The 57,219-nt window shown below is 72.0% G+C and carries 47 protein-coding genes (2 of these 47 only partly in view); 18 read left to right on the top strand and 29 right to left on the bottom strand.

Translation table 11 applies throughout. The features are described 5' to 3' along the window. The 6 genes in view from ACBJ32_RS31425 to ACBJ32_RS31400 are tightly spaced (at most 11 nt apart) and all read right to left on the bottom strand, a layout consistent with a single transcriptional unit that may run on beyond the window. Positions 1-494: the 5' portion of a right-handed parallel beta-helix repeat-containing protein gene (locus ACBJ32_RS31425; RefSeq protein ID WP_375129785.1), read on the bottom strand. 1,315 nt of this gene lie to the left of the window's left edge; only the first 494 of its 1,809 coding nucleotides appear in the window; the start codon lies at positions 492-494; the stop codon falls past the left edge of the window. Between the two features lie 11 nt (positions 495-505). Beyond that, the gene (locus ACBJ32_RS31420) at positions 506-1,273 is read right to left on the bottom strand and encodes a hypothetical protein (protein WP_357871552.1); all 768 of its coding nucleotides are present in this window, start codon (positions 1,271-1,273) and stop codon (positions 506-508) included. Positions 1,274-1,281: 8 nt separating this feature from the next. After that, positions 1,282-3,189 (bottom strand): hypothetical protein, encoded by a 1,908-nt coding sequence (locus ACBJ32_RS31415; RefSeq protein ID WP_375129784.1) that lies wholly within the window; start codon positions 3,187-3,189, stop codon positions 1,282-1,284. A gap of 2 nt (positions 3,190-3,191) precedes the next feature. Then, positions 3,192-4,001, bottom strand: coding sequence for a carbohydrate ABC transporter permease (locus ACBJ32_RS31410; RefSeq protein ID WP_357871558.1), 810 nt, complete (start codon positions 3,999-4,001; stop codon positions 3,192-3,194). Further along, the gene (locus ACBJ32_RS31405) at positions 3,998-4,930 is read right to left on the bottom strand and encodes a carbohydrate ABC transporter permease (RefSeq protein ID WP_375129783.1); all 933 of its coding nucleotides are present in this window, start codon (positions 4,928-4,930) and stop codon (positions 3,998-4,000) included. The genes ACBJ32_RS31410 and ACBJ32_RS31405 overlap by 4 nt, the downstream gene beginning before the upstream one ends. Then, positions 4,927-6,198: an ABC transporter substrate-binding protein gene (locus tag ACBJ32_RS31400; RefSeq protein WP_375129782.1), complete on the bottom strand. Its 1,272-nt coding sequence runs from the start codon at positions 6,196-6,198 to the stop codon at positions 4,927-4,929. Before ACBJ32_RS31400 ends, ACBJ32_RS31405 begins: the two co-directional genes overlap by 4 nt. A 160-nt stretch (positions 6,199-6,358) precedes the next feature. Here ACBJ32_RS31400 and ACBJ32_RS31395 point away from each other — a divergent pair, with 160 nt between their 5' ends. Continuing rightward, positions 6,359-7,435: an FCD domain-containing protein gene (locus tag ACBJ32_RS31395; RefSeq protein WP_357871567.1), complete on the top strand. Its 1,077-nt coding sequence runs from the start codon at positions 6,359-6,361 to the stop codon at positions 7,433-7,435. Positions 7,436-7,568: 133 nt separating this feature from the next. Here ACBJ32_RS31395 and ACBJ32_RS31390 read toward each other — a convergent pair whose 3' ends face one another. Beyond that, positions 7,569-9,986: a glycoside hydrolase N-terminal domain-containing protein gene (locus ACBJ32_RS31390; protein ID WP_375129781.1), complete on the bottom strand. Its 2,418-nt coding sequence runs from the start codon at positions 9,984-9,986 to the stop codon at positions 7,569-7,571. A 28-nt stretch (positions 9,987-10,014) separates the two neighbouring features. On the opposite strand from ACBJ32_RS31390, the gene ACBJ32_RS31385 reads away from it, so the two are divergent. After that, the gene (locus tag ACBJ32_RS31385) at positions 10,015-10,851 is read left to right on the top strand and encodes an amidohydrolase family protein (protein WP_375129780.1); all 837 of its coding nucleotides are present in this window, start codon (positions 10,015-10,017) and stop codon (positions 10,849-10,851) included. Here the strand turns inward: ACBJ32_RS31385 and ACBJ32_RS31380 are convergent. Genes ACBJ32_RS31380 through ACBJ32_RS31355 form a run of 6 tightly spaced genes read right to left on the bottom strand, consistent with a single transcriptional unit; the run spans position 10,848 to position 16,315 of the window. After that, positions 10,848-11,897, bottom strand: a complete 1,050-nt coding sequence (locus ACBJ32_RS31380) for an aldose 1-epimerase family protein (RefSeq protein ID WP_357871576.1) — start codon at positions 11,895-11,897, stop codon at positions 10,848-10,850. The two genes, ACBJ32_RS31385 and ACBJ32_RS31380, sit on opposite strands and share 4 nt — an antisense overlap. Then, a complete protein-coding gene (locus tag ACBJ32_RS31375) occupies positions 11,894-12,607 on the bottom strand; it encodes an SDR family NAD(P)-dependent oxidoreductase (RefSeq protein ID WP_375129779.1) in 714 nt (237 codons plus the stop codon). Before ACBJ32_RS31375 ends, ACBJ32_RS31380 begins: the two co-directional genes overlap by 4 nt. Further along, positions 12,604-13,638: a hypothetical protein gene (locus ACBJ32_RS31370; protein ID WP_375129778.1), complete on the bottom strand. Its 1,035-nt coding sequence runs from the start codon at positions 13,636-13,638 to the stop codon at positions 12,604-12,606. Before ACBJ32_RS31370 ends, ACBJ32_RS31375 begins: the two co-directional genes overlap by 4 nt. Next, a complete protein-coding gene (locus ACBJ32_RS31365) occupies positions 13,626-14,816 on the bottom strand; it encodes a CaiB/BaiF CoA transferase family protein (protein WP_375129777.1) in 1,191 nt (396 codons plus the stop codon). Before ACBJ32_RS31365 ends, ACBJ32_RS31370 begins: the two co-directional genes overlap by 13 nt. 2 nt (positions 14,817-14,818) lie before the next feature. Beyond that, positions 14,819-15,583, bottom strand: a complete 765-nt coding sequence (locus ACBJ32_RS31360; protein WP_375129776.1) for an enoyl-CoA hydratase/isomerase family protein — start codon at positions 15,581-15,583, stop codon at positions 14,819-14,821. Positions 15,584-15,598: 15 nt separating this feature from the next. After that, on the bottom strand, positions 15,599-16,315 hold the full coding sequence (locus ACBJ32_RS31355) for a FadR/GntR family transcriptional regulator (protein ID WP_357871590.1): 717 nt from the start codon (positions 16,313-16,315) through the stop codon (positions 15,599-15,601). A 112-nt stretch (positions 16,316-16,427) separates the two neighbouring features. Here ACBJ32_RS31355 and ACBJ32_RS31350 point away from each other — a divergent pair, with 112 nt between their 5' ends. The 8 genes from ACBJ32_RS31350 to ACBJ32_RS31315 all read left to right on the top strand — a co-directional run bounded on the left by ACBJ32_RS31350 (position 16,428) and on the right by ACBJ32_RS31315 (position 26,296). Beyond that, the gene (locus ACBJ32_RS31350) at positions 16,428-17,129 is read left to right on the top strand and encodes a FadR/GntR family transcriptional regulator (protein WP_375129775.1); all 702 of its coding nucleotides are present in this window, start codon (positions 16,428-16,430) and stop codon (positions 17,127-17,129) included. Next, positions 17,126-17,779 carry an aspartate/glutamate racemase family protein gene (locus ACBJ32_RS31345; protein WP_375129774.1) on the top strand — a complete coding sequence of 218 codons (654 nt, stop codon included), beginning with the start codon at positions 17,126-17,128 and terminating at the stop codon, positions 17,777-17,779. The genes ACBJ32_RS31350 and ACBJ32_RS31345 overlap by 4 nt, the downstream gene beginning before the upstream one ends. Next, the gene (locus ACBJ32_RS31340; protein WP_375129773.1) at positions 17,772-19,049 is read left to right on the top strand and encodes a RuBisCO large subunit C-terminal-like domain-containing protein; all 1,278 of its coding nucleotides are present in this window, start codon (positions 17,772-17,774) and stop codon (positions 19,047-19,049) included. Before ACBJ32_RS31345 ends, ACBJ32_RS31340 begins: the two co-directional genes overlap by 8 nt. Beyond that, positions 19,046-20,332 (top strand): four-carbon acid sugar kinase family protein, encoded by a 1,287-nt coding sequence (locus ACBJ32_RS31335; RefSeq protein WP_375129772.1) that lies wholly within the window; start codon positions 19,046-19,048, stop codon positions 20,330-20,332. The genes ACBJ32_RS31340 and ACBJ32_RS31335 overlap by 4 nt, the downstream gene beginning before the upstream one ends. Before the next feature lie 364 nt (positions 20,333-20,696). Then, entirely contained in the window at positions 20,697-21,674 is a 978-nt protein-coding gene (locus ACBJ32_RS31330) for an ABC transporter permease (RefSeq protein WP_357879772.1), read from the top strand. Between the two features lies 1 nt (position 21,675). Next, on the top strand, positions 21,676-22,518 hold the full coding sequence (locus ACBJ32_RS31325) for an ABC transporter permease (protein ID WP_375129771.1): 843 nt from the start codon (positions 21,676-21,678) through the stop codon (positions 22,516-22,518). Then, entirely contained in the window at positions 22,515-24,587 is a 2,073-nt protein-coding gene (locus ACBJ32_RS31320) for a dipeptide ABC transporter ATP-binding protein (RefSeq protein WP_375129770.1), read from the top strand. The genes ACBJ32_RS31325 and ACBJ32_RS31320 overlap by 4 nt, the downstream gene beginning before the upstream one ends. Then, complete coding sequence (locus tag ACBJ32_RS31315) at positions 24,584-26,296, top strand: ABC transporter family substrate-binding protein (RefSeq protein WP_375129769.1); 1,713 nt, start codon at positions 24,584-24,586, stop codon at positions 26,294-26,296. Before ACBJ32_RS31320 ends, ACBJ32_RS31315 begins: the two co-directional genes overlap by 4 nt. A gap of 58 nt (positions 26,297-26,354) precedes the next feature. Here the strand turns inward: ACBJ32_RS31315 and ACBJ32_RS31310 are convergent, their stop codons facing one another. The 3 genes from ACBJ32_RS31310 to ACBJ32_RS31300 form a co-directional block, all read right to left on the bottom strand. Beyond that, positions 26,355-26,768: a peptidase inhibitor family I36 protein gene (locus ACBJ32_RS31310; RefSeq protein WP_375129768.1), complete on the bottom strand. Its 414-nt coding sequence runs from the start codon at positions 26,766-26,768 to the stop codon at positions 26,355-26,357. A 72-nt stretch (positions 26,769-26,840) separates the two neighbouring features. Beyond that, complete coding sequence (locus ACBJ32_RS31305; RefSeq protein ID WP_375129767.1) at positions 26,841-27,683, bottom strand: NAD(P)H-binding protein; 843 nt, start codon at positions 27,681-27,683, stop codon at positions 26,841-26,843. Beyond that, a complete protein-coding gene (locus tag ACBJ32_RS31300) occupies positions 27,680-28,705 on the bottom strand; it encodes a saccharopine dehydrogenase NADP-binding domain-containing protein (protein WP_375129766.1) in 1,026 nt (341 codons plus the stop codon). Before ACBJ32_RS31300 ends, ACBJ32_RS31305 begins: the two co-directional genes overlap by 4 nt. Before the next feature lie 82 nt (positions 28,706-28,787). On the opposite strand from ACBJ32_RS31300, the gene ACBJ32_RS31295 reads away from it, so the two are divergent. Further along, a complete protein-coding gene (locus ACBJ32_RS31295) occupies positions 28,788-29,387 on the top strand; it encodes a TetR/AcrR family transcriptional regulator (RefSeq protein WP_375129765.1) in 600 nt (199 codons plus the stop codon). Positions 29,388-29,476: 89 nt separating this feature from the next. Here the strand turns inward: ACBJ32_RS31295 and ACBJ32_RS31290 are convergent, their stop codons facing one another. Continuing rightward, positions 29,477-30,475 carry a polysaccharide lyase family 1 protein gene (locus ACBJ32_RS31290; protein ID WP_375129764.1) on the bottom strand — a complete coding sequence of 333 codons (999 nt, stop codon included), beginning with the start codon at positions 30,473-30,475 and terminating at the stop codon, positions 29,477-29,479. A 252-nt stretch (positions 30,476-30,727) separates the two neighbouring features. On the opposite strand from ACBJ32_RS31290, the gene ACBJ32_RS31285 reads away from it, so the two are divergent. Continuing rightward, positions 30,728-33,181, top strand: coding sequence for a glycoside hydrolase family 3 N-terminal domain-containing protein (locus tag ACBJ32_RS31285; protein ID WP_375129763.1), 2,454 nt, complete (start codon positions 30,728-30,730; stop codon positions 33,179-33,181). Positions 33,182-33,233: 52 nt separating this feature from the next. Here the strand turns inward: ACBJ32_RS31285 and ACBJ32_RS31280 are convergent, their stop codons facing one another. The 6 genes from ACBJ32_RS31280 to ACBJ32_RS31255 form a co-directional block, all read right to left on the bottom strand. Then, on the bottom strand, positions 33,234-33,755 hold the full coding sequence (locus tag ACBJ32_RS31280) for a snapalysin family zinc-dependent metalloprotease (RefSeq protein WP_375129762.1): 522 nt from the start codon (positions 33,753-33,755) through the stop codon (positions 33,234-33,236). 96 nt (positions 33,756-33,851) lie between these two features. Next, positions 33,852-35,066, bottom strand: a complete 1,215-nt coding sequence (locus ACBJ32_RS31275; protein WP_375129761.1) for a hypothetical protein — start codon at positions 35,064-35,066, stop codon at positions 33,852-33,854. Between the two features lie 298 nt (positions 35,067-35,364). Further along, on the bottom strand, positions 35,365-35,910 hold the full coding sequence (locus ACBJ32_RS31270) for a GtrA family protein (protein WP_375129760.1): 546 nt from the start codon (positions 35,908-35,910) through the stop codon (positions 35,365-35,367). 11 nt (positions 35,911-35,921) lie between these two features. Beyond that, on the bottom strand, positions 35,922-36,125 hold the full coding sequence (locus ACBJ32_RS31265) for a hypothetical protein (protein ID WP_375129759.1): 204 nt from the start codon (positions 36,123-36,125) through the stop codon (positions 35,922-35,924). Between the two features lie 114 nt (positions 36,126-36,239). After that, entirely contained in the window at positions 36,240-36,902 is a 663-nt protein-coding gene (locus ACBJ32_RS31260; RefSeq protein ID WP_375129758.1) for an NBR1-Ig-like domain-containing protein, read from the bottom strand. A gap of 80 nt (positions 36,903-36,982) precedes the next feature. Then, a complete protein-coding gene (locus ACBJ32_RS31255; RefSeq protein ID WP_375129757.1) occupies positions 36,983-39,454 on the bottom strand; it encodes an NPCBM/NEW2 domain-containing protein in 2,472 nt (823 codons plus the stop codon). Positions 39,455-39,717: 263 nt separating this feature from the next. Between ACBJ32_RS31255 and ACBJ32_RS31250 the strand changes: the two genes are divergently transcribed. Beyond that, positions 39,718-40,128 carry a hypothetical protein gene (locus ACBJ32_RS31250; protein ID WP_375129756.1) on the top strand — a complete coding sequence of 137 codons (411 nt, stop codon included), beginning with the start codon at positions 39,718-39,720 and terminating at the stop codon, positions 40,126-40,128. A 22-nt stretch (positions 40,129-40,150) separates the two neighbouring features. On the opposite strand, the gene ACBJ32_RS31245 is transcribed toward ACBJ32_RS31250, so the two are convergent. From ACBJ32_RS31245 to ACBJ32_RS31235, 3 genes are read right to left on the bottom strand one after another with little or no spacing between them, the layout of a single operon-like run. Beyond that, positions 40,151-41,587, bottom strand: a complete 1,437-nt coding sequence (locus ACBJ32_RS31245; RefSeq protein WP_375129755.1) for an SLC13 family permease — start codon at positions 41,585-41,587, stop codon at positions 40,151-40,153. A gap of 26 nt (positions 41,588-41,613) precedes the next feature. Next, positions 41,614-44,382 carry an FAD-binding and (Fe-S)-binding domain-containing protein gene (locus ACBJ32_RS31240; protein WP_375129754.1) on the bottom strand — a complete coding sequence of 923 codons (2,769 nt, stop codon included), beginning with the start codon at positions 44,380-44,382 and terminating at the stop codon, positions 41,614-41,616. After that, positions 44,379-45,518 (bottom strand): pyridoxal-phosphate-dependent aminotransferase family protein, encoded by a 1,140-nt coding sequence (locus ACBJ32_RS31235; RefSeq protein WP_375129753.1) that lies wholly within the window; start codon positions 45,516-45,518, stop codon positions 44,379-44,381. Before ACBJ32_RS31235 ends, ACBJ32_RS31240 begins: the two co-directional genes overlap by 4 nt. Positions 45,519-45,606: 88 nt before the next feature. Between ACBJ32_RS31235 and ACBJ32_RS31230 the strand changes: the two genes are divergently transcribed. Further along, complete coding sequence (locus ACBJ32_RS31230) at positions 45,607-46,317, top strand: IclR family transcriptional regulator (RefSeq protein WP_357879828.1); 711 nt, start codon at positions 45,607-45,609, stop codon at positions 46,315-46,317. 97 nt (positions 46,318-46,414) lie between these two features. Here the strand turns inward: ACBJ32_RS31230 and ACBJ32_RS31225 are convergent, their stop codons facing one another. After that, positions 46,415-46,987 (bottom strand): hypothetical protein, encoded by a 573-nt coding sequence (locus tag ACBJ32_RS31225; protein ID WP_375129752.1) that lies wholly within the window; start codon positions 46,985-46,987, stop codon positions 46,415-46,417. Between the two features lie 135 nt (positions 46,988-47,122). On the opposite strand from ACBJ32_RS31225, the gene ACBJ32_RS31220 reads away from it, so the two are divergent. After that, entirely contained in the window at positions 47,123-48,451 is a 1,329-nt protein-coding gene (locus ACBJ32_RS31220) for an MFS transporter (protein WP_375129751.1), read from the top strand. Here the strand turns inward: ACBJ32_RS31220 and ACBJ32_RS31215 are convergent. After that, complete coding sequence (locus ACBJ32_RS31215; RefSeq protein ID WP_357879837.1) at positions 48,448-49,107, bottom strand: GntR family transcriptional regulator; 660 nt, start codon at positions 49,105-49,107, stop codon at positions 48,448-48,450. The two genes, ACBJ32_RS31220 and ACBJ32_RS31215, sit on opposite strands and share 4 nt — an antisense overlap. Before the next feature lie 140 nt (positions 49,108-49,247). Continuing rightward, entirely contained in the window at positions 49,248-50,126 is an 879-nt protein-coding gene (locus ACBJ32_RS31210; RefSeq protein ID WP_375129750.1) for an alpha/beta fold hydrolase, read from the bottom strand. Between the two features lie 161 nt (positions 50,127-50,287). Here ACBJ32_RS31210 and ACBJ32_RS31205 point away from each other — a divergent pair, with 161 nt between their 5' ends. From ACBJ32_RS31205 to ACBJ32_RS31195, 3 genes are all read left to right on the top strand, one after another. Further along, positions 50,288-54,181 carry a BTAD domain-containing putative transcriptional regulator gene (locus ACBJ32_RS31205; RefSeq protein WP_375129749.1) on the top strand — a complete coding sequence of 1,298 codons (3,894 nt, stop codon included), beginning with the start codon at positions 50,288-50,290 and terminating at the stop codon, positions 54,179-54,181. A gap of 372 nt (positions 54,182-54,553) precedes the next feature. Then, entirely contained in the window at positions 54,554-56,911 is a 2,358-nt protein-coding gene (locus tag ACBJ32_RS31200) for a glycoside hydrolase family 3 N-terminal domain-containing protein (protein WP_357879846.1), read from the top strand. Then, positions 56,908-57,219, top strand: partial view of an ABC transporter permease subunit gene (locus ACBJ32_RS31195; RefSeq protein ID WP_357879849.1) — the 5' end (the start) only. It continues 675 nt past the right edge of the window; the window shows 312 of its 987 coding nt (coding positions 1-312); it begins with the start codon at positions 56,908-56,910; its stop codon lies beyond the right edge, outside the window. The genes ACBJ32_RS31200 and ACBJ32_RS31195 overlap by 4 nt, the downstream gene beginning before the upstream one ends.

The following is a 57,219-nucleotide window of genomic DNA, read 5'->3' as shown; positions in this document are numbered from 1 at the left end:
CCGAGCACCGAGAACAGGTAGGGCGACCACAGGTCGTCGCTGGTCCGGTTGGGGTAGCGGGCGGTCGTGGCGCGTTTGCCGTCCTCGAACAGCGTGTAGAAGGTACGATCGACCTTGGTCTTGTAAATGTTGTCCTTGTAGAGCTGCCATCCCGTCACCGGCTTGGCACCCAGCAGGCGGGCCTTGCCCGGGCCGTCCGCACTGCGATAGGTGATCCTGTGGCCGTCCCTGCCCGAGTCGGCCTCGGTGAACTCGATGGTCCTGTCCACGACGTAGTCGCCGGCCTTGACGTTGACGACGATGTCGCAGCTCTGCCTGCCCTTCTTCGCCCGGAGGGCGTCGCGGGCCTGCTCGATGCTCTTCCACGGGCTGCGGGCGCTGCCGTCGCCCCGGTCGCTGCCCTGGGTGGATACGTAGTAGTCGCAGTTCGGTCTGGCCGCCGTCGCCGGCGCGGGGGTGGTCAGGCCGCCCACGAGTAAGACGATCGCGCCCACGGACCTGAGTATCACTGGCTCTCCTTAACGTCCCGCCACCGCTCGTACTCGGCGCGGGTCTCGGGGGTGAGTGGGTAGTAGTCGGAAAGCGCCCCGCCCTCCTCGATGCGGGCGCGGCTGTAGCGCTCCCACTGCTCGTGGTCGGCGGCGGCTTCGAGCACCTGGCCGGCCCGGCGCAGCGGCACCACCACGGCGCCGTCGTCGTCGGCCACGCACAGGTCGCCGGGCAGCGCGAGCGCGCCGCCGACGGCCACCGGCACGTCGTACGCCCAGGGGAACAGCTCCGCCTGCGAGGCGTAGTGCGGGGTGGCGCCGGTGGACCAGATCGGCAGGCCGATGCCGCTCACCCGGGGCAGGTCCCTGATCCGGCCGTCGACCACGATGCCGGCGCCGCCCTTGCGCTTGAAGTAGCGCACCAGCATGTCGCCGAAGCAGCCGGTGTACGCGCTGCCGTACGCCTGCACGACGAGCACGTCGCCGGGCTCGATCTCCTCCAGCACGTGCCACAGGGCCGTGTGCCGCTCGACGTACTCCTGGCCGAGGCCGGAGGCGATGTCCTCGCGCTGCGGCATGAACTGCAGCGTGCGGACCCGGCCGGCGATCTTCTGCCCCGGCGCGATGGGACGCGGCCCCTCGACGAAGGTCCGCCGGATGCCCTGCGCGTGCAGCTTGGCGCAGGCGGTGGCCGAGCTGATCCGGGACAGCCCCTCCACGAGGGCGGGATCGGGTGCGGCGGGCAGCTTCCCGCGTACAGGCAGATCCCAGATGGCGTCGTCCATGTAACTCCTCAGTAGTGCTGGTGCGACGGCGTGCGGACGCGCGCGGTCGTGTGCAGGTCGAGCCGGATGCGGCGGCCGGGCGGCAGCTCCACGAGCAGGCGGGAGCCGTCCACCGTCACCTCCTGCCCGGTTTCGTGGATGGGGGGTGAGGTGTAGGCGCGCGGGTCGCCGGGGTAGTCCGCGGCGGCGGCGAGGGTGAACGTCGCGGTGTCGATGCGGTCCTCGCCGAACTGGCCGGCCTGCACCACGACGCGCCGCGGGTGGGTGAGGCTCAGGTTGACCAGCTCGACGCGGGCGCCGTCGGGGCGTACGGAGTCGACCAGCGCGGCCACATCGCGGGGCAGCCCGGGGCGGGCGCGGTCGGCGTCGAAGTAGGCCAGCCGCGTCGGCAGCAGGCCGCCGTTGTAGAGCACCTGCGGGGTGCCGGTGACGAGCTGCAGCAGCGCCTCGGTGAGCACGGGGTTGAGCCGCTGCCAGTGGTGCACGTGCACGGTGGCCAGGTCCGCCTCGTCGGCGTCGATGAGCGCCATGCGGCGCTGCACCTGCCCGAGCGCGGTGGTGAGCATCTGCTCGGGGAAGCCGGGGTTGGCGCCGCGCAGGAACTCCAGCCACGGCGCCTCGTGCCCGGCCTCCTCCTTGTTGCGGAACGGCCGCACCGTCGCCCAGTCGTAGCCGGACGCCTTGCGCAGCCGGTCGAGCCGGTCGGCGTCGCCCCGGCCCTGCGACACGTGCCAGAGCCAGACCGGCAGGCCGAGCTGCGGCGGCTGGAAGTCGAACCAGCCGCTGTCGTCGTGCCGGTTCGGCACCAGCATGGTGGGCTTGCCGGCCTCGTCGCCCAGCTCCGCCAGCCAGCGGTCGCTGATGCTCATCTCGGTCTCGGTGACGGCGGCCTGGACGGCGCGCCCGTACACGGTCTCGAGGGGGCCGCGGCCGATCGCGAGCGCGGTGTCGTCCCCGGTCAGCAGGTACGCGTTGACCGCGGCGATCGCGGCGGCGGCGCCCACGCTGTAGAGGCCGTGCGGCCACTGCCAGCCGTAGTTGCCGCCGTACCAGCGGCCTCCGTGCAGCTCGCCGACCACACCCGACGGGCCCACGTTGTCCGGGATGATGCCGTTGTTGGCCTCGGCCCTGCGCTGCCAGGCGCCGATGTAGCGCAGCGCCCAGTCGCGGTAGCGGTCGTCGCCGTCGTACAGCCAGGCGTTGACGGCCAGGCTGGTCGCGGCCAGGTTGACGGCCACGTCGCCGCGGCCGATGCGCTCGCTCATCGCCGCGCCCATCCGGGCGGCGTTGCTCGGGTCGCCCAGGTCCTCCCAGCGCTCGATGCCGGGCAGGTCGCGCAGCGGCAGGCCGAACGGCCGCATGCTGGTCAGGTCCGTGTGGTAGGAGGCCCACTCCCACTGCAGGCCGTAGCGGGGGCCGACGGCGCCGTTGTGCGGGGCGCGGATGATGTCGTGCTCGGCGTCGTAGTTGGCCGAGCCGGGCAGGTACAGGTCGGCGAAGCGGCGGGCCCGCTCGCGGAAGCGCTCGTCGCGCGGGTCGGCCGCGCAGATGCCGTAGAACAGCAGCATCGACTCGCCCTGGTGGAACCAGTCGTAGCCGCGCTCGTACTCCTCCACCAGGTAGCCCAGCTCGGTGAGCTGCGTGGTGACGCCCTCCCAGTGGTGCTTGGCGGCGTCGAGCAGGTCGTCGGCGCCGCCGAGCTGGTAGAGCGTCGGCCAGTTGAAGAACGCCTCGTAGAAGTCGTCGGCCCCGTCCCGGTCCGCCGCCGGGCCGTGGTAGATCAGCCGGCCGTCGGGCCCGCAGTAGCGGGCGGCGAAGCCGCGCCACGCCTCGTCGAGGGCGTCGAACAGCCTGCGCTCCAGCACCGCCCACGCCGGCGGCTCGCCGAGTGGCACCGTCGCTCTGATCTCGCGCATGTTCACCCTTTCGTTGCTCCTGCCGTGAGGCCGCTGATGATGTGCCGTTGCATGAAGACGAAGAAGATCAGCAGGGGCGCGATGGCCAGCAGCAGCGTCGGGAAGACCACCGTGTAGTCGGTGGAGTACTGGCTGACCGCCGCGTACACGCCGGTGGTGACCGTGTAGAGGCCGCTGCCGGGGCCCAGGATGATCTGCGGGTTCACGAAGTCGTTCCACACCGAGAAGGTGTTGAGGATGACCATCGTGGCGACCGCGGGCCGCATCAGCGGGAAGACGATCTGCCAGAACGTGCGCAGCCTGCCCGCCCCGTCGACGGCCGCCGCCTGGTCGAGCACGGCCGGGATGGTGGCGATGTAGCCCGCGTACAGGAAGATCGAGAACGGTAGCGTGAGCGTGGTCTCGAACAGCACGAACCCGCGGATGGTGCCCATCAGGCCGAGCGTCTTGAGCACGTACACGACGGGGATGACCAGCACCTGGCCGGGGATGAACGTGCCGGCCAGGAAGAACAGCATGAGGACGCGGAAGCGGCGCTTCGGGCTGCGCGCGATCACGTACGCCGCGGGGGCGGCCAGGCCCACCGACAGCACGTTGACCGCCACCACGAACAGCAGCGTGATCGCGTAGCCCTTGAACACGTTGAAGTTCGGGTTCGTCAGCGCCCTGCCGAGCGGTTCCAGGGTCAGCCCGCCCAGGCCGAACGGGTTGGACAGGATGTCCTGCTGGCCCTTGAACGCGTTGACGGTCAGCACGTACAGGGGGATCAGCATGAAGGCGACGGTGGCCCACAGGAAGGTCTTCTTCGTCATTGGTGCACCGCCAGCTCGCCGCGCCTGCGCAGCTTGGTCACCACGAACGCCAGCGCCGCCGTCACCAGCATGAGCAGCACCGACTGCGCGGAGCCGAAGCCGAGGCGGGCGTCGTGGAAGGAGTTCCACAGGATGAGGTAGGCGACGGTCTGCGTCTGGCCGGCCGGGCCGCCCGCCGTCAGCGAGACCACCAGGTCGTACGTCTTGAGCAGCGTCACCAGCGACAGCACGATGTTCACCGTCACCGACGGGCCCAGCGCGGGCAGCGTCACGTTCCTGAACACCTGCCAGCGGGTGGCCCCGTCGATGCGGGCCGCCTCGATCAGCGAGTGCGGCACCGCCTGCAGGCCCGCCAGGTACAGCACCACGTTGACGCCGAACCCGGCCCACACCAGCACCGCGATCATGGTGACCGTGGCCCAGGTCGGGTCCGACAGGAACGGGATGACCTGGCCGCCCCAGGTCGTGACCAGGTTGTTGACCGCGCCGCTGGTGCCCAGGATGGCCGACCAGAGGAAGCCGACCACCAGGGCGCTGAGCACGTGCGGGTAGAACAGCACGATCCGGAAGAACGTGTTGGCCCTGGAGGCGCCGTTGACCAGGAGCGCGAAGCCGAGGCCGAGCAGGTTCAGCCCGGCGGTGCCGGCCGCCGCGACCAGCAGCGTGACCAGGGAGGCGCGCTGCAGCTCGGGGTCGTCCAGCAGGTCGAGGTAGTTGGCGGCGCCGACGAAGGCGGGGTCGGCGCTGAAGCCGTCCCAGTCGGTCAGGCTCAGGTAGAAGGCCAGGCCGACCGGGACGATCAGCATCACGGTGTAGAGGATCGTGGCCGGGGCCACCATGAGGGTGGTGGCCAGCCCATCGTGCCTTCTGCGCTTCTGGACGGGCGCCTTCACGACGACCGGTGGTGCCTGCTCTCGGGTGAGCGTCATGAGCGTCCGGCCAGCCAGCGGTCCACGCCCTCGGCGACCTCCTTGGGCGACTTGCCCACGTACAGGCCCTGGACCTCGGTGTTCCACGCGGAGTTGAAGCCCTTGGGCAGGGTGGCGTCGCCGTACCCCTCACCCTGCGGCACCCCGGAAGGGGCCTGGTCGAGGATCTCCTGCACCTGCTTCTCCAGCGGGGTGAACTCGCGCTGCACGCCGGTGCGGAAGTTGCCGTCCTGCGCGAGCTGGCTCTTGACCGCCGCCGGGTCGGTGACCAGCCACTGGACCAGCTTGAGCGCCGCGTCCTTGTTCGGGGTGGACTTGAGGATCATGTACGGGGCCGCGAGCGTGGCGCCCTGCGGGCCGGGATAGGCCTGGCCCTTGTCCACCGGGGCGGGGAAGACGCCGACCTCGAAGTCCTTCTTCGCCTTGGCCTCGGTGGCGGTGAACCAGCTCCCCATGACGTACATGGCGGACTTGCCGGACAGGAACTGGGTCTCGGCGTCGGCGTACTTCAGGCCGAGGGCGTTCTTGTCCACGTACCCCTTGTCGATCCAGCCCTGGTAGCGCTCCAGGTAGGGCAGCAGCGACTCGCCCGCCTTGGTCTTGCCCGCCTTGACGTCCTGCTGCCAGGTGGGGTGCGTCTGGGCGCGGCTGGGGTTGGAGAGCTGGAGGAGCTGCAGGCCGGTCAGGAAGTCGCCGCCGGTCTGCAGCGGCAGGTAGCCGGCCTTCTTCAGCTCGCCCATGGCCGTTTCGAACTCGTCGAACGTCTGCGGCGGCTGCTCGATGCCCGCCTTGTCGAAGGCGGCCTTGTTGTAGAAGACCAGCGACTGGGCCTGCACGCCGACGCCGACCTGGTAGAGCTTGCCGCCCAGCTTGGCCTGCTCGGCCAGCGGGGTGTCCTTGGCCCACGGCTGGTCGGTGAGGTCGAGCATCTGCTTGGCCAGCGTCTCGTCCGCCATCAGCGTCTCCACCACGTCGGGCGCGTTGCCGGCGGCGAGCTGCTGCGGCAGCGTGTCGGCCACGCCCTTGCCGGTCGGCGCCTCGATCTTGACGTCGATGCCGGGGTTGGCCTGCTCGAACGGCTTGACCAGGCCGTCCCAGTACGTCTGGGTGAGGTTCGGGCTGATGTTGACCAGCATCCGGACGGTGACCGGGCCGCCCTCGCTCTGCTGTGCCTGGGACTCGCCGGCGAAGCCGCCCCCACCGCAGCCGGTGACGAGGAGCAGGCAGCCGAGGGCTGAAAGGGCGAGGGATGGACGGGGGGAACGCATCGCACCTCCAAGGGGGCGAGATCTGCGACGCCTTTTAATGGGTCGTACTCGATTAGCGATTATTTAATACGTTGGTCATATGGGCCCGTCAAGGGCAAACGTGACGCTACAAATACGTGTCCTGCGAGTAGATGAGTCATAAATACGTTAAGGTTGCGGCGTGGCAGGACACGAGGACGACAAACGGCTGGTATTGGGGGCGGAGGAGCTCGCCACCCTGCGCGAGTGGGCCGGGAGCAAGCCCGACGGCGGCGGCGGGCTGGCACTGCGCAGCCGCATCGTGCTGGCGTGCGCCGAGGGGCTGCCCCGCAAGGACATCGCGAGCAGGCTGTCGGTGAGCCCGGCGACCGTGGCGAAGTGGCGCGCCCGCTTCGTCGAGCGCGGCCTCGACGGCCTGGCCGACGCGCCCAGGCCGGGGCGGCCGCGCAGCGCCGAACGGCAGGAGGCCGAGCGGGTGATCGCCGCCGCGGCCGGGGGCGGCGCCGTGCCGTCCACCCGGACGATGGCCGCCCAGCTCGGGTTGTCGCAGTCGACGGTGGCCCGCATCTGGCAGGAGCAGCAGATCGCGCCGGACGCGGCCCGGGTGCTGCCCAGGGAGCTGCTGTCGGACCGCGTCTACGCGCTGCTGCGCGGCTGGATCGTCTCGGGCGAGCTGGTGGCCGGGCAGCGGCTGGTCGAAGCGGAGATCGCGCGGCGGGTCGGCACGAGCCAGGCCCCTGCCCGGGAGGCGATCAAACGGTTGGCGCACGAGGGGCTGGTCATCTCCTATCCCAACCGGGGCAGCTACGTCGCGGAGATCTCGGACGAGCAGGCCCGGGAGGTGCGCGACATCAGGGTGTTGCTGGAGGAGTATGCCGCACGCGGCGCCGCCGTCCGCATCCAGCCCGACACGTTGCGGCAGCTCTCGGCCGACGTGCTGGCCATGCGCCAGGCCGCCCGGGACGGCGACATCGGCGCCTTCCGCGACGCGGACCTCGCCTTCCATCGCCGGGTGTGCGCGGCGTGCGGCAACTCCTTCCTGCTGCGGTTGTGGCGGACGATCGAGTCGAACCTGTGGAGCCTGCACGTGGTCGGCAACCCGCTCTACGCCGGTGACTGGTCGGCCATGGCGGGGCACCATGACGACCTGGTGGCGGCGCTCGCGTCGGGCGACCCGGACGAGGCCGCCCGCCTCTTCGCCGCCCACGCCCGCGGCGAGGCCTCCCGCACCCGGCCCCGCGCCCCACGGCCCGCCTGACCGGCCTCCGGCTGGCGTCTTCGGGGAGGAAGCGGGGCCGTGGCGCGCAGGCGGCGAGGTGCGGTGGGGCGCGCCGCAACGTGGCCCGTGCTCAGCACGGGCGCGCGGGCGAGCGGCGGGACCCCGGGTCACGTCAGGCCGACGGCGTCACCTCGTACGTCGCGCCCCGGCGGGTGTCGAGGACGACCACGCCGGGCTCCGGCCGCTCGACCTGGACCGGCCGGCCGCGTTCCGTGACGGTGACCGGCCCGGCGGTGCGGAGCGTCAGCTTGCGCCCCAGACGCGAGCGGACGCGACCGCGCCGGAGCGTGCCGCCGTCCCACGACACGTCCACCTCGAACCCGCCCCGCGCCAGCAGCCCCCGGTACGACCCCGCGGGCCACGCGGAGGGCAGGACGGGCAGCAGGTGCACCTGGTCCCCGTGGCTCTGCAGCAGCATCTCCGTGATGCCCGAGGTGCCGCCGAAGTTGCCGTCGATCTGGAACGGCGGGTGCAGGTCGAACATGTTCGGCGCGGTACGCGCGGGCACCAGCAGGTTGCTCAGCCGCTTGTACGCCTCGGGGGCGTCCAGCAGCCGCGCCCAGAAGTTGATCTTCCAGGCCAGCGACCACCCGGCCCCCGCCTCGCCCCGCAGTTCCAGCGTGCGCCGGGCAGCGGCGGCCAGGTCGGGAGTCAGGCGGGGGTCGATCTGGTGGCTGGGGAACAGCCCCCACAGGTGGGAGATGTGCCGGCTGCGCGACAGCGCCGCGTCGCCCCGGTAGTCCTCCTGCCACTCCTGGATCTGCCCGAGATGCCCCACCTGGTTGGGCACCAGCCGCGAGCGGGCCGCCGCGGCCTGGGCCCGCATGCCCTCCTCGACGCCGAGCAGCTCCGACGCCTGCTCGAAGGCGGTGAACAGGTCCCGCAGGATCTGCATGTCCATGGTGGGCCCGGCGCAGATGGAGACGTTCTCGCCGTTGTCCTCGTGGTGGCCGACCTCGGGGGAGTGCGACGGGTTGGTGACCAGGTAGCCGGTGCGGGGGTCGGTCTGCAGGGTGGCCAGGAAGTACTCCACCGAGCCCTTGATCAGCGGGAAGTGCTCGCGCAGCCGCCGCTCGTCCCCGGTGTACTGGTAGTGCTCCCAGAGAGTCAGGCACAACCATGCCCCGCCGGTCGGCCACACGCCGTAGAAGGCGAAGTCCACGGGCGCGGTGCCGCGCCAGCCGTCGGTGTTGTGGTGGGCGACCCAGCCGGGCGCCCCGTAGGTGTCCCTGGCCGTGCGGGCGCCGGTCTCCGACAGGTCCTTGATCAGGTCGAAGAGCGGGTCCATGCACTCGACGAGGTTGCCGGGCGCGGCGGGCCAGTAGTTCATCTGGCAGTTGATGTTGATGGTGTACTTCGACTGCCACGCCGGTTCCATGGAGTCGTTCCAGATGCCCTGGAGGTTGGCGGCGTAGCCGGGGGCGCGTGAGCAGGAGATCAGCAGGTACCGGCCGTACTGGAAGTACAGGGCGGCGAGCTGCGGGTCCGTGTCGAGCTGCTTGCGCTGGATGCGCTCGTCCGTGGGCAGCGCCGCCGCCTCCGAGGTGCCCAGGTCGATCGAGACCCTGCCGAACAGCCGCTGGTAGTCCTGGACGTGCCTGCGCCGCAGCACCTCGTACGGCCGCTCGCCCGCCTTCGTCAGATGCAGGCCCGCGACCTGTGCCGGATCGCCGCCGACGTCCTGGTAGCTGCGGTAGCTGCTGCCCATGGAGATCAGCAGCGTGACCTCGTCCGCGCCCTCGACGACCAGCGTGCCGCCGTCCACGCGCACGGTGCCGCCCTTGGCCTCGGCCCTGGCCAGCGCCTGGAAGCGCACCTCTCCCGGCATGCCCTCGGTCTGGCCGCTGACGCCGTTCAACGCGATCGTGGCCCGCCCGGCGCCTACCGAACTGGACTGCTGCGGGCTGGAGAAGGCCGCCGTGAACGAGATCGAGCCACGCCGGTCCGCGGTGTGCCGCAGCACGATGACCTGGTCGGGGTTGCTGGCGAAGACCTCGCGCTCGTGCCGCACGCCGTCACGGGTGAACCGCACGCTGGTGACGGCGCTGGTCAGGTCGAGCTCGCGCCGGTAGTCGGTGAACTCGGCCGAGCCGGGATAGCTCAGCGTGAGGTCGCCGAGCACCTGGTACCACGCCTGTTCGCTGGGCGTGCCGAGCAGCTTCTCGTCCGCCAGGTTCTGGGCGGCCTGCCACTTGTCCTCCCAGACCAGCCGCCTGATCTCCGGCAGCGCCTCCAGGGCGCCCGGGTTGTCGTAGTTGTGCGGCCCGCCGGCCCAGATGCTGTCCTCGTTGAGCTGCAGCCGTTCGGTGGCCACGCCGCCGAACACCATCGCGCCCAGCCGCCCGCAGCCGACCGGCAGTGCCTCCAGCCACACCTCGGCCGGGCGGGTGTACCAGAGCTTCAGCGCATCGGCCTGCCTGTCGTCAGCCCATGCCGGGAGGGCGTCGGCACCGCTCACGATCAGGGACCCGGCCGCCGCACCTAACCCGGTGGCGAGCACTCCGCGCCGCGTGTATCCATTGCTGGTCACTGTTGATCACTCCTGTCGCATACATAGGATGTCTGTCGTGAATCGCATCGATGCCCACCACCACGTCTGGGACCTGTCCGCCCGCTCCCACGCCTGGCTCGACGCCGCCAAGATGGCCCCGGTACGCCGCACGTTCACCCTTGATGACCTCGCCGGACATGCTGCCGCCAACGGTGTGACCGCGACCGTGCTGGTGCAGGTGCTGCCCGATCTCGACGAGACCAGAGACTTCCTGACGCTCGCCGCAGAGTCAAGACTTGTGTCGGGAGTCGTCGGATGGATCGACCTGACCGAGCCCGGCGCCTCCGACACGCTGGCCGCCCTGCCGGAGGGGCTGGTGGGCGTGCGGCACGGCGTGCAGTCCGAGGCCGACCCCGCCTGGCTCAACCGGCCCGACGTGCGCAGGGGGCTGGCCGCCGTGGCGGACGCGGGGCTGGCCTACGACCTGCTGACGCTGCCCCACCAGCTCCAGGCCGCCATCGACACGGTGAGCGCGCTGCCGGAGCTGACGTTCGTGCTCGACCACCTGTCCAAGCCGCCGATCGCCGCGGGGGAGCTGGAGCCGTGGCGCGGCCGGATCCTGGAGCTGGCCGCGCGGCCCAACGTCTTCTGCAAGCTGTCGGGGATGGTCACCGAGGCCGACTGGGATTCGTGGCGCACGTCCGACCTGCGGCCGTACGCCGAGACGGTGCTGGGGGCGTTCGGCCCCGAGCGGGTCATGTTCGGCTCCGACTGGCCGGTGTGCCTGCTCGCGGCCGGGTACGACCAGGTCGTCTCGGCCGCGGACGAGCTGTGCGCCGGGCTGTCGGAGAGCGAGCGGGCGGAGGTCTTCGCCGGCACGGCCCGGCGCGCGTACAAGCTCTAGGTGGCGCTCTCCACCCTGAACGTCGTGTGGTACGTGCGCGACTCCTGCGGCCCGAGCCAGATCATGCTGCCGTCCTGCCGGGCCGCGGCGTCGCCGGACACGTGATGCGTGGACGGCTCCAGCCCGACCGCGTAGTTGCCCGAGCGCAGGTTCAGCCACTCGAAGAAGTACGGGAACTCCGCCGCCCGCCACTCCACGGCCACCCGCATGCCCAGGCGGTCGTTGGCCACGGCCACCCGGTGCAGCCCGTCGGGCCGGGGGACGAGCGCGTGCTCGTACACCTGCTCCACGAACCCCGGCACCGGCCCCGGGAACGTGAGGTGGTCGGCCTTCTGCTCGGCCACGCTGTCGCTCTGCCACAGCGTCTCCCGGATGTCGGCCTCCAGCCTGGCGCCCTCGTCGAGCAGCGGCCAGCCCAGGTTGATGTGGTAGAGGTACATGTGCGGCGTCGGCTCGAACCCCGCGTTCGTCACCGTGTCGACCAGCCGGATCTCGTCGCCGCCCAGGTCGGCCTCGATCCGCCGCACCAGCCGCAGGTTCTCGGCGAAGACCGCCGCCTGCCGCACCTCGCCCTCGGCCCACAGCACGCACCGCTCGCCGTCCCACCGCTCGCCGTAGCCGGTCAGCCTGGCGGGCAGGTTGCCGGCGCGGCCGTGCAGCCCGTGCCGTACGGACTCGCGCGGCGGATACCGGTACGCGTCGGCCGGCACGTCCCCGCCGAACAGCGTGTGGTCCAGCCCGGCCGTCACGATCAGCCCGGAGAACGAGCGCAGCCACGACAGCCCGTCCTCGTCGTTGTGCTCGTGCAGCCCCGGATGGCGGAACCCGGTGGGGGAGCGCCAGCCGAACGCGCGCCCCGCGTGCTCGGCGTGCCCGAGGTCCATGCACCGGTCGACCAGCACCTCGAACGCAAGCCCCGAGCCGGTACGGAACTCCAGCGCCCTGATCCCGCGCTCCACGCCGTCGCCCAGCGTGACCAGGCGGACCCCGCCGGCCGCGCTCAGGTCACCCGTCAGCTCGGCCAGCCGCCTGCGGTCCGGCATCATGCCATCACCCACCCTCCGTTGACTTCGATGGTCTGGCCCGTGACGAACGAGGCGTCGGGGCCGGTCAGGAACGACACCACGGCGGCCAGCTCGTCGGGCGTGCCGCGCCGCTGCAGCGCCTGCCGCTCCAGCACCATCCGGTTGTACGCCTCCAGGTCCTCGTGGATCTCCTCGGCGGCCGTCGGGAACGCGCCGGGCGAGACGCAGTTGACCCGGATCTCCCGGGGGCCGAGCTCGCGGGCCAGCGCCCTGGTGAACGCCGCCGCCGCGCCCTTCGTGGACACGTACGCGGCCAGGTCGGACCAGCCGCCGTGCATGGTGATCGAGGCGACGTTGACGATCGCGCCGCCGCCCAGCTCCGCCATCTGGCGGGCCGCGTGCTGCGCGCACAGCCAGTAGGCGCGCTGGTTGACCGCGATCACGCGGTCGTACTCGTCCAGCGGCACCTCCAGGAACGGGCGGGCCGGGTAGACGGCGGCGTTGTTGACGAGGACGCCGACCGGGCCGAGCCGCGCGGCCGTCTCCTCGAACGCGGCCTCGATCGCCGCCGGGTCGCGCAGGTCGGTCTTCAGGTTGAGCGCGCCCTCCAGGCCGCCCGCGTCGACGTCGAGTGCCGCCACCCGGTGGCCGTCGGCGGCCAGGCGGCGCACGATCGCGCGGCCGAGCGCCCCGGCGGCGCCTGTGACGAGCGCCGTGGTCGCCGTGGTCATGCTGTCCTCCATTCCTCGTGCAGGGTCTTGAGCAGGTCGCGGGCGGGCGTTCCGGCGAGCAGGCCCTCGCGGATCAGCGCGGACGACCGCTCCTGCAAGGCGATGTAGCCGGGGAAGCGCGGCCTGACCCAGGCGGCCTCCATGGTGGCGAGCGTGTCGCGGTAGAAGCCCGGGGTGTCCCATACGGCCCGCGCGGCCGGCTGCCCGCCCGTGGCAGGGAAGAGGGTGCCCTGCACGGGCGCGGACGTCAGCCGCAGCAGGTGCGCCCGCACCGCCTCGCGGATCTCGCCGATGCGGCGCCGCGAGACCACCAGCCCGGTGCCGCCGAGCACGCTGCCCGGCGCCCGCCCGGGCCAGGCGGGCGCGTCGCCGAAGGTGAGCGGATAGGTGACGTACCCGTACAGCAGCGGGCACCAGTCCACCTCGCCGGCCGCCATCGCGTCCAGCACCCCGATCGGGTTGCGCAGCGACACCGCCGGGTCGGCCAGGGCGAGCAGCTCCGCCATCAGCTCCAGCGCCCGCTGCCCGGCCTCCTCGTCGAGGAAGTCCCCGCACGTCACCGCGCAGAACATGAGGAAGGCGTGCGGCCCGCCGAGGCACAGCGCCATCCGCCCGGACCGCGCCGCCTCGCGGACCCCGGGCCACGACGACGGCACGCGCACGCCCGGCCGGGCGGCGGCCACCTGCGTGGCGGCGTCCAGCGGCAGCGCCCACTGCCGCCCGTCCAGCCGGTAACTGTCCAGCGAGCGGCCCGCGAACCGCAGCCCGGCCAGCTCCTCCGGCTCGAACAGCTCCTCCATCGGCACCAGCGCGTCCGTCGCCGCGCCCAGCCCAGGGTGATCGATCACCATCACGTCGTACGTCCGGCACAGCTTCGCGATCGGCTCCGACTCGAAGCCTTCGAGCGGCTGCCGATCCCAGGTGATCGGCTCCGGCACCGCCCCGTACGGGTTCGCCCCCGCCAGGTCGAGCCGCGTCAGCTCGTCCAGCGGCGCGTACCCGCGCGGATGGTCCCAGGTCAGTCCTCGCATGCCAGCACGCCCTCCGCCGCCAGCTCGGCCGTGCGCTCGGCGGAGTACCCGAGCTCTTCGAGCAGCTCCCTGGTGTGCTCGCCCACCAGCGGCGCGCCCCTGCGCACCCCGGGCGGGGTGGCGCTGAAGCGGTACGGGAAGCCGGGCGTGGTGACCGTGCCCTCGGTGCGGTGCTCGTAGGTGACGAACGAGCCGTTGTGCTCGACCTGCGGATCCTTCACCAGGTCCGCGTAGCCGTACACCGGGCCCGCCCACAGGTCGTGGCGGGACAGGATCTCCAGCCACTCGTCCGTGGTGCGCTCGGGCAGGCGGCCGGCCACCAGCGCGGTGATCTCGTCGCGCCGCGTGTGGCCGTCGGCGTCGCCGTCCATCGCGGCCAGCTCCGGCAGGTCCAGCGCCACGGCCAGCCCGTCCAGGCGGGGCATGCCGAGCGCGATGAACCCGTCCTTGGTGGCGAAGACGCCGTACGGGGCGCGGATGTAGGTGTGGCCGTGCGGCTCGCGTCCGCGCCGCTGCGGCACCCTGCCGACCGTGAAGATCGACAGCTCCTGCATCTGCACGGCGACGGCCGCGTCCAGCATGTTCACGCTCACCCGCTGGCCCTCGCCGGTGCGCTCGCGGTGCAGCAGCGCGGCCAGCGCGCCCTCGAACGCGCTGTAGGCGGTGATGGCGTCGATCGCGTACGAGCCGGCGGGCGCGGGCGGGTCGCCCTCGCGGCCGGTGCTCAGCATGGCGCCGCTCATGGCCTGCAGCAGCAGGTCCTGGCCTGGACGGGAGATGTACGGGCCGGTCTCGCCGTAGCCGGACATGGAGACGTACACGATGGACGGGTTCAGCCCGCTGATCGTGCCGTAGTCCATGCCGAGCCGCTCGGCCACGCCGGGCCGGTAGTTCTGCAGGAACACGTCGGCCGTCGCCGCCAGCCTGTGCACGATCTCGCGGCCCTCGTCGGACTTGAGGTTCACGGCGAGGCTGCGCTTGTTGCGGTTCAGCGACAGGAACGAGGCGTTGACCCGGTTGCCGTTGGCGCCGCCCGCCGGGGCGTGCCGCTGCCACTCGCCGGTCACCGGCTCCACCTTGACCACGTCCGCGCCCAGGTCGCCCAGCCGCATGGCGGCCAGCGGGCCCGCCATCGCGATGGACAGGTCCACGACGCGGTAGCCGTCGAGCACTCCCATGGTCATCGCCCTTCGAAGACGGGCTCGCGGCGGGCGGCGAAGGCGGCCCTGCCCTCGGCCGCGTCGGCGGTGGCGAAGCAGACGGTCTGCAGGTCGCGCTCGTACTGGATGGCCTGGTCGAGCGGCATCGAGTAGGCGGCCTTGAGATTGGCCTTGGCGGTCTGGGCGGCGATCGGCGGGCGCTTGGCGATGGTGTGCGCCAGCGTCCTGGCCGCCTTCATGAGCCGGCCGGGCGCGTGCACGTCGGTGACCAGCCCCCACGCCTGGGCGCGGGCGGCGTCCACGGGGTCGCCGGTGAGCAGCATCGTGGCCGCGTTGCTCGGGCCGACGGCGTGGGCCAGCAGCGCCGACTGGCCGCTGCCGCCGATCCAGCCCAGCTTGATCTCCGGCGCCGCGAACGTCGCCGTCTCGGCGGCGAGCCGGATGTCGCAGGCCATGGCCAGCTCCAGGCCGCCGCCGTAGGCGTAGCCGTTGACGGCCGCGATGATCGGCTTGCGCAGGGCGCGGACGGCGTCGCCGTAGTCGCCGCGGTTGCGGAACTCCCACGGCGTGGCGTACTCGTCGAGCTCGCGGATGTCGCTGCCCACGCAGAACGAGCGCTCGCCGGCGCCGGTCAGCACGGCCACGCGGAGGTCGGGGTCGGCGTCCACCCGGCTCAGGCAGGCACGCAGCGCGGCGGCCATGTCGGGGGTGATCGCGTTCAGCTTGGCGGGTCTGTTGAGGGTGACGACGGCCACGGGGCCATCGACCTCGAGGAGGACGTCCAAGGGGAGCCTTTCCAGCTAACAGCAGAGACGTACGTGCTGCTCGGCGTCTGCGCGGGCCACTTCGACCACCGTGCGCATGGCCTCCTCGGCCTTGCGGTGGTGCCGGCGCCTGATCGCCTGGGCCACGCGTTCGTGGCCGGGCAGCGTTTCCTTGTTGTGCGCCACCGAGCGGGTGTGCACCTGGCGCACGGACCGCAGGGCGATGCTGATCATGTCGTAGACGTAGAGCAGCAGGTCGTTGTCGGCGGCGGCGAACACCGCCTGGTGGAAGGCCAGGTCGGCCTCGATGAACGGCTCGGGGTCGTCGGCCGTGGCGTACAGCGCGGCCAGGGCCTCGTCGATGCGCCGCACGGCCGCCGCGTCGGCCCGCTCGGCCGCCACCCTGGCCGCGCCGGGCTCCAGCGCGACCCGCAGGTCGGCCAGCACCCTGATGTCCTCAGGCCGGGGCTCGGGCTCGAAGCGCCAGCTCAGCACGTCGGCGTCGAGCAGGTTCCAGGACTCGCGGGGGCGCACGATCGTGCCCGCGCTCCTCCTGGTCTCCAGCAGGCCCTTGCCGGCCAGCACCTTGACGCCCTCCCGCACCGCGGAGCGGCCCACGCCGAGCTCGCCGACGAGCTCCTCCTCGATGGGGATGGACGTGCCGGGGGCCAGCGAGCCGCCGACGATGCGGGCGCCGAGGGCGTGCACGACCTGGACGTTCCTGGCCGAGTCCCTCTGGGGATCAGTTGCCACGGCTCCGCACGCTATCCCGCGCGCGCCCGTTTTCCTAGACCTTCATCAGATGAAGTTGGATTTTCATCTGATGAAGTGACATTGGAGCACTTTGGTCGTACCATTCGGGTAAATGGTACGACCAATTGGGGTGATCACCGTCGATCCCGTCTCCGCCGCCCTGTCCGGGCTGATCAGGGAGCTCGGCGAGGGCGCCAGGCTGCCGCCCGAGCGGGAGCTGGCCGAACGCCTCGGCGTCAGCCGCACCGCGCTGCGCGACCGCCTGCGGCTGCTCGACGCCTTCGGCGTGCTGAGCAGGCGCCAGGGCTCCGGCACGTACGTCCAGCGGCTCGACCCCCAGGGGCTGGAGACCGCGCTCGACCTCGCCCTGTCGTCCAGCCACCTGACCATCGAGTCCCTGCACTCCGTACGCGTCGCGCTCGAACGCCAGGCCGCCAGGGAGGCCGCGCGCAGGGGCGACCCGGTCGCCATCGCCCACGTCGGCAAGGCCCTGGCCGACATGGAGGCCGCCGCCGGCGCCGAGGACATCGACCACGCCGACTTCGCCTTCCACCAGGCGCTGCTGCACGCCACCGGCAACCCCGCGCTCACCTTCTTCGCCGACGCGATGACCGGCGTGCTCTTCCGCGCCGTACGCCAGCGCCGCGACCGGCTCAAGACCCACCCCCGCGACAAGGAGGTGTCGGTGGCCGCCCACCGGCCCCTGTACGAGGCGCTGCTCGCCGGCGACGCGGACGCCGCCGGGCAGGCCAGCGACGACCACTTCCAGGTCTGGCACGACCTGTTCACCCACCCCCGGATGGAGCGGCCTTGACGGCAACACTCGGACTCGTCCACACCTCGGCCACGCTGGTGCCGGTGTTCGCCGAGCTGTGCGCGAGACACCTGCCCGGCGTCGAGACGTTCAACATCGTCGACGACAGCCTGATCAAGAACACCATCGCCGCCGGCCGCCTCACCCCCGAGACGGCCCGCCGCGTCGCCGGCCACATCGGCTCGGCGGAGGCCGCCGGCGCCTCCCACATCCTCGTCACCTGCTCCTCGATCGGCCCGGCCGTGGAGGCGTCCGAGCCGCTGACCGGCGTGCCGGTGCTCCGCGTGGACCGGCCGATGGCCGACCGCGCGGTCGCGCTCGGCCGCCGCATCGGCGTGCTCGCCACCCTGTCCACCACCCTGGAACCCACCGCCGACCTCGTACGGCGGCGCGCCCTCGCGGCCGGGGCCGGGATCTCGCTGGAGGCCCGGCTGTGCGAGGGCGCGTTCGAGGCGCTGATGAGCGGCGACGCCGCCACCCACGACGCCCGCGTGGCCGAGGCGCTGAGCGAGCTGGGCGGGCAGGTGGACGTGGTCGTGCTGGCCCAGGCGTCGATGGCGCGGGTGGCCGGGACGGTCCCGGTGCCCGTCCCGGTCCTGGCCAGCCCGCCGCTGGCCATGGAGCACCTGGCGAAGGAGCTGCATGCGTGAGCCGGCGGTGAACCAGGACTCCGGCCGTGAGCTGACCGTGGCCACGTACCAGGTGGTGACCCGCCTTCCCCTGGAGCAGGCCGTGAGCGCGATCGCGGGCGAGCAGAGCACCGGCACGTTCGTCAGCGTCGCCGGCGAGACCGACGAGCTGCGCGCCCGGCACAGCGCGGTCGTGCTCGACATGACCGAGATCCCCGCACCGATCACCGAGGCCCTGCCGGGCGCGCGCGGCGACAAACCGCTGCACGCCGCCCTCGTCCGCATCGGCTTCCCGCTGGACAACACCGGGCCGTCCCTGACCAACCTCTTCCCCGTGGTCGCGGGCAACCTCTACGAGCTGCGCGAGCTGGCGGGGCTCAAGCTGGTGGACCTGGAGCTGCCTGCCGCGTTCGGGCAGGCGTACCTGCCGGCGGGGTTCGCCGTGGCGGGCACCCGGCGGCTCGTCGGGCGGTCGTCCGGGGTGCTGATCGGCACGATCGTCAAGCCCAACGTCGGCCTGCGCCCGTCCGACTACGTGGACCTGGTGCTGGAGCTCGGGCTGGCCGGGGCCGACTTCATCAAGGACGACGAGGTGAACGCCGACTGCCCGCCCGCGCCCCTGCCGCAGCGCATCAGGGCCGTGACGGGCGCGCTCGACGAGGTGGAACGGCGTACGGGGCGGCGGCCGATGTACGCCTTCAACATCAGCGACGAGCCCGACCGCATGGTGCGCAACCACGACCTGGTCGTGGCCGCCGGCGGGACCTGCGTCATGGTCAACCTCAACGTCGTCGGCTTCCCCGCCGTGGCCATGCTGCGCCGGCACGCCAGGGTGCCCATCCACGCGCACGTCACCGGCATCGGGGCGCTGGCCAGGCACGCGGGGCTGGGAATCGGGCACCTGGCGTACCAGAAGCTGGCCCGGCTCACGGGGATCGACCACCTGCACTGCGGGGGGTTCCACAGCAAGTTCTACGTCACGGACGACGACGTGGCGGCGATGGTCGCCGCCGTGCGCACGCCGCTGCTCGGCGGCTTCCCCTGCCTGCCGGTGCTGTCGTCGGCGCAGTGGGCGGGGACCGCGCCGGTCACGCTGGAGCGGACGGGGACGGACGACCTGCTGGTGCTGGCCGGCGGCGGCGTGCTCGGCCACCCGGCCGGGCCGGCGGCCGGGATCACGAGCATCCGGCAGGCCTGGGCGGCGACGGTCGCGGGCGTGCCGCTGTCCGAGGTGGACTCGCCGGAGCTGGCCAGGGCGCTGGAGCACTTCGGTGGGGCGGTGCCGTCGTGACGCTCGTCGCCTTCGTGGCCGACGACTTCACCGGCGCGACGGACGCGCTGTGGCAGTTCCGGCGGTTCGGGCTGAGCGGGTCGCTCGTCACGGACGTCACCCACCTGCACGACCGGGACGACGTCATCGGCATCGCCACCACCGCGCGGGCGTCGGCCGACCCGGTGGCGTCGGCACTGCCTGCCCTGCGGGCCGTGGCGGCGCTCGGGCCGCTGGCCGTCCAGTACAAGGTCTGCTCGACGTTCGACTCCTCGCCCGGCCACGGCAGCATCGGAGCGGTCATCGCGGCCCTGCACCGCGAGGGGCTGGCTCGCGGCGCGGTGCCGGTGCTGGCCGCGCAGCCGGAGTTCGGGCGTTACACGTGGTTCGCCAACCACTTCGTGCGGGCGGGGGAGGAGGTGGTCAGGCTCGACCGCTACCCGCCGACCCGCGACCACCCGGTCACCCCGGCGACCGAGGCCGACCTGCGGGTGCGGCTGGCCGAGCAGGGGGCGGGCCGTACGGGGTGGCTGCCGGCGGGGGCGTCGCAGGAGGAGTACGCGGCCAGGCGGTCGGACGCGGCCGTCGTCGCCGACGCCATGACGGAGGCCCACCTTGTCGCGTTCGGCCGCCTCCTCCTCACCGCCGCCGGCAGGCGGGCGCCGCACCTGGGCGAGGGCGCGGCGCACCCTGGGGGCGTGCCGGAGGCCGGTGGGGGAGCGCTGTACTGCGTCGGATCGGGGGGCCTGAGCTACTCCTTGGCCGCCGCCCTGACCTCCGGCCGCCCGGCACGCGGCGGCGCGACGCTCGGCGCGGCCGGGCCGGTGCTGGTGGTGTCCGGGAGCCGGTCGCCGGTCACCGCCCGGCAGATCGACGCGGCCGAGCGGGCCGGATGGACGGTGCTGGACGCCGCCGACGGGCTCGACGCGATCGCGCACGCCGAGGCGAGCCTGCGCGAGGGCCGTCACACCATCGTGCAGTCGACGCGCGGGCCGTCCCGCGACCCCGCGGGCGTCGGCGAGTCGCTCGGCCGGGTGGCCGCCGCGGCGGTCCGGGCCGGGCTGGTGCGGCGGCTGGTGGTGGCGGGCGGCGACACCTCCGGCCAGGTCGTCGCCGCGCTCGGGGCCCGCGCCCTGGACGTGGTCGGCACGCTGGCGGTCGGCGGCCCGGTGTGCGTGCTGGCATCGGACGACCCCGCCTGCGACGGGCTGGAGGTGGCACTCAAGGGCGGCCAGGTGGGCGGCGAGGACTTCTTCCTGAGCGCCGCCTCGGGATCCGGGCCGCGCCCGGCGCGGGGGCGCTGAGATCATCCGCCCCGCGTACAGCTCTCCCAAGCGAATATGATATGGAGGCTTTGTCCGGACGGCAATTAATGTCCGGATTCTGTGACACAAGGGCTTATGAGGTGATCTCACGAGGTCATCGGTAAGCGGCATTTCCGCAGGTCGAGTGCGACATTTGGGCACCTGGGACGCCTTGTCGATCTATTGTAGGTGACCTTACCGTTATATATCGCCGTTTCTGGCTGTTATATTTTTACTTATATTCTGCGCCCTGATCGCCATCTCGACATCGCGTTGACATTTCACGATGCGAGATGGGTTTTCGTTGCGGGGGGCGCCTCTCCGTCAGGAAGGTTGGGCCCCCGGTCAGCGCGAACGGAGAGTGATGGGCAAGTACCTGCTCCGCAGGTTGGCAATAAATGTGATCTTGGTCGCCATCGCGGCCAGTCTGGCGTACATCCTCGCGGCCTCCACCATGAGCCCGCGCGGCGCGTACGAGGGGCGCCAGCCCCCGGTGGCCGAGGCGGTCATCGACGCCACACTTGATGCCTACAACCTGAACGACAAGACCCCCGTGCTCCAGCGCTACGCGACCTGGGCCAAGGGTGTCGTCACCGGAGACTTCGGCAGGACCTGGAACGGCGGCTCCGTCAACGGCGAGATGGGCCGGCGGATCATGGTCAGCGCCCGGCTCCTGCTCATCGGCACGCTCCTCGGCTTCGCCGTGGGCGTGGCGCTGGGGGCGTTCTCGGCGGTGAAGCAGTACAAGCTCAGTGACCGGTTAATAGGTGTCTCCTCCTTCGTGATCATGGCGATCCCCGTGTTCGTGCTCGCCACCCTGCTGGCGATCGGCACGTACAACCTGAACAGAGGGCTCGGGTTCACGCTGATCGAGTACACCGGCGAGTACAACCCGCAGCTGTCGGGCTGGGACCAGTTCCTCAACCGGCTGAACCACCTCATCCTGCCGACGATCTCGCTCAGCCTCGGCTCCATCGCCTTCTACAGCCGGATCCAGCGCAACATGATGCTCGACGTGCTGAACCAGGACTTCGTGCGGACCGCGATCGCCAAGGGCCTGCCGCGCAGGAAGGCGCTGATCAAGCACGCGCTGCGGACCGCGCTGATCCCGTCGGCCACGTACTTCGCGTTCGCGTTCGGGACGATGTTCACCGGCGCCACGTTCACCGAGAAGATCTTCGCCTGGCACGGCATGGGCGCCTGGCTGGTCGACTCGATCAACCAGAACGACGTCAACTCCGTCGCCGCCGTGACGTTCTTCGCCGCCGTGTGCGTGCTGGCCGCGTCGTTCCTGTCGGACCTGCTGGTGGCGGCCCTCGATCCTCGGGTGCGGGTGAGCTGAGATGCGATCGAAAGTCGTCTTCAAGCGCCTGCTGGCCAACAAGCAGGCCCGTTACGGGTTCATCGCGCTGATCCTGCTGGTGGCGCTGGCCTACCTCGGCCCCTACTTCGGCCCGTACGACTGGACCGAGAAGGACTTCATGGCCTTCATGTCCGGCCCCAGCCCCGACCACTGGTGGGGCACCACCTCGATCGGCGCCGACATGTACGCGGTGACGCTGCGCGGCATGCAGAAGTCGATCGTCATCGGCCTGCTGGTGGCGCTGATCTCCACCGGCCTGGCCGCGATCGTGGGCGCCTTCGCCGGCTACTTCGGCGGCTGGATCGACAAGGTGCTCATGTGGGGCGTCGACCTGCTGCTCGTCCTGCCGAGCTTCCTCATCATCGCCATCGTCTCGCCGCAGCTCAGGGAAGGCGCGTCGTGGTTGTGGTTCGTGGCGCTGCTGGCCGCGTTCTCCTGGATGATCACCTCCCGGGTGGTCCGCAGCATGACGCTGTCGCTGCGCGAGCGGGAGTACGTGCTGGCCGCGGTCTACATGGGCATCCCGCGCTGGAAGATCATCTTCCGGCACATCGTGCCCAACCTGTCCTCCTTGCTGATCATCGACGCCACGCTCAACGTCAGCGGCGCGATCATCGGCGAGGCGGCGCTGTCCTTCTTCGGCTTCGGCATCCAGCCGCCGGACGTCTCGCTCGGCACGCTGATCGCGGAGGGCTCCCGCAACGCCACCGGCTACCCGTGGCTGTTCGCCTTCCCCGCCGGTCTCCTGGTCGCGCTGGTGCTCAGCGTCAACCTGATCGGCGACGGCCTGCGTGACGCACTCGACCCGGGGAGCAACTCGTGAGCATCTTGGAGGTCAGGGACCTCACCGTCACCTTCCCCGGCGGCATCCAGGCCGTGCGCGGCGTCAGCTACGAGGTCGAGCGCGGCGAGGTGCTCGGCATCGTGGGCGAGTCCGGCTCGGGCAAGTCCGTCACCTCGCTCGCCGTCATGGGGCTGCTGCCGCGCAACGCCCAGGTCAGCGGCTCGGTCAGGCTGCACGGCCAAGAGCTGCTCGGCATGAAGGAAGACGACCTGGTCAAGGTGCGCGGCAAGGCCATCAGCATGATCTTCCAGGATCCGCTGTCGGCCTTCACGCCCGTCTACACGATCGGCGAGCAGGTCGCCGAGGCCGTCCGCATCCACCAGAAGCTGGGCAAGGACAAGGCGGCCAGGCGCGCCGTCGAGCTGCTCGACCTCGTCGGCATCCCGAACCCGCACCTGCGGGCCAAGGCGTTCCCGCACGAGTTCTCCGGCGGCATGCGGCAGCGCGCGATGATCGCCATGGCCGTCGCCAACGACCCCGACCTGCTGATCTGCGACGAGCCGACCACCGCGCTCGACGTCACCATCCAGGCGCAGGTCCTGGAGGTGCTCAAGACCGCGCAGCGGGAGACGGGCGCCGGCATCGTGATGATCACCCATGACCTGGGCGTCATCGCCGGCATGGCCGACCGGGTGCTCGTCATGTACGCGGGCCGCCCGGTCGAGCAGGGGCCCGTGGACGACATCTACTACCGGCCGCGCATGCCGTACACGATGGGGCTGCTCGCCTCGATCCCCAGGATCGACGGCGAGGAGGGGCCGCTCGTGCCCATCGAGGGCAACCCGCCCTCGCCCGCCTCGCTGCCGCCCGGCTGCCCGTTCGCGCCGCGCTGCCCGATGAAGGTGGACATGTGCGACGACGAGGAGCCGCCACTGACGCCATTCGGCGGCGGGCGTCACGTCGCGTGCATCCGCGCGCACGAGATCGAGCACAAGGGCCTGAGCGGCGCCGACGTGTTCCCGGTGCCGGTGATCCCGCCGAGCGACGTGGTACGCGTGCCGCGCGCCGAGCGCGCCACCGTGCTGGAGCTCGACGACATGAAGCGGCACTACCCGCTGATGAAGGGCGCGGTCTTCAAGCGCCGCGTCGGCACCGTGTTCGCGGTGGACGGCATCAGCTTCGACATCGCCGAGGGCGAGACGCTGGCCCTGGTCGGCGAGTCGGGATGCGGCAAGACCACCACGCTGCAGCAGATCATGCAGCTCGAGCCGCCGCAGGGCGGCCGGGTGGTGGTGCTCGGCAAGGACAGCGCCAAGCTGGACAAGGCCGCTCGCAAGGCGCTGCGCGGTGACCTGCAGATCGTCTTCCAGGACCCGATGGCCGCGCTCGACCCGCGCATGCCGATCGGCGACATCATCGCCGAGCCGCTGCGCGCGCACGGCAAGACGGGCGACGTGCGGGCCAAGGTCGCCGAGCTGCTCCAGCTCGTCGGGCTGGCCGCCGAGCACGCCGAACGGTACCCGCAGCAGTTCTCCGGCGGCCAGCGGCAGCGCATCGGCATCGCCCGCGCGCTGGCCCTGGAGCCGAAGGTGCTGGTGCTGGACGAGCCGGTCTCCGCGCTCGACGTCTCCATCCAGGCAGGCGTGATCAACCTGCTGGAGGAGCTGAAGAACAGGCTCGGACTGTCGTACCTGTTCGTGGCCCACGACCTGGCCGTGGTGCGGCATCTGGCCGACCGCGTGGCCGTCATGTACCTGGGCAGGATCGCCGAGATCGGGACGGTCGAGAACGTCTACGACCGCCCGGCGCACCCCTACACGCAGGCGTTGCTGTCGGCGATCCCACTGCCCGACCCCGAGATGGAGCGCACCCGCAAGCGGATCCTGCTCGAAGGCGATCTGCCGAGCCCGGCGGATCCGCCGTCGGGGTGCCGTTTCCGTACTCGCTGCCCCAAGTTCGCCCGGCTCAGCGAGGCGGAGCGGCGGCGGTGCGTGGACGAGGAGCCCTCGGTTGCCCGGCTGGCGAACCGCGTCGACCACGGCGCCGCCTGCCATTACGCGGAGGAGATCGAGGTCATCACGGCCTCGGACAATCAGGAGGAAGAGTGAAGGTTCGTTACCGTGCGGCCGCTGGGCTGGCGGTCCTCGCCCTGGCCGCTGCGGCCTGCGGCGGAGGCGGCGGCTCCAACAACAGCCAGCCGAACGCGCAGCAGTCCCAGCAGGCGCAGCAGCAGATGGCGGAGACCCCGGCCATCAGCATCAACCCCGTCCCCTACGAGCAGGTCAAGGACGGTGGCACCCTCACCCTCACCATCGGCCAGTGGCCGAGCCAGTGGAACCCCATCCACGTGGACGGCAACCAGCGGGACACGGCGGACATGCTCGACCCGGTCCTGCCGATCCTGATGAGGTCCGACCAGGAAGCGACCTTCACCCCGAACCCGGACTACCTGACCGACATCAAGAACGACCAGTCGTCGGGTAAGCAGGTCGTCACCTACACGCTGAACGACAAGGCCGTGTGGTCCGACGGCACGCCGATCACGTGGAAGGACATCGAGGCCCAGTGGAAGTCCCAGAACGGCGAGAACAAGAAGTTCAAGCCGGCCTCCACCGAGGGCTGGGACCAGGTCGAGTCGGTCACCAAGGGTGACACCGACAAGGTGGCCATCCTCACCTTCAAGAAGCCGTACCCCGAGTGGAACAGCATGCTGTCCCGCTCGCCGCACCTGATGCCGGCCAAGCACATCACGGAGCCGGACGCCTTCGACAAGGACTACCTGCAGAAGATCCCGGTGACCTCCGGGCCCTTCAAGGTCGAGAGCATCGACGAGGGCACCAAGACGCTCACGCTCGTGCGTGACGACAAGTGGTGGGGCAAGAAGGCCAAGCTCGACAAGGTCATCTTCCGTGCCATCGAGACGCCCGCCGCGCAGGTCAACGCCTTCGCCAACGGCGAGCTCGACATGGTGGAGATCCCGCCGGGCAGCCCGGCCGACCTCAAGCGGGCCAAGGAAGTCCCGAACGTGGACATCCGCAAGGCGCTCAGCCCCAACTGGCGGCACATCACGGTCAACAACCAGAGCGACTTCCTGAAGGACAAGTCGGTCCGGCAGGCCGTGCAGTACGCGATCAACCGTGACGTGATCACGCAGTCGGACCTGAAGGACATGGAGTGGCCGCTGCAGACGCTCGGCAACCACGTCTTCATGAACAACCACAAGGGGTACGTCGACAACTCCGGCGACCTCGGCAAGTACAACCTGGACAAGGCCAAGCAGCTCCTCGACGCGGCCGGCTGGAAGCAGGAGGGCGAGTACCGCAAGAAGGACGGCAAGGAGTTCGCGCTGAGCTTCGTCGTCCCGTCGGGCCTGCCGTACGCCAAGACCGAGGGCGAGCTCACCCAGGCCATGCTCAAGGAGGCCGGGATCAAGGTGACGATCCGGCCGGTGCCCGATGACAAGTTCTTCAACGACTACATCATCAAGGGCGACTTCGACCTGGTGCCGTTCTCCTGGATCGGTGACCCGCAGCCGATCAGCAGCCTGCAGCAGATCTACAAGACCGGCTCCGAGAGCAACTTCCCGAAGGCGAGCGACCCGGCCGTGGACGCCGCCATCGAGGACGCCGTGAGCGAGATGGACCCGGTCAAGGCGATCGAGAAGGCGAACGCCGCCGACAAGCTCGTCTGGGACATGGTGCACACGATCCCGCTGTACCAGCGCCCGGACATCCAGGCGGCCAAGAAGACCCTGGCCAACCTCGGCGCCAAGGGTTACTCCTTCTACGACTGGACGGCGGTCGGCTTCACCGGCTGATCCCCGCTGCCTGACCGAAACCCCCGGCCCTCCGGCCGGGGGTTTCGTCGTTCCTGGATCAGCCGTGCGAGTCGGACACCGAGCCCTTGAAGGTGGTGAAGCAGGACGGGCCGTTGGCGCCGTCGAAGCGGACGGAGTCGAAGAAGTCGCGGAAGTCGATGTAGAAGTTGCCCTTGTCGCGCGGCATGGTCACCGCCGAGCAGCCGTCGTAGCCGGCCTCGGAGAACAGGTGGATCCAGGAGTCGGTACGGTTCCAGTCGGACTTGGCGCGGTCGGCCATGCCCAGCGCTGCCAGGTCGGGGGTGTCGGTCTTGATCTGGATGATGTCCCCGGTGCCGTCGAGGCCGGAGAACATGCAGTAGTAGCCGTCCTGGCACCGGTCGTACCCCTCGGCGGCCTGAGCCGGGGCCGCCAGGGCGGTCAGGGCGGCGGCGGCCAGCGGGAGCGCCAGCATGTGAAGCTTCTTGCCCACTCTTCCTCCATGGGTGAAACTTTCCTTCCGCCTGAACATACATGGCGCGATCTTGTCAGGAAAGGGGTTGACTCAGCTCGCGGCGAACTCCCGCAGCGTCATGGGAGGCCGGCCGCCATGGCGCTCGATGGTGTCGGTGACGCGGTAGAGCGGGTGGTCGCCGGTGCCGATGGCGCGGAAGATCGCCCACAGGTGCGTGAGGTGCTCGACCGCGTACGGATCCCCGTACACGTCCATCGCGCCCGCCTCCCACTCCTCGGGCGGCAGGTCCACGTACTCGACGCCCAGTGCCCGCGCCGCCTCCCCCGCGGTGGCCATCTGCCCGGTCAGCAGGCACACCGGATCGGCCGGAGCCGGATCCAGCAGCAGCCCAGCCCCCACCGCGGCCACGTCGGCGGCCGCGACCAGCGGGATCCGCGTGGAGGGCGGGCCCAGCGGCAGCGCCAGCCGGCCGGCGGCGGCCGCGACGACGGCCAGGTTCTCGAAGAACACCGCCGCCCGCAGGTGCACCGCGCCCACCCCGGCCCAGTCGAAGACCTGCTCCGACAGCCAGTGCCGGCGCATCCGCGGCGTGCCGGCCTCGGGCTGGGCGTCGAGCTGCGACACCTCGACGACGCGTTCCACCCCCTCCTGCCTGGCGGCGGCGGCGAACGCGGCGGTCGCGTCCATCAGGCCCGCCGTCACCGGATAGGTGAAGAACGCCCGCGTGATCCCGCGCATGGCGGGGCGGACCGCGGAGATCTCGCGCAGGTCGCCCACCACCACCTCCGCGCCGAGCTTGCGCAGCTCGGCGGCCCGATCGTCGTCGGAGTGCACGAAGGCCCGCACCTTCTCGCCGCGCTCCAGCAGCAGCTCCGCGACGCGGCGCCCGGTCGCGCCCTGCCGCCCGCCGGCCGCACCGGTGACCAGAATCATCTCTCCTCCTGAAGGGTGAGCCTGAACAGGCCGAGCCGTTCCAGATCGCGCAGGAACGGCTCGGCGGGGAACGCCTCGGCCGGGCCGAAGACGCCGGGGCCCGGGCCCCGGCCGCCCGCCAGCCGGACGGCGGCCTCGACCGAGGCCAGCGCGCTCATCCGCCACAGGTCCTGCCCGCGCGCCTGGCCGGCCCGGCTGCCGCCCTCCGCGATCACCTGCGTGGCGACCGTGAAGTGCGAGCCCGCTCTGGTGGCCGCGTCCACGTGCTCGCTGGTGAACGCCTGCTCCTCCTCGAACGTGTGCGCAGTGAGCTGCGCCTCGACCTGGCGCGCCGCGACGTGCCTGGGCACCGTGACGACCTCGGGGAACGGCACGGGCGCGATCATCGTGCGCGGCCCCAGCGGCGGCGGGAACGGGAAGACGGCGTTGCGCGGCTCGACGTAGCCGACGTGCTCGGCGCCGCCGGTGTAGGTGATCCGCCGGGTGTCGGCGAACAGCAGCTCGGCGGTCTTCCTGGCCCCCGTGGTCAGGCGCCAGCCGGTCACCGAGTAGGCGGTGATCACCCGGTCGATCCCCGTCATGCCGGCGGACGCGGCCCCGGCGAGCAGGTCGCCCAGCCCGCCGTAGAAGCTCATGGCCGTGACCATGGTGATGCCCGCCTCGCGCGCGGGCCCCTGCATCGTGTCGAACATCCACTTCGTGTGGTGCTGCTCCAGGGCGTGGTCCACGTAGTGACAGCCGGCTCGCGCGGCGGCCGTGGCCAGTGCCCTGCCCGTGTCGGTGAACGGGCCCGCGCAGTGGATCAGCACGTCCGCCGAGCCCGCGAGATCGCGCAGCGCGGCGGGCTCGTCGAGCGCGGCCTCGTGCACGAGGGCCCCGCTCAGCTCCTCGGACATGGTCTTGAGCGCGTTGCCGTCGCGGCCGGCCAGGATGATCTCCACACCCCGGTTGTGCAGGTCGGCCGCCACCAGGCGGCCGGTGTGTCCTGTCGCGCCGTAGACGGCGATGTGCGGTGGTGACATGAGTGGTCCTCATTGGGATACTCGGAGTACGTAACTATGTTCGAAGTTACGTACCGCGAGTATGTAAGTCAATGGGAGCACGATGATTCGCCGTACCCAGGCAGAGCGCTCGGACGAGACCACCAGGCGGCTGGTGGACGCCGCGCGGGAGCGGTTCGGAGCTACCGGATACGCGCTGACCTCGATCGACGCCATCACCGCCGCGGCCGGGGTGACCAAGGGAGCCGCTTACCACCACTTCGGCGGCAAGGCGGAGCTGTTCCGCGCGGCCTTCGTGGCCGAACTGGAGACGGTGGACGCCAAGCTGCTGGGCATCGCCGCCGAGGAGCACGACGTGTGGGCGGCGCTGCGGCGTGGCTGCCGGACCTTCCTGGAGCACTGCCTGGACCCCGGGTTCCGGCAGATCGTGCTGCTCGACGCGCCGGCGGTGCTCGGGTGGGAGACCGTACGCGAGATCGAGCACGACCACATGCTGCGCATCCTGCGCGACGGGCTGCACCTGGCCGTGGCCGCCGGGCTGGCGCCGGACGGCGACCTGGACGCCCGCGCCCAGCTCGTCTTCGGCGCGCTGTGCGAGGGCGGCATGCTGCTGGCCAGATCGAAGGAGCCGGCGGCCGACCTGCCGGGCATCGCCGCGGAGGCCGACCGCCTGCTGTCGGCGCTGGTCACGCCACCACGCTGAGCCCGCCCATCGGCGACGACGGGCGGGCGTTCAGGCCGGTGACCGGGGCGGCTCCAGCGGGCTGATCACATGCTGGCCGCTTGCCGCACCTATCCGATCTTGCCGACGCCCGCGCCCGCACGGACCGCTGAGGGGACGGTCTGAGGTGCGTCGACCGTGTAGGAGTAGTACGTGCGGGGCTCGGTCACGGTGCCCGCCACCTCGGGGGTGCCGGAGTTGACGAAGATGTTGTTGCGCTGCACCGCCCTGCCGGGGCCGCTGTCGGCGTAGCCGCTGGCCGAGTAGAGCGGGTGCGGCACGTTCTCGAAGTAGTTGCCCTCGACCACGGCCCCGGCGTTCTCGGTCGAGGCCACCCCGTACAGCTCGTTGCCGAGGAAGTAGTTGTTGTAGATGTGCACCGGCTCGCCGAAGCGGATGCGCGGGTGCCGCTGCCTGCTGTTGTCGAAGAAGTTGTGGTGGATCGTCACCTTGAGGTGGCCGATGTCGGTGCCGCCCGCGCCGTCGGAGTGGCTGATCAGCATCGACTTGTCGGAGTGGTCGAAGTGGTTCCAGGAGACGGTGACGTAGTCGGCGCCCCGTACGACGTCCACCGAGCCGTCCACCGCGCCGGAGAAGGTGTTGTGGTCGATCCAGATGTGGTGGGAGTTCTGGCCGATGTTGACCGCGTCGTCCTCGGCGTTGGTGAAGCGGAGGTTGCGCACGATCACGTTGTACGACCGGTAGAAGTCCAGGCCGCCGCCGGTGATGTGGCCCGAGGTGCCGACGCCCACGATGGTCTTGTTCGGGCGGACCCCCTGCTTGCTGGTGATCGCGATGGTGCCCGAGACCTGGATGACCAGGGGTTCGAGGCTGTCGATGTACTCCAGGAACTGGTCGGCGTTCGTCGCGGTGACGGTCCTGCCGCCGGCGCCGCCCGTGGTGCCGTTCTGGCCGAGCGCGTTGACGGCGGCGAACCCGGTGGGCGCGTCGGCCGCCGTGCGGGCTGCCGTGCGGGCTTCAGTGTGGGCTTGAGCGGCGGCGGGTTGCAGGATGAGGACGGCCGCGAGGACGGCCGCCCAGGGCGAGGGGCGTGACGCGGTCAAGGGCATGGTGCTCTCCGCTGATCTCCGGTGGACGTCGGTCGGTTCGGAAAGCGCTTTCCTGACTGCATTATCGGCACCCCTTCACAGGCGGTAAAGCGGCGATGAAACTTTCACCGGATCGCGACCCGTTTTCCCTGGTGCTCGGGGACCGCCGGGGCGCCGAGGGCCGCAGGCCCGGGAAACTCGGCAGATGTGACCTAGAGTGCCTTTGGGAGCGCTCCCAAATCATCCCTCGAGCCGAGCGCGGAGCAGCGTGCCATGAGCAACCCGAGCAGAAGATGGACGAGCAGGGCCGCCGCGCTGGTGCTCGTCGCCGCGAGCCTGGTGACGGCGCCGCCCGCGGCCGCCGCGGCGCCGGCGGCCTTCCCCTACCAGGATCCCACCCTCCCCGTGCCCACCCGGGTCGCCGACCTCCTGTCCCGGATGTCGCTGGACGAGAAGCTCGGCCAGATGACCCAGGCCGAGCGCGGCTCGGTCAGCGAGGCGGACGTCACCACGTACCGGCTCGGCTCGGTGCTGTCGGGCGGCGGCTCCGCTCCCTCCCCGAACACGGCGACGGGCTGGGCCGACATGTACGACAGGTACCAGAACGCCGCCCTGGCCACGCCCCTCGGCATCCCCATGATCTACGGCGTGGACGCCGTGCACGGGCACAACAACGTGCACGGCGCCACGATCTTCCCGCACAACATCGGCCTCGGCGCCACCCGCGACCCCGCCCTCGCCGAGCGGATCGGCCGGGCCGTGGCCGAGGAGGTGTCCGGCACCGGCATCGACTGGAACTTCGCGCCCTGCCTGTGCGTGGCCCGCAACGACCGGTGGGGTCGCACGTACGAGTCGTTCGGCGAGACCCCCGACCTGCCCTCCTCGATGGCGTCCATCATCACCGGCCTGCAGGGCAGCGCGCTCAACGGCCCCGCCTCCGTGCTGGCCACCGCCAAGCACTACCTCGGCGACGGCGGCACCACGGGCGGCACCGACCAGGGCGACACCCAGCTCTCCGAGGCCGACCTGCGGGCGATCCACCTGCCGCCGTTCGAGGCGGCCGTGGAGCGCGGGGTCGGCTCGGTGATGATCTCCTTCAGCAGCTGGAACGGCGCCAAGCTGCACGGGCACCAGTACCTGATCACCACGGTGCTCAAGGGCGAGCTGGGCTTCGACGGGCTCGTGGTCTCCGACTGGAACGGCATCGACCAGATCGACGGCGCTCCCGGCACCTCGGCGCAGGACGTGCGCACCGCCGTGAACGCCGGCATCGACATGGTCATGGTGCCCGTCGAGTGGCGGCGCTTCATCGACCTGCTGCGCGCCGAGGTGCAGGCCGGGCGGGTCACCACGGCGCGCGTGGACGACGCCGTGCGCCGCGTCCTGACCAAGAAGTTCGAGCTCGGGCTGTTCGAGAAGCCGCTCACGGACCGGTCGTACACCTCCACCGTGGGCAGCGCGGCGCACCGGGCGCTGGCCCGCGAGGCGGTCGCCAAGTCGCAGGTCGTGCTGAAGAACGCGGGCGGCGTGCTGCCGCTCGCCAGGACCGGCGGCAAGATCTTCGTGGCCGGCAAGAGCGCGGACGACATCGGCAACCAGAGCGGCGGCTGGACGATCTCCTGGCAGGGCTCGTCGGGCAACATCACGACCGGCACCACCATCCTGCAGGGCATCAGGAACACCGTGGGCTCCGGCACCACCGTCACCTACAGCCGCGACGGCAGCGGCATCGACGGCAGCTACCGGGCCGCCATCGCCGTCGTCGGCGAGACCCCGTACGCCGAGACCCAGGGCGACCGCCCCGGCGGCCTCGGCCTGGACACCGCCGACCTGAACACCATCGCCACCCTGCGCGCCTCCGGCGTCCCGGTCGTCGTGGTGCTCGTCTCCGGCCGTCCCCTCGACATCGCCTCCCAGCTCTCAGGCTGGAACGCGCTGGTGGCCGCCTGGCTGCCGGGCACCGAGGGGCAGGGCGTGGCCGACGTGCTGTTCGGCGCCGCACAGCCGGCGGGCAAGCTGCCGATGACGTGGATGAGCAGCGCCTCCCAGCAGCCGATCAACGCGGGGGACGGCAAGACGCCGCTGTTCGCGCAGGGGTACGGCCTGACGTACGAGCCCTCCGGCGAGGACGACACCAGCCCGCCCACCGCGCCGGGCACGCCCGTCGCCTCCACCGTCACCTCCTCCTCGGCCACCCTCACCTGGCCGGCCTCCACCGACGACGTGGGCGTGACCGGCTACGACGTGGTCCGCTTACAGGGCACGGCCGAGACGGTGACGACCACCTCGACCACCGCCTCCGCCTCGCTCACCGGCCTGACCGCGAACACCTCCTACACGTTCGCCGTCTACGCCGAGGACGCGGCCGGCAACCGCTCGCCCCGCTCGGGCACGGTCACGCTGACCACCACGGGCGGCACGGGCGGTGGATGCACGGCGACCCCGTCCACGCAGAGCCAGTGGGGCACCGGGTACGTCATCCAGGTCACGGTGACCAACACCGGTACGACGCCCCGCAACGGCTGGACCGTCACCTTCACCCTGCCGCCCGGCCACGCGATCAGCGGCGGCTGGAACGGCACGTTCACCTCGTCCGGCCAGACCGTCACGGTCCGCGACGTGGGCCACAACGGCACGCTGGGGCCGGGCGCCGGCACGTCGTTCGGCTTCCAGGGCACCCGTCCGAACGGCGACACCTCCCTGCCGTCCGGCTACACCTGCGCCTGAGCGCCGCCCGGGCCGGTGGTGCGCTCGCCGCACCACCGGCCCGGCCGGTCCCTTACCGTTCCTCGTACAGCCGCCCGAACTCCACCAGCGGCGTGCCACCGGCGAAGTTCCGGTCAACCTCGGCTCGCTCGGCGGCGCTGGGCGTCGCGTTCGTGCAGCTCACGGGCGCGCTCGACCCCGACATCAGATCGGAGCAGCGCCCGGTGCGCCGGTCCGGCAGGCCGAGGATGTGCCCGATCTCGTGGGTGGCGATCCGCAGCGGGTAGTAGCCCTGGTTGACGGCCTGCCGGCCCATCCAGATCGTGCCCCGCCCGAGGCTGGCGGGCAGGGCCCGGGGCCAGCCGTTGTCGGCGTACACGACGAAGTGGGCGGGCGTGCCGCGGACGAGCCGGACGTTCACCACGTTGGAGTTCCAGACCTGGGCCGCCTGGTCGATCGTGGCGCTGAACTCGGCGGCCCGGCTGGCGTCGTACCTGAGCACCGTGACCAGGGCGGTGGCCTGAGCGGGTGCGGTGACCAGCAGGAACGCCAGGCTCAGGACGACGGAGAGCATGATGCGGAGAGGTCTTGACACGGAGCCTCCTCCAGGAGTTGGGGGTGTTGTGACGGTATGCGCACCCCCTGGTCCCGGAGACGTAGCAAATTGCCCCTATCGCCGTGATATGGCCACTCAGCAGATGGTCTGGCGGCTGTTGACCAGCGTGTTGTTCCTGAAGGTCGTGTTGACGCCGCACGGGTTCTCGGTGATGGCGGAGTTCGTCACCGTCAGGTTCTGGATGACGATGTCGGAGGTGTTGGGGAACTCCGAGCGGGCCGCGAGCCGGATGTCGCCGGGGCCCGTCACCGTGCCGCCCTGGGCGGCGATGTTCACGTTGTGGCAGTTCTCGATGAGGATGGCGTTGTTGCCGGTCTGCGCGATGTCCACCCGGTCGATGACCGCCCCGCCGCTCTCCGAGACGCAGAAGACGCCGCGCCCGCCGCCTCGCGCGATGACCTGGCCGACGCGGATGTTGGTGGGGTAGCCGCTGCCGATCCGGCCGTTCCTGTTGGCCATGCGGAAGGCGGCGTAGCCGGTGCCGGTGCCGGCGCCCTGGGCGTCGACCCTGGTCACCGTGGCGTTGATGGTGTCGTTCAGCAGCAGGCCGGAGTGGCCGGTGTTGCGCGCCGTGACGGTGCCGACGGTCAGGCCGTCCACGCCGTACGTCTCCACGCCGTGGGTGCTGGTGCCGGAGACGTAGACGTTGTCGATGCGCACGTTCCTGGTGCGTACGCTGCGGTCGCCGTGGTTGTCGACGCGGATGCCCAGGCCGCTGGACAGGCGCATGTCGATCTGGCCGAGCGTGACGTTGACGCCGTTGCGCACGAAGATGCCGTAGAGCGGGGCGCCGGTGACGTTCAGGTGCTGCACCTCGACGTCCGTCACGCCTCTGGCGTACACGACGGCCTGGTCGCCGGAGCCGGAGCCGGTCACGTTCACGGTGCCGCAGACGTCCAGCACCGTGTAGCTCGGCAGGGAGAGCCGCGAGCCGGCGCTCATCGAGCCCGAGCCGCGGACCACGACCCGCTGCTTCGACGTGCGGCCGGCGGTGAGGCTGCCCACGGCGGCCTGCATGGCCGACAACATGCTGCTGCCGGTGTAGACGGTCCGGCTGCCGTTGCGCGCGGTCCAGGTGCTGCCGCTGAGCACCGCCTCCGCGTTGTACGAGCCGTCGCCGCACGCGAGCGCGGACGTCGCGGCGCTGCTCTGTGCCGTGGAGCCGCTCTGTGCCGTGGAGCCGCTCTGTGCCGTGGCGCCGGCCGGGGCGGACAGCGGGGCCGCCATGAGCGCCATCGCGGTGAGCCCGGCCGCTAGGCCTAAGGTTCTGGGCTTGCTGCTGCTTCGCATGCTCCGCTCCTGGGGGTCGGGGATCCGGAGAGACTGAATCGATTCATCGCCCGTCATGCCTCTGAACTGGGCCGATACAGGGACGGTGAGGTGGATGCGGCGGCTGAACCGTGGGGAGTATTGCAACGTTCAAATCAGCAGTCAACAAGCCGTGAAACTTACATGACAACGCCCCTGACTCCGCCGGCCGCCCGGCCCCGGCCATCTGTCCGGCGGTCATCCGCGGGGCCGGACCGGTGGGGCGCGGCCGCGGCATGCGGCAGTCCAACCGCCGGAACGGCTTCTGGATCGGCTGCCGTCAAGCCGCCTCGTCCCTGGAATCGGGGACGGGAGCCAGTCGCACGCTGCCGGGGCGGGCCGTCTCGTCGGGGAAGACCCACTTCCGGAACGCCCAGAAGCGGAAGACCATGGCGATCAGCGTGCCGATGATCTGCGCGCTCAGGAAGTCGGCGATCTCCTGGGTCACCAGGCTCACCTCCGGGGTCTCCAGGCCGAACACGTACCGGGAGATCCACAGCGGCGCGGAGCTGAGCACCAGACCGACGCCACTGACCAGGAAGAACAGCGCCGCCTCGTGACGGCGCTCGCGGCCGCCCCTGGTCCGGAACGACCACTCGCGGTTCAGCACGTAGGACACGATCGTCGCCACGAGCACCGCGATGATCTTCGCGGTCACCGGCTTCGGTTCCAGAACGGTGAGCTTCAGCCCATAGAACACCGTGTTGTCCACCAAGAACGTGGTTCCACCCACCACCGCGAACTTCAGCAGTTCACGATGCTTGAGCGCGAGGGCGCGCAGCGGTTCCGGTATTCGCGCGAGTACCGCGTTCGCAATTCGGAGCACCCCCGATCTTCTCACCGGTCGAACGCCTGGTGACAAGGTTCGCGGAAACGGCTCGGTCGCGAGCCGGCGCCGCGGCGGGTTTCGATCAGGCCGACGACCTCCTGGCGGGCCTCGGCCACGCGGCGATGCACCCGGTCGTCGATCAGCCCCAGCCGTCTGGCGTGCTCGTCCTTCCACCTGTAACCGGAAAGGTCGGGTTCGGCGATCAGGTCCACGCCGTGCTGCCGGGGCGAGGCGTCCGTGGGCGTGGGGTCGCATGGCTCAGGCCACGTTGACGTCCAAGAAGATGGGCTTCTTGGCGGCCAGGAGGGGGGTGCCGTGCTCGTCGGTCATCTTCCAATCTTGCAGCGGCCGGGGGAGTCGGAGGCGCGGACGCGTACCGTGATGTCGACCGACTCGCCCGGGAGGACCGGGCCCATCGCGACCCGCTTGGGCGCCTCGCACGGGGTGTCGTTCATGCGGGTGAGGTAGCGGTCCTGCCAGGGGAGGTTGCCCGTGTTGCGGATGCGCCAGGTCTTGCCGAAGGACGTGCCCGACTGCACGACGGTGCCGTCCGGGTAGGTCACGTCCTTCTCGAAGACCGAGTCGTCGTACGGGGTGATCGGTGGGGTGGGCCGGGCGGCGGGCTCGCTCTCCGCGTCGTCCACGACGTGCGGGAGGACCCAGCCGACGAGGACGGCGTCCCGCCTGCCGCGACGGGAACGGCCACCATCGGGCGAGGGGTGGCTGGCTTCGGGTGAGGGATGCTCGTCCTCGGACGGTGGCGGCGGTGGGTTCTCGGCGCGGGGGGTGCCGGGCACGCGAGCGTCCTCGCGGCTGGTGGCCGGGCCGCCCATCGCGGCCTCCTCCCAGTACGCCCGCCACTCGCGCCTGACCTCGCCCGCATCCCGGCCCAGCCGCTCGACGGCCAGCACGCGGACGAGCTCCCAGGTCGTCTCCCAGCTCGGCAGCGTGCTGCCCCGGGCCGCCGCGGCGAGGGAGGACTGCGTCATCCCACCTCTGCTCCGGTCGGCCGCGCCGTGCGGCCCCCCGCCGCACGGCGTCAAGACCCATGGAGGTTACCGAAGCCGCTTCATTCGGCCCTGATGTTGTCGATGAACACCTCGCCCCCGGTGTTGAGGAACACCCACACCGCGCGGATGTCGCTCCGGTCGAGGGTGACGCCGGCGGGGCAGCTGAGCTGGTCGAACCGCTCGGTGACGGTCTTGCTGGAGTGCGGGTTCGTCCAGGTCCACAGGCCGCCCTGGCACCAGGAGAGCTCCTCGCCGACCTGGACGGCGATCTCGCCGACGCTGCCGACGTCCCCGGCCTTGAGGTCGAACTCGATCATCGTCGCGCCGGACAGGTCGAGCGGCGTGGCCAGCGGCCTGCCGAACCAGTTGCCGGCGATCGGGGTGGACACCTTGAGGCCGTTCGCGCCCTCGGTGTGGAAGAGGGGTGACTGCGCCACGGTGCCGCCGTCGCCCGGGTTGGCGATGGTGAAGCCCTCGGTGCCGGACTCGAAGGAGAACAGGGTCTGCGACTCCGGCAGGACCGGGCTGTCGTCCGCGACGTCGCCGCAGGTCAGTACGGGTGCCGCCCAGTCGGCGTGGGTGCCGGCCGTCGCGGACTCCGCCACCAGGCGCAGCCACGCCGCGCCGGTCAGGTCGGCGGTGAGGGTCTTCGGCGCCTCGCCGGCGGCGACCGGGCCGCTGGTGGCGGCGGTGGCGTCGTCGGCGTACACGGTGAACGTGGCGGGGCCGCCCGCCGCCTCGTCGTCGATGCCCACGTCGGTGACGAGCCGCGAGCACCGGCCGCCGAGGTAGTAGCGCAGCTCGCTGCCGGTCGTGGTGCCCAGGCCGCGGGTGTGGACCCGGCCGCCGATGGTGATGAGGTTGCCGTCGTTCTCCAGGGGCCCGCCGTTGCTCTGGTCGGCCTCCACGGGGCCGGCGGCGTTGACCGAGGTGACGGGGGAGATCGTGCTCAGGTGCCGCCGGCCGTCCTCGGGGGCGGTCACGACCACGGCGATGATCTGGCTGGAGGTGGCGGCGGAGCGTTGCCGGGGGCCCCACCGGTAGGAGGCGGTGACGTCGATCGGGTAGCTGCCCGCGGGAGTGTCCGCCGGGACGCCGATCCGCCAGGCGGTCTCCAGCGTGGCGTCCGTGGCCAGCCGGGCGCGGCGCGCGGGGGTGGCCGGGGTGGCCGTCCAGCCCTCCGGCACGTCCGCCGCCACGGACAGGTCGCGGATCGTGCCGACACCGCGGTTGGTCACCGTCGTCGTCAGCGGGTCTCCGCCGGTGGGGCCGGGTACGAGGGTGCCGAGTCCGGCGCCGACCGCGACCGCCGGGGCCACGGTGGCGGGGTCGCGCAGCGGCCGTACGCGGTAGACCACGGTGCCGTGCGCCGGCACGGCCGCCGAGATCGTGGAGCGAACCTGGGTCGTGGCGCCGGTCCAGACGTCCGTCAGCCGGTACGCCCCCGCGGGCCGCAACCCGGTCTCGCCCGTCGCGACGTTGACCGTGGCCAGCGCGTCGGTGGAGTTGTACAGGGCGATGGCCCGGTCGCCGTTCGCGAGGGGCTTGTCCAGCACCATGAGGCCGTTCTCGTCCGAGACGACCGCGCCCTGCACGCCGAGCCGGTCCTGGTCGATGGCGATGAGCTCCCTGTTGCCGAGGATCGACAGCGTCTCGGCGGAGGCCGTGCGCAGGTCGGTGCCGATGATCAGCGGGGCGGCCATCATGGCCCACATGCTCATGTGGGTGCGGTACTCGATGGCCGTCATCCCGCCGTTGCCGATCTCCAGCATGTCGGGGTCGTTCCAGTGGCCGGGCCCGGCGTACGGGGCGAGCGGCGCGTTCTGCCGGATGATCGAGCGCAGGGCGGCCCAGTTGTCGCTGATGTCACCCGTCGTACGCCACAGGTGGCCGATGCCCTTCGCCCACGTCCACGGCTGCGAGGTGCCCCACTCGCAGATCGAGTAGACGATCGCCCGCCCGGTCTTGTCGAGCGCCTGGCGCATGGCGGTGTAGCGCCGGACGTAGTCCTCCTGCGACCCGTCCGACTGGTTGTTGCAGTTGTCGTACTTCAGGTAGTCGACGCCCCAGTCCGCCCAGGTCCGCGCGTCGAGCTCCTCGTGGCCGAGGCTGCCGGGGTAGCCGGCGCAGGTCTTGGTGCCGGCGTCGCCGTAGATGCCGAGCTTGAGCCCCTTGTCGTGGACGTAGTCGGCCACGCCCTCGATGCCGTTCGGGAACTTCGCCGGGTCCGGCACCAGCCTGCCGTCCGGGCCGCGCTCCCGCAGGGACCAGCAGTCGTCGATGTTGACGTACTGGTAGCCGGCGTCCTTGAGCCCGCTGGAGACGAGGACGTCGGCCGTCTCCTTGATCAGCGTCTCGTCGACGTCGCAGCCGAACGCGTTCCAGTTGTTGAAGCCCATGGGCGGCGTGGCCGCCAGCGCCGGGGTCGGGGGCGGGGGTGCCGCGTGGGCGGCGGGTGGGGTCAGGAACGACCAGACGAGCGCCAGGGACAAGACGAGGGCCGCGACGGGCCGTCCCCGATTCCGCATCATGCGCCTCCAGGGGTGACATGCGGTCAGCGACTGTGGACGCTATAGACGCGGGTGACAGGCGTCAATATGTGGATTAACTGGTTCATTAGGCGCTTGCGGCGTTGTCGAACCATTTCGATGGGCACGAGCTGGGCGGATCGCCGTGGGTCACGAGGCCGTACGCTATGAATCGGTTAAGCGGCGGGCCGCCCGGCCCTCCTGCCTCGCGGTGGGGCCGTTCGCGTTCTACGGTGAACGCAGGCAGGCGTTCGAGGGAGGCTCGCATGGACCGGATCGTTGTGGCGGCAGGCAAGGCCCTGGTGGCCGCCATGGCCACCGACGGCTGGCAGGCCGCGCGCGACAGCGCGGTGTCACTCTGGCGGCGGGCCCGCCCCGCGGAGGCCGAGGCGGTCGGAGCGGAGCTGGAGATCGTCCGCGGCCAGGTGCTGGAGGCCCGCGCGGACGGCGACGAGGACACCGAGCGGGCGCTGGCCGGGCCCTGGCAGCTCAGGCTGCAGGCGCTGCTGCGCGAGGACCCGGCGATCGCCGTGGAGATCCAGCGGGTGCTGGACGAGGTGCTGCGGCCGGCCCCGGCCGGGCAGGCCCGCGTCGGCTCCATCGTGATGGAGGCCAAGGCCGGCGGCCAGAGCCGGATCTACCAGGCGGGCCAGGACATGCACATCAACGAGCGGTGACGTCGCTCCGGTCCGGCGTGAGCTAGCCGAGCCAGCCGGGGACGACCAGGACGGCCCAGGCCGCCAGCGGGCCCACCAGGACGATCACGCCGCCGTAGGCCAGCAGCCTGCGGTAGAAGTCGTCACGCTGCATGCCCCTGACGTTGGCCACCAGCAGCGCCCCCGTCGTCGAGAACGGGCTGACGTCCACGATCGCCGACGACACCGACAGTGCCGCGATCATCGCGATCGGGCCCAGCGTGCCCTGCGACAGCAGCGGCACGGCGAGCGGCACCAGCGCGCCCAGGATGCCCACGGTCGAGGCGAAGGCCGACACCACGCCGCCCACGTAGCAGATGAGCAGCGCCACCAGCAGCGGGATGCCGATCGCGGCCACCGCCGAGCCGACGTGGTCCACGGTGCCGATCTCCTGCAGGACGCCCACGTACGTGACGACGCCGCAGATCAGCAGCACGGTCGGCCAGGCCACCTTCTCCACGGCGCCCTTGTTGGACCTCGGCGAGGTGAGCATGAGGACGACGGCCACGGTGACGGCGGTCAGGCCGACGTCCAGCTTGAGGGCGAGGACGGCCAGGCAGAGCGCGAGGATGCCGGTCAGCGTGAGGGCCTGGTGCGGGGTGAGCCGCAGGCTGCCGCCGGTCGCGGTGCCGGAGGGCGCCTCCGTCGCGACCTCGCTCCCGCCATCGGTCGCGGTGCTGCCTCGTGTGGCGGTCGCGGTCGCGGCGGGGGCCGGGGTGGGCGCGGGCTCTTCGGGTGGCGTGCCGTCGCCGCCGGTGCTCTCCCCGGTCCTGCCGTTGCCGGTCGTGGCGGTGCCGAGGGTGCCGTCGGGCGTGGCCGGGCTCAGGGCGTCGCGGCCCACGAGGTGACGGCCGCCGAAGACGAAGAAGACGGCCACGGCCGCGGCGGCGTTGAAGGCGAAGCTCGACAGGAACAGCACCAGGTTGTTCCCGGGCAGGTTCGCCTCGCGGGTGACGCCGTTCACGATGCCGCCCAGCACGCTGATCGGCGAGAACGCGCCCGCCTGCGTCCCGTGCGCCACCATGAGCCCGATCAGCATCGGATGGATCCGGTAGTCGGCCGCGAACCCGAACGCGATCGGCGCCAGGATCGCCGCCACGGCCGGCGCGGGCGCGCCCACGGCCGTCAGCAGCGCCGAGATGACGAAGACGACCAGCGGGATCGCCGCCAGCCGCCCCCGTACGAGATGCACCGCGGCACGCACGAGCCAGTCCACGGTCCCGTTGTTGGTGGCGATCGCGAACAGCAGCGTCACCCCGACCAGGATCACGAACAGGCTGCCGGGGAACGCGTCCAGGATGGCGTCGGTCTCCATGCCGGCGGCCAGCGTGCCGACCAGGAAGGCGCCGACGAGGGCCAGCGCCCCGAGGTTCACGGGGAAGATCGTGGCCACGACGAACATGGCGATGAGGGCGAGAATGGACAGGAGCTCTGCGGACACTGCTTACTCCGATCTCCCCCGAGGCGTCATGGCAGGCCGGCCGCCCAGTGGATGAGCTCGACCGGATGGCGGGCGGCGCGTCCCGCCCCGTGTGCGATCTGCTGGCGGCAGGAGACCCCCGTGGCCGCGAGCAGCGTGTCGGGTGAGGATGCGGCGATCGCCGGGAAGAGCCGGAGCGCGCCGATCTTCATGGACAGGTCGTAGTGCTCGGCCTCGAAGCCGAACGATCCGGCCATGCCGCAGCAGCCGGCGTCGAGCTCCGTCACCTCCGCTCCCGGGATCCTGGACAGCAGCGCGCGCGTGGCGGCGGTGCCGGTGACGGCCTTCTCGTGGCAGTGGCCGTGCAGGAGGATCCGCCGCCCGCGCAGCGCGTCGCCCAGCGCGAGCGAGCCGTCGTCGACGGCCTCGGCGAGCAGCTCGGGGACGAGCCGGGCGCGGGCCGCCACGGCCGCCACGCGCGGGTCGCCGGGGAGCAGCGCGGCGTACTCGTCCTTGAGCGTCAGCAGGCAGGACGGCTCCAGGCCGACGATCGGCGCGTCGGAGCCGGACAGCCGGGCGACGAGGTCCCCGGCCATCGCCCGCGCCCGGTCGAGCAGGCCCTTGGAGATGCTGGAGCGGCCGCAGCAGCCCTCGGCGGCCAGGCGCACCCGGTAGCCGGCGCGCTCCAGCAGCTCGACGGCGGCGCGCCCGATCGCCGGCTCGCTGAAGGTGGTGAACGAGTCCGCCAGCAGGATCACCTCCCGGCCGCTCTCCTTGGGCGGCCTGCGCGCGAACCAGCGCAGCAGGTTGTCGCGGCGGAAGCGCGGCAGCGGGCGGCGCCGGCTCAGGCCGAGCGGGCCGCGGGCGGCGCCGGCCAGCCAGTTCGACAGCGGCGCGGTGGCCGAGCCGAGCCGGTTGAGCGTCCTGATCGCCCCGAACGCCCGCGCCCGCAGCGGCACGCCGTGGAGCTGCTGGTACTGGTGGAGGAACTCGCTCTTCATCGCCGCCATGTCGACCCCGAGCGGGCACTCCGACTGGCACGCCTTGCACTCCAGGCAGAGGTCCAGGATCCCGTGCAGCCGCTCGTCGCCCATCGCCTGCCGCGGGTCCGGCGACGACAGCGCCTTGACCAGGGCGTTGGCCCGGCCGCGGGTGGAGTGCTCCTCCTCGCGGGTGGCCATGTACGACGGGCACATGACGCCGGTGTCGTCCTTGCGGCACACGCCGACGTTCATGCACCGGTCGGCGGCCCCGTGCATGCCGCCCGCCCCGAACGACAGGGTCGTGGCCAGCGGGCGCGGCACGGGCATGGCCGGGTCGCGCAGGTGCTCGGTCATCGGCGGGGCGTCCACGATCTTGCCGGGGTTCAGCCGGCCGTGCGGGTCGAAGACGTGCTTGACCCGCCGCATCGCCTCGTAGATCGCCTCGCCGAACAGGTGCCGGTTGAACTCGGAGCGGGCCAGGCCGTCGCCGTGCTCGCTGGAGTTCACCCCGCCGTGCCGGGCGGCCAGGTCGGCGACCTCCTCGGCCACCGCCCGCATCGTGCCGATCCCGCCGGGCTGCCGCAGGTCCACGAACGGGCGCACGTGCAGGCAGCCGACCGAGCAGTGGCCGTAGAAGCCGGCCCGCAGCCCGTGACGGTCGAGGATCCGCGTGAACTCCTCGACGTACGGCAGCAGCCGGTCCGGCGGCACGGCCGTGTCCTCGACGAACGCGAGCGGCCTGCGGCTGCCCACGCTGGAGGCCATCAGCAGGCCGAGCCCGGCCTTGCGCACCTTCAGCACGGCCGCCTGCTGCTGCGCGGTGACGGCGCGGAGCGTGTGGTAGCCGTGGCCGTTGGACTTCCACGTCGCGGCCAGCTTGTCCACCCGGTCGGCCACCTCGGCCGGGGTGTCGCCGAAGAACTCCACGAACAGCAGGGCCTCCGGGTCGCCCGCCAGGATGTCGCCGAGCCCGGCGTAGTCCACGCGCTGCCTGGACAGCTCCAGGATGGCCTTGTCGAGCAGCTCGACCGAGGCGGCGTCGAAGGCGAGAGCGTCGGCGGTGGCGGCGATGGCGGCCGGGGTGGAGGTGAAGTGGCCGACGGCGATGGCCTTGGCCTTCGGCAGGTCGACCAGCCCGACCGTGGCCTCGGTGACCACGGCCAGCGTGCCTTCCGAGCCGACGATCAGCTTGGTGAGATCTCCCCGCGCGGCGGCGTCGAGGCGGTAGCCGCCCGAGTGGCGCCAGAAGCGGGGGAAGCCCGACAGGTCCAGCCCATCCAGTATGTCGGCGACCGCCGCGTTCAGCCGGGGGTCGGTGGCCAGGTCGGGCGTGGTGGCGTCGGCCAGCACCACGCGCAGCGCCTGGACGTGGTCGATCGTGGAGCCGTACAGGATGGAGTGGCTGCCGGCCGAGTTGTTGCCGATCATGCCGCCGATCGTGGCCCGGTTGCTGGTGGAGGTGTCGGGCCCGAACATCAGCCCGTGCTTGCGGGCCGCCCGGTTGAGCTGGTCCTGCACGACGCCGGGCTGCACCCGGGCGGTCCTGCCGTCGAGCTCCAGGATGCGGTTCATGTGCCGCGAGAAGTCCACGACGACGGCCGCGCCCACGGTCTGGCCGGCCAGGCTGGTGCCCGCCCCGCGCGGCAGCACCGGCACGCCCAGCTCGCCGCAGGCCAGCACCAGGGCCTGGACGTCCTCCGCGTGCCGGGGGAAGGCGACGGCGAGCGGCTCGATGGCGTACATGCTGGCGTCGGAGGAGTACAGGTGCCTGGTGTAGGGGTCGTCCCGGACGTCGCCGGCGATCAGCGGGGCCAGCGTGCGGGCCAGGCTCACCGCGCTCCCTCCAGGTAGGCCAGCGCCGCCCGCGTCCCGCCCTCCTTGATCGGCACCCCGGCCGCCGACAGCCCCATCTCGACCCCGCTCAGCGTGCCCGCGAGCATCAGATCGTTGAAATGCCCGAGATGCCCGATGCGGAAGGCCCTGCCCGCGAGCCGCCCGAGCCCGGTGCCGAGCGACATGTCGTACCGCTCCAGGATCAGCCGCCTGACCGCGTCGGCGTCGTGCCCGTCCGGCATCAGCACGGCGGTCAGCGAGCTGGAGTGCTCCCGCTCGTCGGCGCAGAGCACCTCCAGCCCCCAGCCACGCACGGCCCGCCTGGTCGCCTCGGCGTGCCGGTCGTGCCGGGCGAAGACCGCGTCCAGGCCCTCCTCCTCCAGCATGATCAGCGCCTCGCGCAGGCCGTACATGAGGTTGGTGGGCGGCGTGTAGGGGAAGAAGCCCTGCCGGTTGGCCGCGATGATCGGCTCCCAGTCCCAGTACGAGCGGGGCAGCCGCCCCCGGTGGGCCAGGGCCTTCGCGCTGACCGCGTTGAACCCCATGCCGGGCGGCAGCATCAGCCCCTTCTGCGAGCACCCGACGGTGACGTCCACGCCCCACTCGTCGTGGCGGTGGTCCATCGAGCCCAGCGACGAGATCGTGTCCACCAGCAGCAGCGCCGGATGCCCGGCCCGGTCGAGGGCCGCGCGGATCTCCTGGACGCGGCTGCGCACGCCGGTCGAGGTCTCGTTGTGCACCACCATGACGGCGGCGACGTCGGGGGTGAGACGGCCGGCCAGCGCGTCCGGGTCGGCGCCGTGCCGCCAGTCGCCCGGCACGACGTCCACGACCAGCCCCAGCCTGGTGGCCAGCTCGCACCACAGCGAGGAGAAGTGCCCGGTCTCGAACGCCACCACCTTGTCACCCGGCGACAGCGTGTTGACCAGCGCCGCCTCCCACGCGCCCGTGCCCGACGACGGGTAGACGACGACGGGCCCGGCGGTCCTGAACACCGTCTTCAGCCGTTCGAGCAGCTCCAGGGCGAGCCGGGCGAACGCGGGCCCCCGGTGGTCGATCGTGGGCTGGGCGATGGCCCGCAGCACCCGATCGGGAACGTTCGTCGGCCCGGGAATCTGCAAGAAGTGCCGGCCCACTGTCTGACCACCTCCGTGCCATCACACGGCACGGCGTGCCGCTGTGCGGTTCATTAACATTAAGATCGGTCCACAGGGGAGTCAATGCATGCAGAACGTGATCAACGCCCTCCGCGTGCTCGAAGAGGTCGCCGACCGGCAGCCCATCGGCGTGGGCGAGCTGGCACGCGGGCTCGGTCTGCCCAAGAGCACCGTGCAGCGGTCGCTGAGGACGCTGCACGAGGCCGGGTGGATCAGGCCGGCCGGGGGCGAGGTCACGCGCTGGCAGGTCACCAGCAAGGCCCTCCAGGTGGCCCGCCGCACCGAGCTGGGGCTGCGTGACGCGGCCGTGCCGGTCATGGAGGAGCTGCGCCAGCGCACCGGCGAGACCATCCACCTGATGGTGCCCGAGGGCGACGCGGTCGTGCTGATCGAGCGGCTGGAGACCGACAAGCCGCTGCGCATCGTGCTGCCGCTGGGCATCCGGCTGCCGCTGCACGCCTCCGCCAACGGCAAGGCCGTGCTGGCCCACCTCGGCCGATCGCCGGACGAGCTGCCCGGCTACACCGGCACCACGATCACCGACCCGCACGCGCTCCGTGCTGAGCTGGACGCCGTGCTGCGGCGCGGGTACGCCGACAATCGCGGCGAATGGCGTGCCGACATCGCCGCCGTCGCCGCCGCGGTCCTCGGCCCCGGCGGCCCGATCGCCGGCCTCAGCGTCTCCGTCCCTGCCAGCCGCATGACGGAGGAGCTGCGCGCGGAGTACGGCAAGCTCGTCACGCAGGCAGCCAGGACGCTGGCCGGGATGCTGCACTGAGGCGTTCCGGCCCGGCAGGGAACCGCGGCGGCCGCCGGGGCGAGGTCCGGCCCGGCAGGAAGCCGTGGCGGCCGCCGGGGGCGAGGGCCGGCGCAGCTCAACCCGTGGTCGTGGCAGTCGGGCCCGGCGATCCGGTGCCCTGGTTCGTCACCTCGGGCGGCGGCGGCGAGGTGACCGGCGGCGCGGACGACGGCGGGCCCGCCGGCGCCGACGGCAGGTTGGAGAAGTGCCCGGTCCGCGTCATGACCGGCACCATCAGGCGCACCGGCTCGGCCTCGCGGAAGGTGAACGTCATCGGCACCACGTTGCCGCGCACCCCGGTGGCCATGCCGATGGGCTTGTTGCCGGTGCCCACGGCCTGGTCGGGCGGCAGCGCGAGGGTCTGGCCGGCGAGCTGCACGGTGCCGCCGCCCTCCATGGTGATCTTCTCGAGCTGGTCCGGCTTCCGGGCGTCGTTGACGATCACCCCGAAGAGCGCCTGCTGAGGCGGGTGCGAGGCCGAGTCGGTGCCACCCAGGAGGAAGACGTTGCGCAGGCTCAGGCTGTCTCCCACGTTGGCGTTGGCCCCGTCGTTCTGCGGAACCCTGTTGGCCTCGTCGAAGCCGACGACCATGCAGCCGCTGACTGCCAGGGCGACGACCGCCAAGGCGGCGGCGATGGGACGCGTCACGATGCCCTCCTCCCGGACCGTAGTCGTTCAAATACCCCCGAACACCGCCCCGAACCAGCGCTTTCAGCCTGGTGACCATCGATGATGCATCATGTACCGTCACCGTTGACGCGTGACCTACCCCAGGAGCGGTAGATGGTTGAGCAAGGACTCGACGCGACAGGTCAGCAGAAACGACGGCAACTGGTCCGCGCGGTGGTCGCCTCCGCCGTGGGCACCTCGATCGAGTGGTACGACTTCTTCCTCTACGGCTTCGCCGCCAGCACCATCTTCGCGGAGCTGTTCTTCCCCACCAGCGATCAGACGACGGGCCTCCTGCTCGCCCTCGGCACCTACTTCGGCGGCTTCGCCGCCCGCCCCATCGGCGCGGCGATCTTCGGCCACTACGGTGACCGCATCGGCCGCAAGGCCACCCTGATCATCACCCTCATGACCATGGGCATCGCCACCGCCCTCGTCGGCCTGGTGCCCACGTACGAGCAGATCGGCATCTGGGGCGGCATCCTGCTCACGCTCCTGCGGCTGCTGCAGGGCATCAGCGTCGGCGGCGAGTGGGGCGGGTCGGTGCTGCTGGCCACCGAGTGGGGCAAGTCGCGCGGCGGGCGGCGCGGCTTCCTCGGGAGCTGGCCGCAGTTCGGCGTGCCCGTCGGGCTCGTGCTCGGCTACCTGGCCCTGCAGGTGTTCGAGCCGCTGGACCCGTACTGGGGCTGGCGCATCCCGTTCCTGCTCAGCGTCGTGATGGCGGCCATCGGCCTGTACATCAGGCTCGGCATCCTGGAGACGCCGGTCTTCGCCAAGGTCGTCGCGGAGAACAAGGTGGAGCGGGTGCCCGTGCGGCAGGTCCTCGTCATGAACTGGCGGGAGATCGTGCTCAGCGCGCTGCTGCGCACCGGGCAGCAGGCGCCGTTCTACATCTTCACGGTCTTCATCCTCACCTACGCCACCAGGACGCTGGGCTTCGCGGCGAGCGACGTCTACACGTACGTGATCGTCGCCGGGATCGTGTCGCTGTTCACGGTGCCGTTCTGGGGTTACATCTCCGACCTGGTGGGGCGCAGGCGGCTCTACATGGTGGGCGCCCTGGCCATGCTGGCCTGGTCGTTCGTCTACTGGCCGTTGCTGGACACCCGCGTGCCCGCGCTGGTCTTCCTGGCCATCGTGCTGGCCGCGCCCATCCACGACATCCAGTACGGCCCGCAGGCCACGTTCATCGCCGAGAGCTTCACCGGGCGGCTGCGCTACAGCGGCGCCTCGCTCGGCTACCAGCTCGCCTCGGTCACGGCGGGCGGGCCGGCGCCGCTCATCGCGGTCTGGCTGTACGCGACGTACCAGAGCTCCATGGCCATCGCGATCTACATGGCGATCTGCGCCGCGATCAGCGTCGTGGCGGCGTACCTGCTGAAGGACCGCTCGCAGCAGGACTACGCAGTCGAGTACGACGAACCGCAGGCCAAGGCCGGTTAGGCGAGCCGTTCGAGGGCGGCCATGGTCGCGTCGAGGTGGCGCAGCACGATCTCCACCGCCTCCTCGGCGCGCCGCCGCCTGAAGGCCGTCACCAGCTCGCGATGGTCGCGGTCGGCCTCGGCCCGGCGCGCCCGCTCCTGCCCGCGCAGGGACAGGCCCACGTAGACGGCGGCGCCGTCGCGCAGGCCCTTGAGTATCGCGCACAGCCGGGGCGAGCCGGCCGCGTCGCCGAAGACGGCGTGGAAGCGGCGGTTGAGCTCGACCCACTCGCCCGGGTCGAGCTCGTCGCGCATCTGCCGCCGCACCCCCTCGGCCCGGTCGATCTCGTCGTCGGTGATACGTTCCACGGCCTTCCGGATCGAGACGGGCTCCAGCATGCGGCGCAGCTCGTGGATCTCCCTGACCTCGGAGAGGTCGAACTCGCGCAACATCGCGCCCTTGTGGGCGTCGATCCTGATCAGCCCCTCGCCCGCCAGGTCGCGCAGGGCCTCGCGGACGGGCGTGATGCTCACCTTGAGCTGGGCGGCGATGTCGGCCTGGACGAGCCGGTAGCCGAGGGGCAGGTCGCCGCCGAGGATCGCCCGCCGGAGCGTTTCGTAGACGAAGGCGTGCGCGGTGCGCGCGGGCGGGCCGGGCTTGAGCACGACGGTCGTCACGATTGCCACTATATGGCGCGCTCCACCGCCGTGATCGGACGGCATCCGGCAGGGTCACAGCACCCCCGAAGGGCCGGAGCCGTCACCCTGCTCACCCTCGGCTTACCCCGCTCACCCTCCGCTCACCGGGCTCACCCGGCTCACCTGGCGAGCAGGTCCCGCAGCGCCTTCACCACCTCCGCCGGAGCCTCCTCGGCCATGAAGTGCCCGCAGGTCACCGTCCGGTGCTCCAGATCCTCGGCCCAGGCCCGCCACCTCCCGGCGGCGTCGAACCCGAGCGCCGAGCCCCAGTCCTGCTGCAGCACCGTCACCGGCATGGTGAGCCTGTTGCCCGCCCGCCGATCGGCCTCGTCGTGCTCGACGTCGATCGTCGCCGTCGCCCGGTAGTCGGCCACGATCGACGGGACGGCCTCGCGGGACGCCTTCAGGTACGCGGCCCGCACGTCGGCCGGGATCGCGTTCGGGTCGTTGGCCCAGAGGTCGAGGAAGTACCCGAAGAACGCGTCCGCGGCCCCACTGATCATGGCTTCCGGCAGGCCGGGCGGCTGGGCCATCAGGTACAGGTGGAACCCGACGGCGGCCGAGCGGCCCTGCATCACCTCCCAGGAGTCCAGCGTCGGCAGCACGTCCAGGGAGGCCAGGTGCGTGATGACGTCCGGGTGGTCGAGCCCCGCCCTGACGGCGACCAGCGCGCCCCGGTCGTGCCCGGCCAGCGCGAAGCGGTCGTGCCCCAGCGCCCTGGCCAGGGCGACCACGTCGGCGGCCATCGTGCGCTTGGAGTACGTCAGGCCGTCGGGGTCGGCGGGCTTGTCGCTGTCGCCGTAACCGCGCAGGTCAGGGCAGATGACGGTGTGGTCGGCGGCCAGGTCGGCGGCGACGTGCCGCCACATGAGGTGGGTCTGCGGGAAGCCGTGCAGCAGCACGACGGGGCTGCCCGAGCCGCCCACGGCGACGTTGAGCGCCACACCGTCGGCCACGGTGACGCGGCGCTGGGTGAATCCGGTGATCTGCGGTGTCATGTTCTCGGCTCTCCTGCCGTTCTTGTCGATCGCTGGTACCGCCACCCACCGGCGGGCCGGCGGGTGCCATGCCAATCTGCCGCCCGCCGATCAGCACCTGGTCAGCGACTGCTCAGCCGCCTGACCAGGCAACACGTGCGGGCGGATAGGTTGGTGATGAAATGGTGACTTTCGGGGTGCTGGGCCCGCTGACGGCCGAGAACGAGCACGGCCCGGTGCGGCTCAAGGGCCCGCGCCACCGCGCCGTCCTCGCCAGGCTGCTGGTCGCCAGGGGCCGGGTCGTGCCGGTGTCCTGGCTGATCGGCGACCTGTGGGAGTCACCTCAGGAAGGCGCGCTGGGCGCGGTGCAGACCTTCGTCGGAGCGCTGAGAAAGGCGCTCGAACCCGACCGCCCGCCCCGCGCCCCCTCCCGCCTCCTGGTCACCTCCCCGCCCGGCTACGCGCTGCGCGCCGAGCCGGGAGCGGTGGACGCCTGGCGCTTCGAATCCGCGGTCACGGACGCCTCCCGCCTGCTCGCCGAGGGCGCCGCCGCGCAGGCCCACAGCCTGCTCGACACCGCGCTGGGGCTCTGGCGGGGGCCCGCGTACGCCGAGTTCGCCGAGCTGGACTGGGCGCGGGGCGAGGCCGCCCGCCTGGACGAGCTGCGCCTGCTCGCCGTCGAACGCCGCGCCGAGGCGGCCCTGGCCCGCGGCGGCGCGGCCGAGTCGGTGCCCGACCTGGAGGCGCACGTCGCGGAGCATCCGCTGCGCGAGGACGGCTGGCGGTTGCTGGCGCTCGCGCTGTACCGGGCGGGGCGGCAGGGGGACGCGCTGGGGCAGTTGCGGCGGGCCAGGGAGGTGCTGCGCCGCGAGCTGGGGGTTGATCCGGGGGAGGGGCTGCGCCGCCTCGAATCCGACATCCTCGCCCACGCCCCGCACCTCACCCCCGCCCTGCCCCCGAACCTGTCCTCGGCCAGGCCCTCACTGGGGGACGGCCCTCCGTCCGGAGGCGGCCGCTCGCCGGCGCCCACGAACGCCGGCCCGCCCGCCTCACCGTCCGGTCACCCGGCCGCCTCACCGTCCGGTCACCCGGCCGCCTCACCGTCCGGTCACCCGGCCGCCTCACCGTCCGGTCACCCGGCCGCCTCACCGTCCGGTCACCCGGCCGCCTCACCGTCCGGTCACCCGGCTGCCTCACTGTCTGCCCACCCGGCCGCCTCTCCCGGTGATCCGGCGGGGGAGGCGGCGTTCGGCGAGCACCCGTTCGTCGGGCGGGCCGCCGAGCTGGCCGAGCTGGAAGGGGTGGCGGCGGGCGTCACGGCGGCGGGGCGGGCGCGGCTCGTGCTGGTGTCCGGCGCGGCGGGGGCGGGCAAGACGGCGCTGGCCGGGACGCTGGCCCGGCGCCTGGAAGCCAACGGCTGGACCACCGCCTGGGGCGCCAGCCCGGAACTGCAAGGCGCGCCCTCGGCCTGGCCCTGGACCCAGATACGCGAGCGCCTCGCCACGGCCGGGCACGCGCACTCCGATGGGGCCGGCAGCGCAGAGGGCGATTCCCCGCTCGCCACCCGATTCAAGCGCCATCGCGCCATCGCCGCCCACGTGGCCGGCGTCGCCGAGCGCGCCCCGCTCCTCCTGGTCTTCGACGACCTCCACTGGGCGGACGAGGAGACCCTGGCCCTGCTCACCACGCTGGCCACCGACCTGGGCACGGCACCCGTGCTCATCCTCGGCACGTACCGCTCCACCGAGATCTCCGCCGGTCTGGCCGACGCGCTGGGCAGGGCCGCCCGCGCCGAGCCGGCCCGCGTCTACCTCGGCGGCCTCACCCAGCCCCAGGTGCGCGAGCTGGTCCAGGCCATCACCGGCCGCGTCACGAGCGACGGCGACGCCCGTACGATCCACACGCGTAGCGCGGGCAACCCGTTCTTCGTCAGGGAGCTCACCCGCCTGTGGGAGAGCGAGGGCGACGCCGCCCTGCACACCACCGTTCCCGCCGGGGTCCGCGACGTCATCCGCCACCGCCTGGCGGGCCTCACGGAGACGGCGCGTACGCACCTCCGGAAGGCCGCCGTCCTCGGCCAGGACGTCGATCTCGACGTGCTGATCCCGCTGGCCGGCGACGAGGACCAGGTGCTGGAGTCGGTGGAGTCCGCCCTGCTGGCGGGCTTCCTGGTCGAGCAGGACGCCGACCGGCTGCGGTTCGCGCACGCGCTGGTGCACGAGACGCTCTACGACGACGTCACGCGGGCCCGCCGCGCCCGCTGGCACGCCAAGGCGTCGGAGATCGTCGAACGGATCCGCCCCGGCGACGTGGAGACCGTCGCCTACCACTGCGTACGCGCGGAGGGCCGGGCCGGCGCGACCCGCACCGCCCGCTACACGCGCGCGGCGGCCCAGCGCGCGGAGGCCAGGTCCGCCCCGCACGAGGCGGCCCGGCTGTGGCGCGCCACCCTCACGGCCCTGGACCACATGTCCGGCCCGGACCGGTCCCGTGGCCTTCGCTCGCCCGACCCCGGTTCCGACCTCTGTCCCGGCCCCGGCTCCGGTCTCGACCCCGGCTCCGACCCCGACCCCGGCTCCGGTCTCGGCCCCGGCACCGACTTCGGCACCGGCTCCAGCTCCGGCACCGGCACCGGCGTCGGCTCCGGCTCGATCGGTCACGGTGGTGGGGTGGGCGGGCGGCTGGAGGCCGTCATGGGGCTGGTCAGAGCGTTGGCGGTGATCGGGGAGTTGCACGAGTCGCGGCGGTACCGGGCCGAGGCGGTCGACGCGGCGGAGGCGCTCGGCGACCCGGTGGTGACGGCCGGGGTGATCGGCTCGTTCGACGTGCCGGCCATCTGGACCGCCAACGACGACCCCGCCCTGTCCGCCCGCCTCGTCGCCGCCGCCGAGCGTACGCTGGCCGCCCTTCCTCCCGGCGGGCACGACGCCGAACGCGCCCGGCTCCTGATCACCATCGCCATGGAACGCCGCGCCGACCCCGACCCGCGCGGCGCCCAGGCGGCCCGCGAGGCCGAGGACATCGCCCGCAGGCTGGGCGAGCGCACCCTGCTCGCCTACGCGCTCAACGGCCGGTACATGCAGACGTTCCAGCGGGCCGGGCTCGCGCCGGAGCGGGCCGAGATCGGGGAGGAGCTGGTCCGGCTGGCCGCCGGACACGACGGGCTGGTGACGTTCGAGGTGCTCGGGCGGCTGATCCTGCTCCAGTCCGCGGCCGCGCTCGCCGAACTGGAGGCCGCCGACCGGCACGCCGCCGCGGCCGACCGGCTCGCGGAGCGGTACGACCTCCCGCTGGTCGGCGTGTTCACCACCTGGTACGCGGCCCTCCGCCGCACCGTCACGGGCGCCGGCGGCAAGGACGCGGCCCGCTCGGCCTACCGCGCGGCCGCAGCCCGGCTCAGCGGCACCGGGATGCCCGGCGTCGAGGACGGCATGCTGCCGCTCGCCCTGCTGTGCCTGGAGGTGGGTGCGGACGGCCCGCACCGGGAGGACGCCGAGCTCGATGGGCTGTCGGGTGCTGACTGGGGGCCGTACGAGAGCTGGGGCCGCCCCCTGGTCCTGCTCGCTCAGGGACGTCGCGAGGAGGCGGCGGCCGCTGCCCGCGCGATCCCCGAATCCCCGCGTGACCTGCTGTTCGAGGCGAGGACCTGCCTGCACGCCCTGGCCGCGGTCGAGACGGCCGGCCGTCCGGTGCTGGAACGCCTCTACGAACGGCTGCTCCCCGCGGAGGGAGAGCTGGCCGGTGCGGGCAGCGGGCTGCTCACCCTGGGCCCGGTCGCCCTGTACCTCGGCAGGCTGGCCGCCGCCCTGGGACACCGCCGCCGCGCCGCCGCGCATTTCCGCCAGGCGGAGGCGCTCGCCGGAAAGGCCGGAGCGCCGCACTGGGCCGAGGCCGCCCGCCACGGCCTGGACGCCCTGCCCGCCGCCGCCCTGCCCGCCGCCGCCCTGCCCACCAACGGCCGCACCTCCGACGGCCGCACCTCCGACGGCCGCACCCCTGACGGCCGCACCCCTGACGGCCGCACCCCCGACGGCCGCCCCGCTGAGGGGCTGCCGCCTGAGGGTCGTTCCGTATGACCTGGAAAGCGACAGACCGCCCGCAACCGGGACTTACACCCCACGCCTGTAGTCTGCATGTCGACGCGGGACGCCGGAGTCGGCCGGTGCGGCCCACTCGAAGCGGTGTCCGTCATGGCGGCGCCTCACTCGTGTTTCCGAAAGTTTCGGGAAATTTGTCGCCCCGCTGAGCCTGTACGAACCTGTGACAGGGGCGGACCGGCCGCGGGCAGGATCTGCAACATAGCAGGTTGGCCCCACTCTTGACACGATTCAACGGGCCCCTTATGTTGCCGCAATATTAAACAGATTCGCTTGAAAGTTTCGGCGTCACCCCCGCGTAACACCCCCCGCTCTCGCCGCGGACGGCGCCGTCATGGCCGAAGGGATGGCATGAGGGGCCAGGAACCAATCGACACGCGCTCGGCGCCCGGCGAGAGCGAGCCATGGCGGGACGCCCGGCTGTCGCCCGCCGAGCGGGCCGACGCGCTCATCCCGCTCATGACCCTCGAGGAGAAGATCGCCCAGCTCGTCGGGGTGTGGGTCGGCGCCGACGCGTCGGGGGGCGGCGTCGCCCCGCACCAGACGGACATGGGCGCCGGTCCCGAGTGGGACGACGCCATCCGGCAGGGTCTGGGCCAGCTCACGCGCCCGTTCGGGACGGCGCCGGTCGACCCCGTCGCGGGGGCGCGCTCGCTGGCGGCCTCCCAGGCCGAGATCGTCCGGGCCAGCCGGTTCGGGATCCCGGCGCAGGTGCACGAGGAGTGCCTGACGGGCTTCGCGGCCTGGCGGGCGACCGTGTACCCGGCGCCGCTGAGCTGGGGCGCCTCCTTCGACCCCGAGCTGGTCGAGCAGGTGGCCGCGCAGATCGGCCGGTCCATGCGCCGCGCGGGCATCCACCAGGGCCTGGCCCCGGTGGTGGACGTGACCAGGGACTACCGCTGGGGCCGTACCGAGGAGACGATCGGCGAGGACCCGTACCTCGTCGGCACGCTCGGCGCCGCGTACGTGCGCGGCCTGGAGGGCGCCGGCATCGTCGCCACGCTCAAGCACTTCGCCGGCTACTCCAACTCGCGCGGCGGGCGCAACCTCGCGCCGGTCGCGATGGGCCCCCGGGAGCTGGCGGACGTCCTGCTGCCGCCGTTCGAGATGGCGCTGCGCCTGGGCGGCGCCCGCTCCGTGATGAACTCCTACGCCGAGATCGACGGCATGCCGGTGGCGGCCGACGAGAGCATCCTGACCGGGCTGCTGCGCGACGAGTGGGGCTTCGAGGGCACCGTGGTCGCCGACTACTTCTCGGTCCGCTTCCTGGAGCGCCTGCACAAGGTCGCCGCCGACGGCGGGCAGGCTGCCGGGCTCGCGCTGAAGGCCGGGATCGACGTCGAGCTGCCCACGGTGGACACGTTCGGCGCGCCACTGGTCGACGCGGTCAAGGCCGGGTCGGTGGCCGAGGCGCTGATCGACCGCGCGCTGCGCCGCGTGCTCATCCAGAAGGCCGAGCAGGGCCTGCTCGACGAGGGCTGGCAGCCGCTGCCGGGCCCGGCCGAGGACGTGCGCCTCGACGACGAGGAGAGCCAGGAGCTCGCCCTGCGGCTGGCCCGCGAGGCCGTCGTGCTGCTGCGCAACGACGACGCCGTCCTGCCGCTGAACCCCGCGGCGAAGGTGGCGCTCATCGGCCCCGTCGCCGACGACCCGATGGCGATGCTGGGCTGCTACGCCTTCCCCAACCACGTGGGCCCGCACCCCGAGCAGGGCCTCGGCCTCGACCTGCCGACGCTGCGCGAGTCGCTCGGCGCGCTGGTCCCGGGCCTCGCCCACGCGCCCGGCTGCGCGATCACCGGCGACGACACCTCCGGCTTCGCCGAGGCGGTCGAGCTGGCGGGCAGCAGCGACGTGGTCGTGCTGGCGGTCGGCGACCGGGCCGGGCTGTTCGGGCGCGGCACCTCCGGCGAGGGCTGCGACGCCACCGACCTGCGCCTGCCCGGCGTGCAGGCGGACCTGGTGCAGGCCGTGCTGGCGACCGGCACCCCGGTGGTGCTGGTGCTGCTGGCGGGCCGCCCGTACGCGCTGGGCGACGAGGTGGCCGCGGCCAAGGCCGTGCTGTACGGCTTCTTCCCCGGCCAGCGCGGCGGCCAGGCCCTGGCCGAGGTGCTGACCGGCGCCGTGAACCCGACCGGCCGCCTGCCGGTCAGCGTGCCGCGCGACGCGGGCGGCCTGCCGGCGACGTACCTGGCCCCGCCGCTGGGCCGCCGCTCCGACGTGTCGTCGGTGGACCCGACGCCCGCGTACCCGTTCGGGCACGGCCTGAGCTACACCACGTACGAGTGGAGCGGCGCGAGCGCCGGCGCGACCGAGTGGGCGGTGGACGGCGAGGTGACCGTGCAGGTCACGGTCCGCAACACCGGATCCCGCGAGGGCGCGGAGGTCGTCCAGCTCTACCTGCACGACCCGGTCGCGCAGACGACCAGGCCGGTGGTCCGCCTGATCGGCTACGCCCGCGTCCCGCTGGAGGCGGGCGAGTCCGCGCGGGTCACCTTCACCGTCCCGGCGGACGTCACGTCGTTCGCCGGGGCGAACGGCCGCCGAGTCGTCGAGCCGGGCGACGTCGAGCTGCGCCTCGGCCGCTCGTGCGCGGACGCCGTGGCGACCCTGCCGCTGCGCCTGACCGGTCCCGAGCGCGAGGTCGGCCACGGGCGGCACCTCCTGGCGCCGGCGCACATCGACCGCAACCCCCCGGAGGGCCGAGGATGAGCACATCCGAGACGCTGAGTGTCGGCACGGCGCGCGAGCCCGAGGCCGAACCCGCCCCGAAGAGCCATCGGCGTCAGGGCGGCAGCTCGTGGGGGCGCGCGCTGCGCCGCGACTGGCAGCTCTACTCGCTGGCGGTCCTGCCGCTGCTGTTCTTCCTGATCTTCCGGTACCTGCCCATGCTGGGCAACATCATCGCCTTCAGGAAGTTCGAGCCGGGCGGCAGCCTCTTCGGCGAGGAGTGGGTCGGCCTGCGCTACGTGAAGATGTTCCTGAACGATCCCACGTTCTGGAACGTGTTCAGCAACACG

Source organism: Nonomuraea sp. GTA35, assembly GCF_041950525.1.
Lineage (GTDB): Bacteria > Actinomycetota > Actinomycetes > Streptosporangiales > Streptosporangiaceae > Nonomuraea.
This window is presented reverse-complemented; position numbering and strand designations above follow the sequence as displayed.

What these genes read in the sequence shown, in the direction of transcription:
- ACBJ32_RS31375 (WP_375129779.1), bottom strand. Translation starts at nt 12,607, where the DNA reads ATGACCACGGCGACCACGGCGCTCGTCACAGGCGCCGCCGGGGCGCTC.
- ACBJ32_RS31230 (WP_357879828.1), top strand. Translation starts at nt 45,607, where the DNA reads ATGCAGAACGTGATCAACGCCCTCCGCGTGCTCGAAGAGGTCGCCGAC.
- ACBJ32_RS31255 (WP_375129757.1), bottom strand. Translation starts at nt 39,454, where the DNA reads ATGATGCGGAATCGGGGACGGCCCGTCGCGGCCCTCGTCTTGTCCCTG.
- ACBJ32_RS31220 (WP_375129751.1), top strand. Translation starts at nt 47,123, where the DNA reads ATGGTTGAGCAAGGACTCGACGCGACAGGTCAGCAGAAACGACGGCAA.
- ACBJ32_RS31365 (WP_375129777.1), bottom strand. Translation starts at nt 14,816, where the DNA reads ATGGGAGTGCTCGACGGCTACCGCGTCGTGGACCTGTCCATCGCGATG.
- ACBJ32_RS31295 (WP_375129765.1), top strand. Translation starts at nt 28,788, where the DNA reads ATGATTCGCCGTACCCAGGCAGAGCGCTCGGACGAGACCACCAGGCGG.
- ACBJ32_RS31275 (WP_375129761.1), bottom strand. Translation starts at nt 35,066, where the DNA reads ATGCGAAGCAGCAGCAAGCCCAGAACCTTAGGCCTAGCGGCCGGGCTC.
- ACBJ32_RS31340 (WP_375129773.1), top strand. Translation starts at nt 17,772, where the DNA reads ATGCGTGAGCCGGCGGTGAACCAGGACTCCGGCCGTGAGCTGACCGTG.
- ACBJ32_RS31205 (WP_375129749.1), top strand. Translation starts at nt 50,288, where the DNA reads ATGGTGACTTTCGGGGTGCTGGGCCCGCTGACGGCCGAGAACGAGCAC.
- ACBJ32_RS31410 (WP_357871558.1), bottom strand. Translation starts at nt 4,001, where the DNA reads ATGACGAAGAAGACCTTCCTGTGGGCCACCGTCGCCTTCATGCTGATC.
- ACBJ32_RS31330 (WP_357879772.1), top strand. Translation starts at nt 20,697, where the DNA reads ATGGGCAAGTACCTGCTCCGCAGGTTGGCAATAAATGTGATCTTGGTC.
- ACBJ32_RS31350 (WP_375129775.1), top strand. Translation starts at nt 16,428, where the DNA reads ATGGTACGACCAATTGGGGTGATCACCGTCGATCCCGTCTCCGCCGCC.
- ACBJ32_RS31385 (WP_375129780.1), top strand. Translation starts at nt 10,015, where the DNA reads ATGTCTGTCGTGAATCGCATCGATGCCCACCACCACGTCTGGGACCTG.
- ACBJ32_RS31290 (WP_375129764.1), bottom strand. Translation starts at nt 30,475, where the DNA reads ATGCCCTTGACCGCGTCACGCCCCTCGCCCTGGGCGGCCGTCCTCGCG.
- ACBJ32_RS31285 (WP_375129763.1), top strand. Translation starts at nt 30,728, where the DNA reads ATGAGCAACCCGAGCAGAAGATGGACGAGCAGGGCCGCCGCGCTGGTG.
- ACBJ32_RS31400 (WP_375129782.1), bottom strand. Translation starts at nt 6,198, where the DNA reads ATGCGTTCCCCCCGTCCATCCCTCGCCCTTTCAGCCCTCGGCTGCCTG.
- ACBJ32_RS31260 (WP_375129758.1), bottom strand. Translation starts at nt 36,902, where the DNA reads ATGACGCAGTCCTCCCTCGCCGCGGCGGCCCGGGGCAGCACGCTGCCG.
- ACBJ32_RS31305 (WP_375129767.1), bottom strand. Translation starts at nt 27,683, where the DNA reads ATGATTCTGGTCACCGGTGCGGCCGGCGGGCGGCAGGGCGCGACCGGG.
- ACBJ32_RS31210 (WP_375129750.1), bottom strand. Translation starts at nt 50,126, where the DNA reads ATGACACCGCAGATCACCGGATTCACCCAGCGCCGCGTCACCGTGGCC.
- ACBJ32_RS31300 (WP_375129766.1), bottom strand. Translation starts at nt 28,705, where the DNA reads ATGTCACCACCGCACATCGCCGTCTACGGCGCGACAGGACACACCGGC.
- ACBJ32_RS31200 (WP_357879846.1), top strand. Translation starts at nt 54,554, where the DNA reads ATGAGGGGCCAGGAACCAATCGACACGCGCTCGGCGCCCGGCGAGAGC.
- ACBJ32_RS31420 (WP_357871552.1), bottom strand. Translation starts at nt 1,273, where the DNA reads ATGGACGACGCCATCTGGGATCTGCCTGTACGCGGGAAGCTGCCCGCC.
- ACBJ32_RS31370 (WP_375129778.1), bottom strand. Translation starts at nt 13,638, where the DNA reads ATGCGAGGACTGACCTGGGACCATCCGCGCGGGTACGCGCCGCTGGAC.
- ACBJ32_RS31415 (WP_375129784.1), bottom strand. Translation starts at nt 3,189, where the DNA reads ATGCGCGAGATCAGAGCGACGGTGCCACTCGGCGAGCCGCCGGCGTGG.
- ACBJ32_RS31380 (WP_357871576.1), bottom strand. Translation starts at nt 11,897, where the DNA reads ATGATGCCGGACCGCAGGCGGCTGGCCGAGCTGACGGGTGACCTGAGC.
- ACBJ32_RS31405 (WP_375129783.1), bottom strand. Translation starts at nt 4,930, where the DNA reads ATGACGCTCACCCGAGAGCAGGCACCACCGGTCGTCGTGAAGGCGCCC.
- ACBJ32_RS31250 (WP_375129756.1), top strand. Translation starts at nt 39,718, where the DNA reads ATGGACCGGATCGTTGTGGCGGCAGGCAAGGCCCTGGTGGCCGCCATG.
- ACBJ32_RS31325 (WP_375129771.1), top strand. Translation starts at nt 21,676, where the DNA reads ATGCGATCGAAAGTCGTCTTCAAGCGCCTGCTGGCCAACAAGCAGGCC.